Source organism: Burkholderia sp. Ac-20344 (assembly GCF_017104975.1).
Classification (GTDB): Bacteria; Pseudomonadota; Gammaproteobacteria; order Burkholderiales; family Burkholderiaceae; genus Burkholderia.
Window position 1 is genome coordinate 1 of record NZ_JAAGPP010000020.1, and the last position, 57040, is coordinate 57040.

Here is a 57040-nt window from a genome sequence, read left to right on the forward strand (position 1 = left end):
GACCGCGCCGCTGCCCGCCGACAGCCCGGGCGCGGTGGCCTGCCCGGGCGGCGTCGAGAAGAACTCGGACGCGAGCCGCGCAAGCGTCGCGGGATCGGGCAAGCCGGCCGGCAGCGGCGCGTGCGGCAGCGCGTGCGCGTCGCCGCCGGCCAGGCCGGGATTAACGGTAGGTGTCGGGATAGTCATGGAACTTGGCGATTTCGACGTCATCGAGGACAGCCAGCGCATCCGGCGAATGGACCGCGAGCGAGCAATACAGCGAGATCAGGTACGACGCGATCGCCTGGTTGTTGATCCCCATGAAGCGCACCGACAGGCCCGGGCCCTGCTCGCCCGCGACACCCGGCTGATAGAGGCCGACCACACCTTGCCGCTTGTCGCCGACGCGCAGCAGCAGGATCTTGGTCTTGCCGTCCGCGACCGGCACCTTGTCCGACGGGATCAGCGGAATGCCGCGCCACGTGAGGAACTGCGAGCCGAACAGGCTGACCGTCGGCGGCGGCACGCCGCGCCGCGTGCATTCGCGGCCGAACGCGGCGATCGCGAGCGGGTGCGTGAGGAAGAACGCGGGCTCCTTCCACACCTTGGTCAGCAGCTCGTCGAGATCGTCCGGCGTCGGCGCGCCCGTCAGCGGGAAGATCCGCTGCTCGTCGGTCACGTTCGCGAGCAGCCCGTAGTCGGGGTTGTTGATCAGTTGGCTTTCCTGCAGCTCCTTGATCGTCTCGATCGTCAGGCGCAGCTGTTCCTTGATCTGGTCATGAGGACTGCTGTAAAGATCGGAGATCCGCGTATGCACGTCGAGCACCGTGCTCACCGCATTCAGGAAGTATTCGCGCGGCTGTTCCTCGTACGGCACGAAGGTCTGCGGCAGCACGCTTTCGTCCTCGAGCTGCGTGCACGCGGCGCGCACGGCTTCCGGGTTCTTCACCTGGTTCAGGCGATAGATGCCGGCCTCGACCGGTACCCATTGCAGCAGGTGGGTCAGCCAGCGCGGCGTGATCGTGGAAAGCTGGGGGACGGTCTTGGTAGCGTTCGCTAGTTGGCGGGCGGCGTGATCGCTCAGCGCGGCCGTGCCGCTTGCAACGGTCGACATGTGTGGCTCCGGGTTCTTAAGATGAAAAACGGGATTGCTTATGACGCTCGGTGATTATCGGAAGCACGCACCTGCCGGCTCAACATGCTATAGCCGTCATGTCGCGTGCAACCGAAAAGGAAAAGGAAAGAAACGAAGCGGCCTCAGGTGACGTATGCGCCCGGCAGCAGCGTCGAGATCGACACGTCGAATGCGCGCGCGATCTTGTCGGCCGTGACGATCGACGCGATCGCCTCGCCGCGCTCGATCTCGCCGACATACGAACGGTTCAGCCCCGCATGCTCGGCAAGCTGCTCCTGCGACCACGTGCGCGCTTCGCGCAGCTTGCGCACGGTGGCGCCGAAGTGATGGATGAGGTCGCTCATCACGCCCCCTATGCGACGGACGCCGCCGCGCGCGGCGCGACGTTCGCTTCGCTGCGCAGCACGGCCTGCGTGATGTTCGCGCCGGCCGGCACGTCCTGCGTGAGCCACACGTTGCCGCCGATCACCGCGCCGCGCCCGATCGTCACGCGGCCGAGGATCGTTGCGCCTGCATAGATCACCACGTCGTCCTCGACGATCGGATGGCGTGCGAGCCCCTTCTCCAGATGGCCGGCCGCATCGCGCGGAAAGCGCTTCGCGCCGAGCGTGACGGCCTGGTAGACGCGCACGCGCTCGCCGATGATTGCCGTCTCGCCGATCACGACGCCGGTGCCATGGTCGATGAAGAAGCCCGCGCCGATGCGCGCGCCCGGATGAATGTCGATGCCCGTCTCCGCGTGCGCCTGCTCGGCGATGATCCGCGCGAGCAGCGGCAGGCCGAGCCCGTACAGCTCGTGCGCGAGCCGGTGGTGGATCATCGCGAGGATGCCCGGGTAGCACAGCAGCACCTCGTCGACGCTGCCGGCCGCCGGATCGCCGTGGAATGCGGCCAGCACGTCGCTGTCGAGCAGCCGGCGGATCTCGGGCAGGCGCACGGCGAATGCCTGCACGGCCGTCGACGCGACGTCATCGACGTTGTCGACCGGCCCGTCGGCATTGCGCTGCCGCGCCGCGTAGCGCAATTCCAGCTTCACCTGCGCGAGCAACGCGTTCAGCGCCGCATCGAGCGCATGGGCCACGTGAAAGTTCTCGCTCTCCTGGCGCAGGTCGGGCGGCCCGAGCCGCATCGGGAACAGCACGCCCTTCAGCGCGCCGATGATCTGCGCGAGCGCCTCGCGCGCCGGCAGGTCGCGCCCGCCCGGTTCGAGCGAGCGCCGCTGCTTCTCGCGCCACGCGCGGCGCACGCTTTGCAGCGATTGAACGATGTCGTCGATGTCGAATGCGGCCATGCTGCTTTCTCCCTGTAACGGCCGTGAATCAGTCCTGCGCCCACGGCAGGCCGCGAAAGCGCCAGCCGTTGCTGCCGCCGCGATGCTGCCGTTCGTCGAGGTCGCCCTCGAACCCTTCGAGCACGTTGAATACCTGCGTGAAGCCGCCCTTAGCCGCGGCTTCCGCCGCCTGCGCGGACCGGTTGCCGCTGCGGCACAGCAGCAGCACGACGGCGTCCTTGCCGGTCTTCGCTTCCAGCTCGCGCACGAAGCGCGGATTGCGCGTCAGGCTCGTGCCCGTCGCCCACGGCACATGCAGCGATTCCGGCACGTGGCCGACGAATTTCCGCTCCTCGGCGGTGCGCACGTCCACCAGCAATGCATCGCCGGACGAGAACAGCGCCCACGCCACTTCCGGCGCGACGCCGCCCGCGTAAGGCGTGCCGGCCGCTGCCGCGGCTGCGCGCGCGTCTTCGAGCGCCTGTTGCGCAGCGGTTCGTTCTTCCAATGCAACCGTCATGACACTTCCTTGTTTTCGTTGATTCGTATGATCAAAAAACACCGGGAAAGCGGCCGTTGCAGCTTGCGTGCTGTCTATAGCCGTCAGCACCACTATGCGAGCGCGGCCGGGCAAGCAGAACCAATAAAAATTCATTTCCTAATCAGCGGCACGGGGAATGCAATAGCAGACGCGCGCTATCCGCGCGGGGGCGCTGGCGAGCAGGACAGGTGGAATGGTGACCGTTCGATGTCGCGCATCGAAGGACTTTGAAAGGAATTGCGGGAGGCGATCAACGCGGCGTGGGGCGCGTCGTAACGGAATCCGAAATGGAGCGCATGCGCGGGCGCGCATGCCTGGACGACTCACGAAATCCGGCTGGCTGCGGAATGCATCGGCACGACGCCCGATGGGCATCGCCGATGCATTCGCCTGTCCGTCAACCGGTCACTTCACCGGGTCGACCGGCTCGACCGGCTCGCCGCGCGCTTCGATATCGCGCCCCGCGAGCAGGCACAGATCCTCGCGATGATGCGCGGCGACCACCTGCACACCGACCGGCACGCCATTCACGAGCGCCGTCGTCACGGCCAGCCCCGGCAGCCCCATCGCCGGCAGCGCGCGCAACGTGAGCTGCGCCTCCCACACGCGATCGAATCCGTCCTGCCCCTGCCGGTCGAGATCGTCCGGAAACGGCAGCTCCGACGACACCGGCAACAGCACGACCGCATACTCGTCGAGAAACAGCCGCCACTGCCGCGTCAGCGTCGTGCGCCGGACGAGCGCGCGGCTGATCACGTCGGCCGGCAGATCGCGCACCTTGCCGCGCACGGTCTCGACCACGGCAGCCGCGCCCGGATCGCCGTCGCCGGCCACCGCGTTCGCCAGCGCATCGAAACCGTCGCCGAGCCAGAGCTGCTCCTGCAACAGGGCAGCCTCGCGCATCGGCGGCGTGTCGTCGATTTCGTCGACGGTCCAGCCGGCATCGACAAGCCGTCGCGCGGCATCGCGCAACGCGGCCTCGACCTCGGGCACGACCTGCAGGCCGCCCGGCCGCACGCACAGCGCCGCGCGCTTCGGCACTTCGCGCCCGTCGAACGGCACCGCCACGTGCCACGGATCGCGCGGGTCCGGCACGGCGAACGCACGCAGCGCGAGCGCGAGATCGTCGATCGTGCGTGCAATCGGCCCCGCCGTCGACATCAGTTGCGCGCCGATCGCACGTTCGGGCGACGAGGCATTGAACGCCGGCACGCGTCCGAGCGACGGCCGGATGCCGTGCACGCCGCAGGCATAGGCCGGGTAGCGCACCGAGCCGCCGATGTCGGTGCCGACGGCAAGCGGACCGATTCCGGCGGCCACGGCCGCTGCCGCGCCGCCGCTCGATCCGCCCGGCGTCAGCGACGGATTGCGCGGATTGCGCGTGTGGCCATGCACGAGATTCGACGTGAACCAGCGCAACGCGAACGTCGGCGAGTTGGTGCGGCCGAGCAGGATCGCGCCGGCCTTTCGGAGGTTGCCGACCACCGGGCTGTCGGCGCGCGCGATCAGGTTCTCCTGCAGGCGCGTGCCGTTGGTCGTCGCGAAGTCCGCCTGGTCGATGTTGATCTTCACGGTGACCGGCACGCCCGCGAGCGGCCCCGGATCGTCGCCGCACGCGATCGCGCGATCGATTTCATCCGCCTGCCGCCGTACGTCGTCGGGCCGGTGTTCGATCACCGCGTTGATCGCCGGATTCACCGTGTCGAGACGATCGAGCACCGCGTCGGCCACTTCGCGTGCGGACACGTCACGATGCCGCACGCGTTTCGCGAGTTCGGTTGCCGGCAGTTGCCAAAGCTGCGTCATGACTTCTCCTTGTGGAAGGGCATCACAATCACTGACGGCACCGCACTGCTTCGACGATCCGAAAGCGCGGCGCCGCGTTCACTCACTGCGTATCCTGCTTCGCGCGTTCGGCGGCCGCGATGATCGCGTCGGCCACGGCCTTCGGCTGGCTCAGCATCGCGACATGGCTGCCGTTCACGCGCGTGACCGTCGCGCCGATCCGCTTCGCCATCGCTTCCTGCAGCTTCGGGGCGATCATCTTGTCCTGCGTCGCGATGACGAACGTCGACGGCTTCGCATGCCATGCGGCCTGCGCGACCTTCTCCGAGATGCAACCGCCATACCACGGCCCCTGGGTCGCCGCGACGATGCGCTGCTGCGCGGGCGGCAGGTCCGGCGCGAAATCCTGCGCGATCGCCTTGTCCGACAGCGTGGCGAAACCGCCCGCGTCCTTGCGCAGCTCACCGGCCCACGCGGGCGCCGGCAGCCCCTGCGTGACGTCGGCGATCGACTGGCCGTTGTCGGGCGCGAACGCGGCGACGTACACGAGCGACTTCACCTTGTCGTTGTTGCCCGCATCGCTGATCACGACGCCGGCCCACGAATGGCCGACCAGCACGACCGGCCCCTTCTGCTCGTCGATCGTGCGCTTCGTCGCGGCCGCGTCGTCGGCGAGCGAGCTCAACGGATTCTGCACCGACACCACGTGCAGTCCGCGCGCCTCGAGCAGCGGAATCACGCGGTTCCAGCTCGACCCGTCGGCGAACGCGCCGTGCACGAGCACGACGTTGGTGCCCTTCAGGTCGTCCTTCGGCGCAGCCTGCGCCGCGACTGCACCGAACAGTCCGCCGATCACCACGGCGGACACCAGAACGCGTTTCATCAAACCGGCCATCGTCATGCTCCTTGCTCTGTTGTGTTGTTCAAATGAAGTGCTGCATTGGCGGTCGCGCCTCCATGCGCCAGGCGCGGCCCCGGATCACGAATGCGCGTACAGGTCACCGGCGCCGTTCTGCGCGGTGCGCCCTTGTGCCTCGCCACGATGGCTGGCGGGCGTCGACGCATCGGCCACGTTGTCGCCTTGCGACTTCGACGGGCCGTTCTGGTCGGAACGCGCGACCACCTGCAGCGCGGCAGTGATGTCATCCGGGTAGTGCGGCTCGCTGCGGGCCGGATCGTAGCCGGCCTGTTCGAGGCGGACGAGTTCGGCGCGTACGTCGGCGCGCGTCAGGGCGTGGCCGGTATCGGCGAACGACAATGCGGGAGCAGCGGCGAGCACGGCAACGGCGAGGATTCGAGCGGCTTTCATGAAGGTTCTCCTTGAAGGAAGGTGGTCGGTCGATCATTCGGCATCCGATCCAGATCGTCTGGCATCGAACGTTTCCTGCATGTCGACAGTAGAACCCGCGCACGTATCTGCCATGTTTCCAGAACCGGTGCTTTCTGCATGCCAGTTTTTCAGGAGCGGCCGCAGATACAGTGCGATACACACCCGGCTACCGCATCGTTCACGGCCCTGTCCGCCGAAGTGTTCCCCCGAAGCGCACCCGCCATGAAAAAAGGCGTGCCACGCGCGGCACGCCTTTCCGTCGAACCCGTCAAACCCGTCAAACCGCACCCGTCACGGCGCGAGCCGCGTGAACACGTAGTCGTGGTTCTTCACACGCGCCTGGTGGCACGCAAAGCACGTCTGATGCTGGCCGATATCGGCCGGCACGCCGTTGATGAAACGCCCGAAACCCCAGCCGCCCGTCGACGCATAGCGGCGCGAGTCCTTCACCATCACCTGCACGGTCGTCGCCTGGCCCGGCACCGTCGCCGACGGGAACTCGTCGGACTGCTTGCGCTTGTACGCGAGCTTCACGAGGATCGTGCCGTCCGGGAACGGCAGCGTCGCCTTTTCGAGCGCGCGCATCGCGACGGGGTTGCCGAGCACCACGCGCAGTTCGTCGAGCGGTGCGGCTTCCTCGGCCGGCGCCACCATTTCCCACTTCCGGTAGCCGGGCGGGATCGTCACGCCGTAGATCGGCGACGCGGCGGCGGCCGGCTTCGGCTGCTCCGCGAACGCGGCCGGCCCGCTCGCCGACCACGCGCCGGCCAGCAGCACGCCCGCGACCAGCGCACGGCGCGCGCCGCGATGTATCACATCCACGCGAGCCCGCATCACAGGTGCTCCACTTGCAGGATCGCGTCCGCGAACGCCTGCGGCGCTTCCTGCGGCAGGTTGTGGCCGATGCCGCCGGTGATCGTCCGGTGCTGGTACTTGCCCGTGAACTTCTTCGCGTATGCGGCCGGTTCCGGATGCGGCGCACCGTTCGCGTCGCCTTCCATCGTGATCGTCGGCACCGTGATCGCGGGCCCGGCGGCGAGACGCCGCTCGATGTCGTCGTATTGCGCCTCGCCCTTCGCGAGCCCGAGGCGCCAGCGATAGTTGTGGATCACGATGGCCACGTGATCGGGATTCTGGAACGACGCGGCCGAGCGTGCATAGGTTTCGTCGGAGAACTGCCACTTCGGCGACGCGAGCTGCCAGATCAGCTTGTTGAACGCATCGCGGTTCGCCGTGTAGCCCAGCACGCCACGCTCGGTCGTGAAGTAGAACTGATACCACCACTGGAACTCGGCCTGCGGCGGCAGCGGCTTGGCGTTCGCCGCCTGGCTGCCGATCAGGTAGCCGCTCACCGACACCAGCGCATTCACGCGCTGCGGCCACAGCGCCGCGATGATGTCGGCCGTGCGCGCCCCCCAGTCGTAGCCGCCGAACACCGCGCGGTCGATCTTCAGTGCATCCATCAGCGCGATGATGTCGACGGCCGTCACGGCCTGCTGGCCGTTGCGCACCGTGTCGGCCGAGCGGAACGTCGTCGACCCGTAGCCGCGCAGGTACGGCACGATCACGCGATAGCCGGCCGCGACGAGCAGCGGCGCGACTTCCGCGTAGCTGTAGATGTCGTACGGCCAGCCGTGCAGCAGGAACACGACGGGGCCTTTCTTCGGCCCGAGGTCCGCATACCCGACGTTGAGCACGCCCGCGTCGATCTGATGGATCGCACCCAGCGACGCGGCGCCGGCCGCGCGCTTCGCAGAAGGTGCATCGGGCGCCGACTGCGCATGCGCCAGGGCGCTGAAGCCGAGGTCGGCGAGGCTCAGGCTCGCCAGCGTCGTACCCAGGATCAGGCGGCGGCGGGTGTTCACGGTATCGGGCATGACTCGTTCTCCATTGTCGATCGCTAAGGAAGGAGCCCGCGGCACGTGCGGGCAGACGGATATCACCGTTCGCAGCGGCGGCGCTTGGCACCGCGCCGCCGTGTGAATCGCTTCACCGGATTTATACCCGAGCCCTGCGGAGGCTTTGTATCCCAACGTATCTGAGTGCGAACACGACACACGGCGATTCAAAAATCGGGCTGGAGACGCGCATTGGCGGGGCCCCGACCCGCATCACCGCCCGCTCCACGCTGACGCACGAAGCCGTTCAGTCCTTCCGGTCCGGCAGGATATGCGCACGAATCGACCGGCCCCGCCACGATATGTGGTCGATCCGCGCGCGCAGCGTGTAGAGCGCCACCGACGACAGCGTGCTGAACCTGAGCAGCGCGATCGGGTTGCCAATTCCCGCCGGCACGCGCTCGATCGAATCGAACAGCGGGAATCCGTACTGACTCAGGAACGCGCCGACCTCGTCGTCGCGAGCGTGTTCCTCGACATTGACCAGCAACAGTTCGGCCATGACGGCTCCTTTCTTCGTTCGTCCGTCCGTCAACGGATCAGCCGGCGCGTATGGTGCGCGATCATCAGTTCTTCGTTGGTCGGGATCACCCACGCCGGTACGCGGCTCGACGCCGTCGCGATCAACGGCCCGCCGGCCTGGTTCGCTTCGACATCGATCTCGACGCCGAGCCACGCCGCACGGCGCATCACCCCTTCGCGAATCGCCGCCGCGTGCTCGCCGATCCCCGCGGTGAAGACGACGGCGTCGAGGCCCTCCATGGCGGCGGCGAGCGAACCGAGTTCGCGCGATATGCGGTAGATGTACAGCTCGATCGCGAAGCGCGCGTGCGGGTCGTCGCTCGCGAGCAAAGTCCGCATGTCGCTCGACATGCCGGAAACCCCGAGCAACCCGGAGCGCCGATAGAGCAGATCCTCGACGGCGCGCACGTCCATCCCGAGTTCTTCCATCAGGAAGAGCACGACGCCCGGATCCAGGGTGCCGCAACGCGTGCCCATCGGCAGCCCGTCGACCGCCGTGAACCCCATCGTGCTCGCGACGCTCTTGCCTGCAACGAGCGCACACATGCTCGCGCCGTTGCCGAGGTGGGCGACGACCGTGCGCCCGCGCGCCGCCTGCGGCGCGACGTCGGGCAGCACGCTCGCGATGTACTCGTACGAGAGCCCGTGGAAACCGTAGCGGCGCACGCCCCGGGCGGTGATCGACGCGGGCAGCGCGAACGCCTGGGCCACCGCGGGCTGCGTGCAGTGGAACGCCGTGTCGAAGCAGGCCACCTGCTCGATACCGGGCTGCACCGCTTCGAGGATGCGAATCGGCGTGAGGTTGTGCGGTTGATGCAACGGCGCGAGCGGGGTGAGCTTTTCCAGTTCGGCCACGATCTCGTGCGTGACGCGCACCGGGCCGCTGAAGCGTTGCCCACCGTGCACGACGCGATGGCCCACCGCCGCGAGACGGTGCCCTTCCCGGTGATCCTCCAGGAACGCGGCGATCTGCTCGAGCCCTTCGCGATGGCCGAACGTATCGCCGCCGGCCCATTGCCGCTCGTGACGTTCCGCGTGATGGTCGACGGCGCTGAAGTGCGCGGTGGCCGTATACAGGCCGTCGACCTCACCGTGCACGATCAGCCCGAGCGTGTCCCCCTGCACGTCGAATGCGGAAAACTTGATGCTCGACGAGCCGGCATTCAACACCAGAATCACGTCTGCCATGGCGTCACCTCGCGCGTGGCCGCTTCGCGCTGCGCGTTCGCGACGAGCATCGCGACCGCGCATGACGCCAGCCGGGCGATCAACGAATCGGCACGACTCGTCAGGATGACCGGCACGCGCGCGCCGAGCACGATCCCCGCCGCGTCCGCGCCGGCCAGGAACGACAGGCTCTTGGCGAGCATGTTGCCCGCTTCGAGGTCCGGCACCATCAGCACGTTCGCATGCCCGGCCACCGGCGAATCGATCTGCTTGATGCGCGCGGCCTCGGGATCGATCGCGTTGTCGAGCGCAAGGGGGCCGTCGACGAGCGCGCCGGTAATCTGCCGCCGGTCCACCATCTTGCACAGTGCGGCGGCGTCGAGCGTCGACGGCACTTTCGGGTTGACCGTCTCCATGGCCGACAGGATCGCCACGTAGACCTGCGGAAACGCCAGCGCATGCGCAAGATCGATCGCGTTCTGCAGGATGTCGACCTTTTCCTCGAGCGTCGGCGCGATATTGATCGCCGCGTCGGTCACGATCAGCGGATCGGCATGCGCGGGCACGTCCATGACGAAGCAATGGCTGATGCGCCGGCCCGTGCGCAATCCGGTATCGTGCCGCACCACTTCGGCCATGAGTTCGTCGGTGTGCAGGCTGCCCTTCATCAGCGCGGACGCCCGGCCGTCGCGTACCAGTCGCACCGCCGCGGCGGCCGACGCTTCGCTGTACGGCGCATCGACGATCTCGTGATCGCTGATCGACAGCCCGCATTCCGCGGCGGTCGTTTCGATACGTGCACGCGGGCCGACCAGGATCGGCTCGATCAGCCCCTGGCGCGCCGCCTCCAGCGCCCCCTCGAGCGAGCTTCGATCGCACGGATGCGCAACGGCCGTCGGCATCGGCGCCAGCGTCCGGCAGTGTTCGATGAGGCGGTGATATTTCTCGTGTCTGGTTTCCATCGCGGTTCCTTGCTGTCCGTCACTGCACACGATCGAGGGCCGCCACTGGCCCCTTCGCCGGCCGCTGCGCGGGTGGCGCGCCCAGCACCGCGCGGATGCGTTGCAGGGCCGCCCACTGTTGCTCGCTCACCGATGCGCTTTGCACGCGCGGATCGCCCAGCAGCTTGTCCAGCAACGTCAGCAGCCGCTGGCGGTCCTCCGGCCGGGCAAGCAGTGCCGGCAGCGTGGCGACGGCCTGTTGCGGCGCGTAAGTCGCGATGATTTCCTGCTCGCCATAGATGCGCCGCCACTGGTCGTGCGGGAGGTCCGGCAGGTACTCGGTGTAGGTTTCGGCGAGTTCACGCTCGGTCGCGAGCCGCGCCAGCGGAAACGGTTCGCCGCTGCGCTCGAGCAGAAACGCCGCGCGCGCCACCGCTTCGGTGTAGCCGCCCCGGTCGACCGACGCGAGCGCCTCCTTCACGAACGGCAGGTCGCGCGGATCCTTCGCCACGGGCGACGCGGCATGACGCTCGCAATACTGCTCGGCGAAATGAAGCATGAACGGCTGGGTGTACAGCGTGAAGAACAGCGACTCGATGCTTGCATCGCGCATCGCGCGGAAATAGTCGAGCGATGCGCTGACGATGTCCGAGCCGCGGCGTTCGAGTTCGCGCCACGGCTCGATATCGTCGGCCGGCTGGCGGTGGGCCCTGGCCGTATCGGCGGCCGGCTTCAGCCAGCGCAGCCAGGGATTCAGGTCCGAAACCGCCCAGCGCTGAACGCGCAGCGGATGAAAATCGCGCAACAGCCGTGCCGTGTTCTCGTTCGATGCCTGCTGCACGAACGGCTGCATGAACAGTTCATAGGCGCGCTGCGTGAATTCGGACAGCTCGGCGACGGCCTCGAACGCATGTTCGTCCTTGCGCCCGAAGCGGTTGAAGTATTGCGCGATCTCTTCGAGACGGTGCTCGGCGAACGTGACGTCGTAAGCAACCTTCCCGTCGGCGCCTTTCACCTCCTCGATCGACATCGCATAAAGCCCGGGCGGCAGCGTTTCGACAGCATCCAGCACGCTGACGATCTGTGCGTGCTCCTTCTTCGCGACCTTGCCCGACACGAAGATGCCGAGATGCCCGACATCCGCTTCCATCAACCCGATGATGACCTGCCCGCGCGACTTGATCTCCTCCGTGCTGCCGTAGATGTCCGCGACCCAGTTGAACGCCTGCTGCGGCGGCGTGATGTTGTCGCCCATCGACGCGAACAGGATGATCGGCGAGCGGATCTCGCGCAGGTCGAACGCCTTGCCCGCCCCGTCCCGCACCTCGCCGGACCAGAGCTTGTTGCCGATGAACAGGTTGCGCGTGATCCACTCGATCTCTTCGCGGTTCATCAGGTAGTAGCCGCCCCACCAGCGCTCGAACTCGAGGAAGCGCGGCGGCTCGGTGTCGATGTTGTCGTACACGTGGTAATACTTGTCCCACAACGTATTCGCCGGGTTCAGGTTCTCGAAGTTCTGCACGAGATACGCGCCGTCGAACTTGCCGTTGCCCAGGTCCGACGCGAACGATGCGAGCCAGGTGCCGCCGAGCAAGCCGCCGGCATAGCGCATCGGATTGTCGCCGGGCCCGTCGCTCCACGCCCCGCTCCAGTACGACATCGGCGCGCCGTTGATGACGATCGGGCCCGTATCGTCCGCCGACGAGCTCGCGAGCATCATCGCTGCCCAGCCGCCCTGGCAGTTGCCGACGATGGCCGGCTTGAGGCTGTCCGGATGCAGTTCCCGCACTTTCCGGACGAATGCCTGTTCCGCCGCGCACACGTCGAGCAACGTCTGGCCGGGCTCGGGCTCCTGGAAGAACACGACGAAATACACGGGATGCCCCGCGCGCAACGCCACGCCGACCTGCGAATCGTCCTTGAAGCCGCCGATACCGGGGCCGTGCCCCGCGCGCGGATCGATGATCAGGTAAGGCCGCTTGGCGGCATCGACGATCACGCCGTCCGGCGGCTGGATGTGAACGAGCGCGTAATTGACGGGCCGGGCGAACTGCCTGCCGTCGAGCACGACGTCGTAGTCGAAATGAAGCACCGGCTTGAGCCCCTGGGCCGTGCGCTCGACGTATTGCGTGCCGCGCTCGCGCAGCGTGTCCCAGAACAGCAGCGAGCGCTGTGCGGCGTCGACCGCGTAATGCCATGCGCTCAGCGGCGAGAATGGCGTGGCGAAGGGGTCGCGGCCGTCGAGTGCTTCGCCCAACCGTTTCCCGTACTGCTCCAGCGCGTGCTGCGTGCGCTTTTGCAGGACGTGGACAATCTCCGCGGCGATCTCATGACTGCGCGCCAGTTGCGTGGCAGCATCCATAACACTGTTCTCCAGAAGGGCAAGGTGAATCCCGACGCATTCCGGGAGCGGCCGCCTCGCGTCGGCCGAGTCAGCCGAGCACGTGCATCCCCGCGTCGATGTAGTGAATGCCGCCGGTCATCGCGCGTGCGGCGTCGCTGGCGAGAAAGGTGCACAGTGCGCCGACGTCGTCGATGTCGAGCGGCCGGCGCAACGGCGCACGCCGGGCGGTGTCGTCGAGCAGGTGATCGAAGTTCGGCAGCCCGGATGCCGCCCGCGTGGGCAGCGCGCCGGGCGAAACCGCATGCACGCGGATGCCTGCCGGCCCCAGTTCGACGGCGAGGTAGCGAACGGTGGCCTCCAGCGCCGCCTTGACCGGCCCCATCACGCCGTACTCCGCGATGACCTGGTCGGCGCCGATGTAGGTCATCGCCATCAGGCTGCCGCCGGATGTCATCAACGGCTCGGCAAGTTTCGCCATCCTGATGAATGAGTGGCAGGAGGTATCCATCGCACGTGCGAACCCTTCCGGCGAACTGTCGACGACCCGCCCGTGCAGATCGGCCCTGGGGGCATAGGCAACGGCATGCAGCAGGAAATCGAGGCCGCCCCACTTCTCGCCGATCGTGTCGAACAGCGCGCGCATCGGGTCGGCCCCGCTCACGTCGACGGGCATCGCAATCGCCGGCTTCAGCTGTTCCAGCAGCGGCTCGACGTAGGGCAACGCGCGATCGGATTGCCAGGTCACGGCCAGCTCGGCACCTGCTGCATGAAATGCGCGCGCACATCCCCAGGCGATGCTCTGCTCGTTCGCCAATCCGACGACGACGCCTCTTCGACCTTCAAGCGGCCGCACGCCATTGCAAGGCATGCGCGACTCGCGCACGTCGTCATTCGTCATCGCGAAACCTCGGGTCGTATTTTTTCACCGGGCGAAACTGTTAAAGGCCGATTGGCCTTTCTGCCGCGAGCCAATACACAGGACGATCGGTCCGCACGCATGTGCGGTCGCGAATCATTGTATTGAGGGTTTCAAACCATCAGATCATTCATGCGACATATTTTTGATTTCCATCAAAATCGCTTTGAAATCATACGATTACGACGGAATGTTTCGATCGGGAGCCGCGTATTCCATCGATATGTCATTCAATCGTGGGCGGAAGCGCGTGTTGCTTCTGCAGACGGAAAGGAAGTCACCGCCGTTTTCGCTATCAAACAGAAGCAAACGCGAGCCGCATGACTGCGCCGGCCCGCGTTCGCCCGTCCTCCCTCGCTTACGCGCGCCGCAACGGCCGGAACCCGGCACGCACCTCGCGAGCAAACAGTTCCGGCTCTTCCCATGCCGCGAAATGCCCGCCCTTGTCGACTTCGTTGAAGTAGATCAGGTTGTGATAGCTGCGCTCGGCCCAGCTGCGCGGCGTCTGGTAGATCTCGCCGGGGAACACCGTGATTGCCGCCGGCAGCGAGATGTCCACCGCGTTGAAGTTGTTCGAGTGATCCTCCCAGTAGATCTGCGCGGAGGACGTCGCGGTGTTGGTCAGCCAGTACAACGAGATGTCGTCGAGAATCTCGTCGCGCGGAATCGAGCGTTCCGGCACGCCGCCGCTGTACGTCCACTGCGAGATCTTGTCGTACATCCACGCAGCCTGCCCGGACGGCGAATCGGCGAGCGCATAGCCGACCGTCTGCGGGCGCGTGACCATCATTGCCGAGTAGCCGCAGTTGTCGCGATAGAACGTCGCGAGCTTCTCGTACGCGGCCTTCTCCTTCGGCGACAGCGAAGCCGGCGCCGGTGCGTCGATCTGCAGCAGCGTCGCGATGTCCGGCGGCACCGTCGCCGGCATGTTCACGTGGATCCCGGCCAGGCCCTGCACGCGCTGCATCGCCATCCGGTGCGAGATCACCGAGCCGCAGTCGCCGCCCTGCGACACGAAGCGCGTATAGCCGAGGCGCGCCATCAGCTCGCCCCATGCGCGCGCGATGTGATCCGAGCCCCAGCCGGTCTTCGTCGGACGTCCCGAGAAACCGAAGCCCGGCAGCGACGGCACGACGACGTGAAACGCATCGTCCGCGCTCGCGCCGTGCGCGGTCGGGTCGGTCAGCGGGCCAATCGCCTTCAGCAACTCGAAGATCGAGCCCGGCCAGCCGTGCGTCATGATCATCGGCATCGCGTTCGCGTGCCGCGAACGCACGTGAATGAAATGAATGTCGAGCCCGTCGATTTCCGTGATGAACATCGGGAAGCCGTTCAGGCGCGCCTCGCCCTTGCGCCAGTCGTAGTCGGTCCCCCAGTAACGCAGCAGCGCCTGCATGCGCGCGAGCCGCACGCCTTGCGATTCGTCGGCGACGGTCTCGCGGCCCGGCCAGCGCGTCGCGGCAATGCGGCGGCGCAGGTCGGCCACGGCGTCATCGGGAATGTGCGCGGTGAACGGGCGTATGCCGCTGTTGCCGGTCGCCGCATGCAGCGCGGTGGGCAGCATCGCCGAGACCCCGGCGGCCACGGATGTGGCCAGCAGGTGGCGACGCATCGGGGAAAACGGTGTGGAAGACATCGTTCGGCATCTCCTTTCGTGAAGTGGAAAGTGAACATGCCGCGCGCGGGAAACGCGCCTTCGCTTTCAATCCGGCGCACCCTCGTCACGCGGCGTCGCCCATTTGAAAGGTCTGATGTATCCGGGATTTGTCTGATTTGTACGCGTTTGTAGCGGTTGCGCGGCGAGCGGCCCGGCCGGTGCGGCCGCTCGCCGGTGCGACGCTCAGAGCGCCTTGACGATCGCGCCGTCGACGCGAATGTTCTGCCCGGTGATGTAGCCCGCGCCGTCGGACAGCAGGAACGCGACCGTCTTCGCGATCTCGCCGGTCTTGCCGAAGCGGCCCGCCGGGATGCGCGCGACGATCTCCGGCGTTTCCGGCCAGCTGTCGATGAAGCCCGGCAGCACCGCGTTCATCCGGATGTTCTCGGCCGCATAGCGTTCCGCGTAAAGCCGCGTCCACGCGCTCAGCGCCGCGCGCAGTGCCGACGAAACGGGCATCGGCTGCTCGGGCGCGTCCGCGGCGAAGCTCGAGATGTTGACCACCGCGCCGCCGCCCTGCTTCTGGAAGATCGGCGTCACGCGGCGCATCACGCGCACCACGTTCAGCAGGATCAGGTCGAGCCCCGCGTGCCAGTTGTCGTCGGTGATCGCCAGCAGCTCGCCCTTCGGCGGATGCCCGGTGTTGTTCACGACCGCATCGATGCGGCCGTAGCGCGCCACCGTTTCCTGCACGAGCCGGTCGATATCGGCTTCTTCCGTCACCGAGCCCTGGATGCCGAACCCGCCCAGTTCCTCGCCGAGCGCCACTGCGCTGCCCGACGGCGACATCAGCGCGACGCGATAGCCCGTCGCCGCCAGTTCGCGCGCGATCGCCGCGCCCATGCCCTTGCCCGCCGCCGTGATCAGCGCTACTTTTTCTACAGTCACGATTTGCTCCTCGTTCGATTCCTGCCGCCGCGCAGCCGCCGTTCGGCGCGCCATGGTGGTAATGTAGGCGCATCAATCACGACTGTCGAACCAGTATTTCTGCCTCCAGACGATAGTTTTTCTACAGCCTGACGATGCCGCCTCGCCCCTCCCGCCTGCCGCCGCTGAATGCGCTTCGCACGTTCGAAGTGTCCGCGCGGCACCTCAATTTCCGCGCCGCGGCCGACGAGATCGGCGTCACGCAGGGCGCCGTCGCGCAGCAGGTGCGCCATCTCGAGGACGTGCTCGGCCTGAAGCTGTTCGAACGCCTGCCGCGCGGCCTCGCGCTGACGCACGACGGCGCCGCGTATTTCTCCGACGTGCAGCGCGCGCTGCACGCGATCGCCGACGCGACCGACAAACTCGTGAAGCGGCGCGCCGCGCTAACCATCAGCACGACGCCGTCGTTCGCGTCGAAATGGCTGATTCCGCGGCTCGCGCAGTTCACCGATGCGCATCCCGACTACGACGTGCGCGTGATCGCCGACCCGCAGATCGCGACGTTCCGCCACGACGGCGTGGATCTCGCGATCCGCTACGGCAAGCCGCCGTTCGGCAAGCATCTCGCCACGCATGCGCTGTTCCCGCTCGACGTATGCGCCGTATGCAGCCCCGCGCTGCTGGCCGCGCCCGCGTCGCCGCGTGCACTCGCGGGCCACGTGCTGCTGCACGATGCGCACGACCTGTGGCCCGAGTTCCTCGCCGCGATGCCCGAGCCCGTCGACATCGATCCGCACAAGGGGCTGCGCTTCAACCAGACGTCGCTCGCGATCGATGCGGCGGTCGCCGGCCAGGGCATCGCGCTCGCCACCGATCCGCTCGTCGAGCGCGACATCGCAGCGGGCCGGCTGTGCAAGCCGTTCGATTTCGCGTTTCCGCTGTCGGTGGGGTTCTATCTCGTGTATCCGGCCGAGCGGCGCGATGACGACGCGATCGTCGTGATGCGCGAGTGGATGGCCACGCAGGCCGTGTCGGACGGGCGCCCTTGAGCGGGCTTCGGCAGCGTCAGGGCGCGACCCAGCGGCCTTCGTAGTCGCCTTCGTGCAGGTCGAATACCGCGCGGCGATGGCCGGCGCGCGCGAGTTCGAGCCAGTCGATGCGCGTCACGGTCACGTGAAGCAGGCAGAAATTTTCGTAGCCGTCGTCGGTGGGCGTTGCGCGTTGGCTCGCCGAAACATGCGCGGCTTCAGGCGACTCGACCGGCGTGCCCGGCGGCAACGGTGCGCGATACAGCAGCAGCGTATGCGGACGGCTCGATTGCCAGATCGCGCGCCGTTGCGCTTCGTCGTCGCAGATCGATGCAACACCTTCCACGCGAATCTGCACGAGCGCATCGAGATCGTTGGCGACGAGCGCGATGCGCGGATCGCGGCGCAGCTCCGCAACCTTCTCCGAACGCGCATCGGTATGAAACGACAGCACGCGCCCGGCGCGGCTCACCTGACGCAACACGATCGTGCGCACCTTCGGCGCGCCGTCGATGCCGAGCGTCGCGGCCTGCAACATCGTGAACGGCGAGCGCTGCGCGCTCACGCCGGATTCGAGGCAGGACCACAGACGCTCGTACGTTTGCGCGAGCGATTCGGACGTTGAGTCAGGCATGAAGGCGCGGCGCTCGTGCGGGTTGCGATCGCGCAAGCTTAACCGTTTGCAGCAGCGACGGCACGCGCGTGGCGCACCGGCCTATGCCGCGCGGCTCAGTTGTAGCCGAGCACGACCGATGCAGCGTCGCCGATGTCGCCCGCCAGCTCCGCGCCGAAGCGGCCGAGCACGTCGGCCACATACTGCGGCCCCGCGCCGATCTGCGACGACCGGTGCGCGACCGGCCGGCTATCGCCCACGCCCGGCGCTGCGCCCATCGATACGGTGTCGTTGACGGTGATATTCACGTTGATGTCTCCTCACGCGGCGAGCGCCGCACCATACGCGCGCACGAGTCGCGCAACGCCTTCCCGGATCGCGTCGACGTCCGGCGCGGCAAACGACAGGCGCAGCGAGGCCGCGTCGACGTTGTCCGCGAAGAATGCCTTGCCCGGCACGAACACGATCTTGTTCGCGATCGCCCGTTGCAGCAGCACGTCCGACGACACGGCGCCGATCCGCGCCCACACGAACATCCCGCCTTCGGGACGATGGAATTCGATCGCATCGCCAAGGCCGTCGCGCAACGCGTCGCACATCGCATCGCACTTGCGCTGGTAGGCGGCCGCGATGCGCGGCAGATGGCGTTCGAGCGCGCCGTCGGCGAGGTATTCGGCAGCGGTCGCCTGCGTCCACGGCGCGCTGCACAGATCGACCGTCTGCTTCGCGATCACGCAGCGCCGCGCGATCTCGGCCGGCGCGATCGTCCAGCCTACGCGCAGCCCAGGCGCGACGATCTTCGACAGGCTCGCGAAATGCACGATCCAGTCGCGTGCGCCGTCCACTTGATCGGCGAGCGCCAGCATCGACGGCACGGCTTCGCCCGCGAAACGCAGGTCGCCGTACGGATCGTCCTCGACGATCAGGAAACGGTATTGCACCGCGAGACGCAGCAGCTTCAGCCGGCGCTCGCGCGTGAGCGTCGCGCCCGTCGGGTTCGCGAAGGTCGGGACGGTGTAGAGCAGCTTCGGCTGCACGATCGCGCCGGACGCGAGCTGGTCGCCGAGACGATCGACGTCGAGGCCTTCGCCGTCGACCGGAATCGTCACGATGCGCGCCTGCTGCAGACGCATCGCCTGCAGCGTCGCCGGATAGGCCGGCTGCTCGGTCAGCACGACGTCGCCCGGCGACACCATCACGCGCAGCAGCAAGTCGAGGCCCTGCTGCGAACCGGTCGTCACGAGCAGTTCGGCCGCGGGGCAGGCCACGCCGCGACGCGCCATCAGCGCGATCAGTTGCTGTTTCAGTTCGGCGAGGCCGTCGGTCGGGCCGTATTGCAGGCAGCGCACGGGCTGCGCGTACGCGCGCTCGGCGGCTGCGTTCAGGCCGTCGACATCGAACAGGTCGCTGGCCGGATAGCCGCCCGCGAAGGAAATCATGCCCGGTTCGGACAGGTACTTGAACAGTTCGCGGATCGGCGAGCCGGCGGGATTCTGGAATGAGGGAGTGAACGCGTACATGTCGTCGTGAGCTGGATGGCGCGGATGGCCGGGATAGCCGCCCGATGCCGGCCACCGCGGCGCTTCTGGCGCCGGGGCGGTGAAATCGAGCCACGATTGTCGATAGTCATTAAGGCCGCGGCAAACGATATCTATGCACTAGGTCTTGCGGTTTGGTCATCAAATGGGGCTCGGGAAGGAGCAGCGAAGCGCCCTGTACGCCGGCGTTTCGACACCGGGTTCCAAACGTGTGTTACCGCGAGAAAGCCAATCCGCGCGATTGTTTCGCCATGCGCTCACCGTGCCCGCCCCGGCTCGCCGGGATCTCGCCGAATCAGTGCGCCGGCCCCGCAGGATCGGCCGGCGGCGGCTTGGGCTTCCACGTCGAAAGCGCGCGCGTGAGGTCGTCCGACACATAGTGCGGACCATCGAACAGATAGACCGGATAGCCGCGATACACCTGCAGTTGCTTGCCCAACTCGTCGGCGCTGGCTGAACGGAACCCGCCCCGCTCGGCGGGCCGGAACGCCTCGGCGATGACCCGCACGCGCCATTTTCCCAATTTTGAAACCAGCTCGTCGAGGTAGGTGCGCGCAACGTAGGGCTCGCGGGCATAGACGCCGCAGCCGTCCTGGAAGAACACGCCGACGTCCGCAGGCAGCCATGCTGCGAGCCAGTCGGCCAGCGCCTTTCCGCCGATATTGGTCTGGTCGTACACGCTCACCCAGAGCGGACGCGGCAGCCGCTGCAGGACCGCGGCGAGCTTCGGCGCATCCTGCCAGGTCGGATCGATCTCGACCGGGAAGTAGTACCCGGTGACATGCAGCGGAACCGGTGCGCGCGCCACTTCCAGGGATTGATCGGCGAGCGTCGACAGATGGGTGCGCGCACGTTTTTCGTCCTGGTAGCCGGCGAGGCCCAGGATCACGTTTCTGGCCCATGGCTCACGACCGATACGTTCCCAGTCGGGAAGGTGCGCAGCAGGCTGGATGTGGGTGTTGGCGATGTACGCGGTATCGTCGACGACGGTCCACTGGATCAGCAGATCGTGTACGCCGAGCATCTGCCAGTTGCCGACCGGATTCGTCGTCGAGTTGTCCACCTGCCAGACGATGCCGTCCGCGTGCACGTCGTGCGCGGACCAGCTGCAGGCAGCCACGACGAGCGATGCGCCGATCGCCGCGAGCGTCGCCGCCCGGGGCGAGCGCGGCGCGGCGGCGAGCGGGCCCGGGCCCGCTCGCACTGCGAGCCGAATCCGGCCCATGCGCTGTTGAATCCTGCGCAAGGCCGGGATCGCGTACGTGGTCATCGCTGGCTCTCCGGAAGCATGCCTGCGCGTCATCGTAGCCGATCGAACGCAAACGTGCGACCCGCGTTGCCAATGCGGGTCGCACGGGGCTGTCGCTACGCCTGCGTCACTTGGCCGTCGCGCCATCCACCCACTTGTAGCCGAGATTCGTGATGCCGGTGATCATGCTCTGGAAGTCCTGATACGCCGGCAATCCGAGATCGGGCTCGAGCCAGTACGGATGGAAGAAGAACGACGCGAAACCGTCCCGCACCGCCAGGCCATACTGGGCATTGGTCACGATTTGCTGCCACGTGTACGTGATGCACGAGAACGGGTCGACATTGCAGATGTTGTACTGCACGCTGCCCAGGTTCTCCGGGATGATCCGCTGCCCGTAGTAATCGGTGTTGATGATGTACGGGAAAAACTGCCCGGCCGAGAAGTCCTGGTTGGCGGCACCCGTTCCGATCTGCGGTTTGGCCGCGGTGTAGTACACGGCCCGCTGGAACGTGATCGGGAACGTGAGGGCTGTCGCCGACGATGCGGCCGGCGACATCTGGTACTGCGGCGCGGCCCAGCCGACGACCTTGTAGCCGTTGAGCGTGAACTCGAGCAGGCCATCGGCCATTCTGCCTTCCGCCCACGGGATGGAGTCCTCATCGACCGGACGGTTCTGCACCGCGTACCAGAACTCGTAGTCGCTGCCGCTGACCGCATTCAGCAGGTTCGGCGTCGAATCGTACTGGTGCGTATAGCCGTGCATCACGATCGAGCCGCCGCGCAAGAGCGCGTAATTCAGCGCTCTCTTGAGGCCCGTTGCCTGCGCCAGATGGATCGTCTCCGGCACGCCGCCGTTGTAATAGCCGTTCGGGTCCGTATACAACGGGATGGTGGCCATCGTGAACGGGATCTTCTTCGAGTACATGTAGTTCGTCAGCAGCTGCATTGCACTCGTGGTCGTATACGCGTCGAGATCCTCCAGGCGGACGAGCGCACGATGATTCACCGGTGCATTGGTCTGCAGGATGTCGTGCAGGATGTCGCATATCACCAGGTAGCGGTCCGTCGGCCCGATGTAGGAAAACGGCATGTCGGCGAAGTACCAGAAGTTGCCCGAGCGCATCACGTAGGGCGCGGTTGCGCCGCTCTTGCTGTTCTTGATGGTGACGAGCGCTTGCGCCTTGGTGGCATCGACGACCTGGGTCAGTCCGATATCCGGATCCGCACTGATGACGCCGGTCGACGCGTTGTAGGCGTAATACTTGACCATCGGCAGGTTCTTGTACGTGACCGTGTCGTAGAAGCCGGGATTCGGATTGCTCGACGAAGGCGTCGCGTTCATGCCGGCAAGGCCCACGAAGCTGAACCCGAAGGTCTGGTTGAACGTGAAGGCCGTGTTCCAGGCCAGTTGCCACAGGTTGTACTTGAACCAGACCACCGTCTTCTTGGTGGCCATCACGTCGCTCATGAACGCCGTCGGAATCGGGTTGTTGTAGTAGTCGCCGATATAGAACGTCACGTCATGGTTCCCGACCATGCCGGCCGTGTAGTTCTGGATCGGAACCAGATCGACCGTCGTATTGAAGTGACCCAGCAGGTTCCTCAGCATGATGCTGTACATCAGGCCCAGCTTCGAAAACGGGTCGTTGGCCGGGTTGTCGTACAGCACGAGCGTATGAGCAGTGGTGGTCTGCGCTTGAGCGGTGCCCGGCAATGTCATCTGCGCGAGTCCCGCAAGCAGCGCGATGACGAGCAAGATCTTTTTCATGGCCGTTTCTCCCTATTCACGTTCCACATTGCCATTGAGTTTCTTGACGGAATTCTTGCTGAACTTCGGGCGGCCCGTTTCCTTGTACGCCTTTTCCCAATCCTCGTCGGACATGCCTGCTTTCACGTTGACGTGAGCCGAGCCGTTCGGCAGCGGAGGCGGTTTGATCTGCGGGGCAGACGCATTGTTCGTCTGCTGCGCATTCACATCCTGAGCGCCGACGGCGAAGACCAGCGTGGCGACTATTGCAACGAGTGATCCCGCGGCGCTCAACCCGTTCCGAAAATATTGATTGCGATGCGAAGGCATGATTTTCATCCTTTGATATGCGAAATGAATTCGTCTCGTTAACGAAACGAGCACAACGAATCACCATCCGGAATCGGGGGCACTATGTCGTGGAGATTGGATTCGCGATTGAAACCAGACAAATAAATCCGGGAGGAGATGGTTTGATATTCAAGCTAGAACCGTACCATCCGTCTCAGACGGGCATAGCGCCAAGGGGGCGAAATTGGCGTGTCAACGCAGCTCGAAATTGTGTCGACAAAACGTTTCAGGCATGCAACGCGGCGGTGTCACGAATTTAATCGGACAAACGCACAAAACCCGTTCGTACGCTCCCCCTGGAAAACCTGATTGCGCCCCGCGCTTCGCAGATCACCAAACCGCGATCGCCGCGTGTGACACACATGCGCAACGATGCGCTGACGCGCCTGATTTTCGGGTTCAACGCCAATCCATCCGGCACGTGACCGCTGGAATCGCATGACGATTTCCCGAGGACGGCAGCCGGGGCCCGGCAGAGGGTCGGAAAACGATGTGTCATCCGGCCGATCGACCCCGTGTTTCAGCACTGAAACATTTGGCTCGGATTCGGCGCGCCGATCCTGCGCGGCGCGGCGCGACGCCTGTTAGCTCAAGGGTTGCGCAGCGATGGCGCACGACTTGCTAGATCAGCAGTGTGATGCGAAGTCGGTGCGCGGGGGCACTGCGCATGCATCGCGTGGAGAGCGGCTGCAGGCGCTGAAGAACGCAGGGATGGAGTCGGGCAAGCGGGAAACGGGCTGTCAAAAAAGTCATCCACTGAACACGTTGCATCGTTCGCGATGCGACGTGGCCACATCGAAAAAGCTCGCATGCTGGCAGCGCTATTTTCGAGCGGCAGGTGTTCGCGTGGCACACACCACGGAGTGGACGTGACGGGGGGCGACGAGGACGGGGAAAGTTTCGTCTTGTGTCGGTACGAGGTGACTCATCAATTAAAAGATAACAGCGCGGACAAAATGATGGATAACATGATTTGGAGTGCGTATTTATATGCACTTAACCTTGTCGCCATTGTGACCGCAATCGTCATCCTGGTGAGCACACTCGATGACCTCACACTGGATGCGTGCTATTGGTCCTTTGAAATCCGGCGCATCCTGCGCCGCGAAAAATCGCAAACGGTCGATATCGGCATGCTGCGCGCGCTGGAGGAGCGGCATCTGGCGCTGATGGTGCCGGCGTGGAAGGAATACGACGTGATCGCCAAGATGATCGAAAACACCTTGGCGACCCTCGAGTACGAGCGATACGTGATATTCGTCGGCACCTATCACAACGATGCCGAAACCACGGCCGAGGTCGAACGGATGGTCCGCCGGTATCCGGGCAGGGTCACGCGCGCGACGGTGATGAACGACGGGCCGACCTGCAAGGCGGACTGCCTGAACTGGATCGTCGAAGCCATCCTGCGCTACGAAGCGGTTCATCACATTCAGTTCGCGGGCGTCGTCATGCACGACTGCGAGGATGTCATTCATCCGGTCGAGCTCAAGTATCTCAACCACGCGGTTGCGGATAGCGACCTGGTCCAGCTTCCCGTGCTGTCCTTGCCGCGGAAATGGAACGAGTTCGTCGCCGGATGCTACCTGGACGACTTCAGCGAAACGCACCAGAAGGACGTGCCGGTGCGCGCCCGGCTGACCGGCGTCGTCCCGGGCGCGGGCGTGGCGTCGTGCTACAGCCGGCGCTCGATCGAAGCGGCGATGAAGGAGCGCAACGGCGCTCCGTTCAACACCAGTTCGCTGACCGAGGATTACGACTTCAGCTTCCGGTTGAGGGACCTGGGGATGAAGGAAACCTTTGCGTGCATTCCACTGACGGGGAGCACGCGCGATGCAGCGGAAAAGCGCGAACAGGGCGGCGTCGCCAATCGAAACCTGCTGGCCACGCGCGAGTATTTTCCGAAAACATTTCGTACCGCGTACCGTCAGCGCACGCGCTGGATCCTCGGCATTGCCTTTCAGGGCTGGGAGCAACTCGGCTGGAAAGGCAATCTTCTCACCCGGTACATGTTCTTCCACGATCGCAAGGGCATCGTGACATCGCTGTTTTCGGTCATTGCCTATGGCGTGCTGCTCAACTTCCTGTTGCTTGGCGCGCTCCAGCGAGCCGGCCATGTCATCCCGGATGGCACCCCGCTCGTCATGGCGGGCCAATGGGTCGCGCCGCTGCTGTGGATCAACACCGCGATGCTGTTTGCGCGCGCCGGGCAGCGTTTCCATTTCGTCAGCAAGCTGAATGGCCCGACCCAGGGGCTGCTCTCGATTCCGCGGATGTTCGTCAACAACCTGATCAATTTCTACGCGGTCTGCCGCGCGTGGCGTATCTATATCGGCCACCTGGTGACCGGCAAACCCATCGCCTGGGACAAGACCAGCCATACCTACCTGTCGAACGAAGCGCTCGGGAAAGTACGTCTGAAAGTCGGCGAGATCCTGGTCGGCTGGGGCGTGGTCACGCTGGAGCAATTGCAAGCGACCCTGGAGAAACAACTGACCTGCGGCACGCGACTGGGCGAACTGCTGGTCGAAGGCTGCGCGATCTCCGCCGAATCGCTGGCGGATGCGATCGCCGAGCAAGCCGAGCTGCCCCGGGTGAGCCTCGGCAACGTCGCGGTGGGCCACTTCGCGGATTCGCTGGCATTCGAGCTGCAGTACGCATATCGCGCCGTGCCGTTTTCGACCGCGGACGACGGCACGCTGAACATTGCGGTCGGACGGCCGCTCACGCCGGACGAACAGGACGTCGTGCGGCGCGGAGCCCGATCGAATGTTGCCTACTTCATCGCCTGCGATGCGGAGATTGCCGCCGAACTCTCCCGGCACTCGCGCTTCGTCGAAATCGCGCGCGCACGTGACGGCGACCCGGCGGCACAGCAGGGCGCTCCCGTGCAAAAACCATCGGGAGAACAGGCATGAAACGGACCAAACGCCCGATCGCAGCCGGCCTCAAGCGCTGCGTGCGGTTGAGCGCACTGGCGATCGCCGTGTCGCTGGCCTGGCAGGCGCCGGCATCCGCCGCCCAGCAACTGACGCCCAAAGCCTACAAGCTCGCCGACAGCGCGTACAAGGCGATCAATGCCGGCGACCTGCCCCTCGCGGAAGTGTATGCGTCGCGCGCCATCAAGATTCAGCCCGGAAGCGAACAGCTCGGGCTGCTGCTCGTCGACGTATACAGGCGGGAGGGAAAGGTCGACGAAGCGGACGCCATGATGGAATCGCTGATCGTTCGTTTTCCGAAGAGTGCGGCGGTACGCGCGCAGCATGGCTACCTGGCCCAGCGTCAGATGCGTTACGACGTGGCGTGCAGCGATTTCTCGGCCGCCGTCGCGACCGGGAAATGGAGCAAGGAACAGCAGCGCAACCTGCGTCTCGCGTGGGCGGACAGCGCGCTCGCGGCGAAACTCCCGCATGAAGCCGGCGTTGCGCTGGCGCCGCTGGCCGACGAAAAATCGGCCGTGGTCCAGGTGCGTATCGCGCAGATGAGCCTGCAGGCAGGTGACCGCGACACCGCGCTCCGCATGGCGGACCTCGCGGCCGGCGACGCAACGACCGAAGGCGAGCGCAACATGGCCGCGTCGATCGCGGCGCAGGCGCGGCAAGAAGATCAGTCCGCTCAGGCGCCGGTGGACAATACCGCGCAACAGAAATTGCAGGAGGCCTATGACCTCCTGCGCGACCACAAGGATCGCGAGGCGCTCGACGCATTTCAGGAGGGATTTTCCGGCGGTGCGGGCAATGCGATGAACTACGCGGACGCGGGCTACGCCGCCAAGCGGATCGGGCTGAACCAGGAGTCCATCGATCTGTTCGAGCACAGCCTCGACGCCGATGAAAACGAACACACCTTCGATGCGCAGCACAAGTTCGGCTATCGGCGCGAAGTCGAGCAGCTTCAGCGCAGCTGGGGTTTCGTGCTGAGCGCGCCGTACCAGTCGGCCGCGTTCGGTCCGCAAGGCACCATCAGCGTGTTGCAGCCGGGTATCGAAGTGTATTGGCAGCCGCCGAAGATCGGCTATCAGAACGGCCGCATCTTCCAGTTCTTCGTGCGCGGATACGGCACGGCCTACGACGGATCGGGCAACACGACCGGCATGCCGACCGTGCAGGGTTCGGTGGGCGCGCGCTACAAGCCGCTACCCGACCAGAACGTCGTGCTGACCGCCGAGCGGCTGTTCCATGTCGGCAGCCTGTCGATGACGGACTGGCTGATGCGCGTGGGCTATTCGTCGGAAGGCGGGACCGACCTGAGGGTCACTGAACCGAGCTGGCGCAGCTGGCAGGCGTATGTCGAAGGCGCTTACTTCATCAGCGCGGGGCGATACATCATTTATTCGGAGTTGCGTTACGGGCACACCTGGCGTTTGCCGATGATCAGCGATCGGCTGACCATCTACCCGCACGTCGCGGTGGCCGGCGATCACGACAATCGGCAGCCGGACAAGACGGCGATCGGTGCAGGGCCCGGCATCCAGTTTCGGTACTGGTTTCGCGAAGGCCGATACAGCGCACCGGCAAGCTATCTGGATGTCACGGTGCAATACCGGTTCGGCTTGACGTCAGCGGCACGCGCACGTGGTCTCGTGGTACGCGCGACATTGTGGTTCTAACCAGCGACGCTGACGCTTGCTCTTGAACGGCGCTGTTTGCTTAGTTGGGCGCCTTGAGCGGAAGGATCGTTTGACGCAACAACTGGAAGTACGAGCTCGTCGAATACGGGAGCATTTGCTCGGCGTAGTTCCACCAGAAGAATCCACCGATGAAACGCGGATCGGTATTGCTGTTGACCATCGGGTAGTACGTCTTGATCAGGTTCTGCTGCACCGACGCCGGCGCGGAGATGTCCGAGGTACCGATTTCGCCGAAGCCCACCTTCGCGTTCGGGAAGATGCTTTCCAGCGCCGCGAAGTCGTTCTTCCACGACGGGCTCAGCCCCGTGCAATCCTGATACGGGTAGTAGCTGAACAGCGCGTAGTCGGCCTGCTGGCGAACCGTCGACGACAGGAAGGCGGTCGGCCACGTCTTCCAGTAATCCTGCGGCTTCTCCCAGCAGTTGTTGCCCTTGCTGTCGTCGTTGTAGTACAGCGTGATGGCCGTCTTGCCGCCGTTCGATTTGACGATCTGGTTGGCTGCCGCAACCATCTGGCCGATCTGCTGCTCTTCCGAGTTGACCACGCTGTTCGTACCGCTCGGGTGATTACGCAGCCATTCGCCGTTGATTTCGTTGGCGATCTCCCAGACGTCGACGGTGTTCTTCAGCTGCGACACCAGTTCCTGCGTTCTTGCCTGATACGTGGCGAGCGTCGTCGGGAAATAGTAAGAATCGTAAATTTCGCCCATCACGTACGCGACTGCGTGCAGGCGCAGCAGCGGCGCGTAGTAGTCGGCGGCCGACATATCCGGATCGAACACCACCCGCACGGTAGGCTTGTACGGCAGGTTCTGCAGCGACGCGATGATCGCGTCCAGCTTGGTCAGGTCGTCGAGGGTCACGCCGTAGACCGGATTCTTCAGAGGTTCGACCTGAGCCTGGGCGGATTGGGACAAAGGCATGAGCCCGGCATAAGCAACGCATGCGGCGATGGCCGTGCGCGAAAGATTTTTCGTCAGTTTAATCAAAACTTTTTCCGTTCAAAAGTAAGAAGAAGCGCGATTTTAGACGAAAATAAAAGCTAATTATCGGACGATATCGAAAGTATCGAGCCCCAAAACATTGTTAGGATTGGTATCAATAGTGTGGGCTTCGGAGCGTCGTGGCGAGGCAATTGTTACGCGATACTGATTAAATCGATTGGATCGCAGCACCGGGGCGGGACGTCGGCGCAGGGAGGTGGCGGGTTTGTCTCAGGGTAAAGCCGAGGTCCGGTTGGCTGCAGGCAAACGATTGCCGACGTCCGAAGCCGGCCGTTGGCAACCTCGACGGACAAGCGCCGCTCCGTAACACGGGCGGGCAGCCACACCGGTTCACCGGCAACCGGAAGCGGAACCCGCCACATCCGGGTTTCCGCTACGCGGCGCCTTGCGAAGTCGCCACCGCCCCTTCCGTTGCCTGCTCAGGCAGACGCGTTGCGATTGGCTTCGATCACCGTCAACGCCGTCATGTTCACGATCCGCCGCACCGTCGAGCTCGACGTGAGAATGTTCACCGGCGCGTTGACGCCCAGCAGGAACGGCCCCACCGCCACGTTGCTGCCCGCCTCGGTCTTGAGCAGGTTGTACGCGATATTCCCTGCATCCACGTTCGGGCAAACGAGCAGGTTGGCAGCCCCCTTCAGCGGCGACATCGGCAGGAGCCTCGACCGCAGGCCTTCGTCGAGCGCACAGTCGCCGTGCATCTCGCCGTCCGCTTCGATATCCGGTGCCTGCTCCCGGACGATCTCCAGCGCCCGGCGCATCTTCACGCCCGACGCCGCACTCCCCGACCCGAAGTTCGACCGCGACAGCAACGCCGCCTTCGGCGTCAGGTTCAGCCATTCCATCTGACGAGCCGCAGCGATCGTGAATTCCGCGATCTGCTCCGCATCGGGATTGTCGTTGACGTGCGTATCCACCAGCGCGACCGTCCGCTGGTCGAGCAACAGGATGTTCATCGCCGCATAGGTCGACGCCCGCGGCTTCTTCCCGATCACTTCGTCGACGAACCGCAGGTGGTTGTGATACTCGCCGACCGTCCCGCAGATCATCCCGTCCGCGTCGCCGAGCCGCACCATCATTGCGCCGATCAGCGTCAGACGGCGGCGCATCTCGACCCGCGCCATCTCCTTCGAGATGCCATCCCGGCACCGCAGCTCCCAATACGTCGTCCAGTACTGCGGAAACCGCTCGTCATACTCGGGGTTCGTCACCTCCACATCCTGGCCGAGCCGGATCCGCAGGCCGAAACGCTCGATGCGCGCCAGCAGCACCTCCGGGCGCCCGACCAGGATCGGACGCGCCAGCTTCTCGTCGACGATCACCTGCACCGCGCGGAGCACGCGCTCGTCCTCGCCTTCGGTAAAGACGATCCGCGCCTTGCCGCCGTCGCGCACCAGCCGGCGCGCCGTCGCGAACAACGGCTTCATGAACGCGCCGGAATGGTAGACGAATTGCTGCAGTTGCTCGACGTACGCGTCGAGATCGGTCAGCGGGCGCTTCGCCACCCTGCCCTCCATCGCCGCCTTGGCCACGGCCGGCGCGATACGGACGATCAGGCGCGGGTCGAACGGCTTCGGAATCAGGTATTGCGCGCCGAACGCCACGTCGTACGCACCGTAGGCCGCCGCAACGACTTCGTTCTGCTCTTCCTCGGCCAGCCCGGCGATCGCGTGAACCGCCGCGATCTCCATTTCACGGGTGATCGTCGTCGCGCCCACGTCCAGCGCACCGCGGAAGATGTACGGGAAGCAGAGGACGTTGTTGACTTGGTTCGGATAGTCCGAGCGGCCCGTCGCGATGACGACGTCGTCGCGCGTCGCGTGCGCCAGTTCCGGGAAAATTTCCGGCGTGGGATTGGCCAGCGCGAGAATCAGCGGGCGCGGCGCCATCGCCTTCAGCATGTCGGCGGTCAGGATGCCGCCGACCGACAGGCCCAGGAACACGTCCGCGCCGCCGATGACTTCGGCCAGCTTGCGCGCATCGGTTTCCTGCGCAAAGCGCGACTTGGCCGGGTCCATCAGCACGGTGCGGCCGCGGTAGACCACGCCTTCGATGTCCGTCACCCAGACGTTTTCGACCGGCAGCCCGAGGTCGACCAGCAGGTCCAGGCAGGCCAGCGCGGCGGCCCCGGCCCCCGACGTCACGACCTTCACTTCCGAAATCGACTTCCCGACGACCTTCAGCCCGTTGATGAACGCGGCGGAGACGGTGATGGCGGTACCGTGCTGATCGTCGTGGAAGACGGGAATTTTCATGCGTTCGCGCAGCTTCTGCTCGACCGTGAAGCACTCGGGCGCCTTGATGTCCTCGAGGTTGATGCCGCCGAAGGTCGGCTCGAGACCGGCGATGATGTCGACCAGCTTGTCCGGATCGGTTTCGTTGATCTCGATGTCGAAGACGTCGATCCCCGCGAACTTCTTGAACAGGACGGCCTTGCCTTCCATGACCGGCTTGGACGCGAGCGGGCCGATGTTGCCCAGGCCCAGCACCGCCGTGCCGTTCGTGATCACGCCCACCAGGTTGCCGCGGCTCGTGAAACGGTGCGCCTGCAGCGGATCGGCGGCGATGGCTTCGCACACGCCCGCGACGCCCGGCGTGTAGGCCAGCGCGAGATCGCGCTGGGTCACGAGCGGCTTGCTGGCGACGACCGAGATCTTTCCCGGGGTCGGAAATTCGTGATAGTCGAAGGCTGCCTGCTGCTGTGTCTCAGTCTGTTTCATGTTTTCGATCCGGGCACGGGCGCCAGGCCAGTCCCGGCGCGATCCATGAAGAGGATTCTAGGGATCCGCCATAAGGTGATGATTCTGTTTTAATATCGGCTCATCACTTTTTCATGATGGGCACGTGACCAGTCAATGACTTTTGATGCAAACGACGTGGTCAGGCGGCTGGGCGCGCGTCTGAAGATGCGGCATCTGGTGCTGTTGCTGCAGATCCAGCAGCACGGATCGCTGACGCGCGTCGCGGAACACATGGCCAGCAGCCAGCCGGCCGTGACGAACGCGCTGTCCGAGCTGGAGAGCATGTTCGGCACGCCGCTCTTCGAGCGCTCGTCGCGCGGCATGCGGCCCACCGCGCTCGGCGCGGTCGTGCTCGAGCGGGCAAAGGCGATGATCAAGGATCTCGACCACCTCGCCCGCGAGATGGAAGCCGTCGCCGCCGGGCATGCGGCTCACCTGCACATCGGCGTGATTCCGTTCATTTCCGGCCAGATGCTGTCGGCGGCGCTCAAGCGGCTGCAAGCGCGCATGGAGCGGCGCCTGACGGTGACGATTCACGAAGGCACCAGCGATCAGCTCCTGTTGCAGCTCAGGGACCACAGCGTCGACATCGTGATCGGGCGCGCATCGTCGGCGATCGACCTGGGCCAGGTCTCCTTCGAAGTGCTGTACCAGCAGCAGCCACGCATGATCGCGAGCCGGCGCCTTGCCGCGAAACTGGCCCGCACCGCGCTGGACTGGCACAAGCTGCACGCGCTCGACTGGATTCTCGGTGCACCGCATACGCCGATGCGGGAACAGGTCACCGACCTGTTCCTGTCGGCCGGCATCGCGCCGCCCGTTCCGATCGTCGAGAGTTATTCATCCAAGCTGATCGGCGAAATGATCGCGTCGAGCGACGAGGCCGTATCGATCGTGCCGGCCGATATCGCGGAAGAACTGGTGCGGATCGCCGGGGTGGCGATCGTGCCTTACTCGCTGGTGTGGACGCTCCCACCCATCGCGCTGTTTACCCGCGCCGCCGATTCGCGCTCGCCGGCGCGGGATCTGCTCGTCGAGGCTTTGCGCGAGGTGTGCAGGGAGACTTACGGGGAAGTGCAGCGGTAGGGTTTCGTGCGCCGGTCTTGTGTTGAACGGTTCGCCGGGTCCGCTGAAGACGGTCATGCGTTTCGACGGATCCCGGGTACGCCCACGCGGGCTACTTGCTGGCCGCGAGGCGCCGCATGATTTCCGCACGCTCGGTAGTCAGCACATGGTCCGAGCCCTCGCCGCGGTCATAGCGTTTGGTCGTCCGGTAGGAAAACCGCTTCCTGTACTGGCTGGTGGCGGGATCGAACACCCACGCATCGACGTCGAACAAGTGCTTGCCGAAATGATCCTCGTTGTCGGCCCACACGAAGTCCGCCCGAACGAACACCGGATAGGGCGACACGTCCGGCACCTTCCACATCGCCCGGTCAGCCGACTCCGTCTGGGTGACTTCCGGCATCAGGTTCTCGATCTTGCCGTTCGCGCCATAACGCAAGATCGCCACGCGCTCCAGCATCCCGCTGCCGCCACCCGAGAACATTCCCGAGAAGAACACCCACGAGCCGCCCGACGCAATCGGCAACCGTTCGGATCGTGGATTCAGTCCGAACTGGTAAAACTCCTTCGGCGAATGGGGAAGCGGCGCAGGCGGCACCTGGAAGCACGGCGCACGGTCGGGAAGCACGCAGAGTTTCGCGCCGGATAGCGGGAGACCGTCGCTATCCGTCCGGCCCTCCGCCTGGGTGAAACGCGGGAATGCGAGTTCGCTGGAAACGGCTTGAGCCGCTGCGACGCCAACGACTGACATGCTCAGGATCACGCCGAGCGTTTTACAGAACCCGCGCATGCACCTGCCCCCTTCTCTCATGTTTTGATCGCCGCGAATTGTCGATGATCCGGCCGGTTCTGTCGAATGAGCGATTGCGGCCGGGCGATGCTTATCGGCCAGCCCCAATCCGACAGTGGCCAGAACCAGACGCCCGGGCGACGCGCCGATATGCAGCCCGTGGGCACGGCTCGCGATTTGATGTCGGTTCTTGAGTGCGCAAGTGACGCACTTCATTGGTGTCCGTCTTCGATGCGCTTGCGCAGGTCGCGGATCCGCCTGCCGGCAATGACTCGCGCCTTGCAACCGGTCGCGTGACCAGGCTCGCGGTGGAACCCTGCCTGCGTTCAGGTCGAAAGCGGGTAGACCGGCTTTTCGTACAGCGACCAGACTTCGCCGTCCGATTTCAATCCCACGCGGACAAAACCAAGCGATTCGTAGTACGCACACAGCCTCTCGTTCCGGACGGCACAATCGAGCCGAACCAGACGCCGGTTCAGGGTGCTCACCTTGCAAGCGCACCAGTCAAGCATGAAACACCTAGCCGCCGGAAAGGACGCCTACGGCGTCCGCGCTATCCTTCCCCGCCCTGAAGGACGAGGTTTGACGCGCATTCAGATCAATGGATCTCCGACGGATTCGTCTACACGGGCAGCAACGACCCGGTGGTGCCGGAATGCGTGAATTAGCGCGGGCGCACCGGCGTACGCCGGGCCGCCGCACCGCGACAGAAAAAACGACGCCCCAACGTTACGCAATGCGCAGAAACATCCCCGCCTTCTCCGGCAGCAGCGACGGTGTAAAACCGTAGCGCTCGTAGAACTTCGGTGTCCCGTGATCCGCCATCAGGCTGACATAGGCGGTCGGCGGCGCATGCTCGTGAACGTAGCCCATGAGCGCCCGCATGATCAGGTCACCCACGCCTTTCTTCTGGTGAGCGGGCAACACCGCGATATCGACGATCTCGAAGAAACAGCCGCCGTCACCGATGACCCGGCCAATTCCGATCGGGACACCATCGCAGTAAGCCACGACGCTAAAGAGTCCATTCTTCAACCCGATCGTCGCGGCCTGTTCCGACTTTCTGCTCAGCCCCGCAGCAACACGAATGCCGATGTAGTCGGATACCGACGGGACTTCCTGTCGAACGACATATTCCATGTGAGCCCTTCAGGTTGACCGTACAGGCCAATCGACCGACCTCGCTGTGCATGGGTACCCCAACCCTGAACCCGAACGCGCGCATCGGACAAGACCATGACCATCCATCCAGCGAGACAGTAGACCACGGTCGCACATACCCACCGTCCACTGCCTCGCCCAATCCGCGAAGCGTCTTAAAGAATCCGCTCCAGCGCATCCGCAAACCGCGCAACCGCCCCATCGACATCATGCAGCTTGTCGAGGCCGAACAACCCGAGACGGAAGGTCTTGAAATCCTCCCCCTCGTCGCACATCAGCGGCACGCCGGCCGCGATCTGCAACCCAACGTCGGCAAACTTCTTCCCGGTTCGAATCCCTTCGTCGTCCGTATAACTGACCACGACACCCGGCGCCTCGAACCCTTCCGCCGCCACGCTGCGGAAACCCTTCTCGGCCAGCAACGCACGAATCCGCTTGCCCAGCTCGAGCTGCTCCTCTTTCACCTTGTCAAAGCCGTACGCCTCGGTTTCCTTCATCACGTCGCGCAGCGTCGTGAGGCTGTCCGTGGGCATCGTCGCGTGGTAAGCGAACCCGCCGCCTTCATAGGCTTCCATGATCTGCAGCCACTTGCGCAGATCGCACGCGAAGCTGGTGCTGGTCGTGCCATCGATGCGTTCGCGAGCAAGCGCGCCGAGCATCACCATCGCGCAGCACGGCGACGCGCTCCAGCCCTTCTGCGGCGCGCTGATCAGGATATCGACGCCGCTCGCCTGCATGTCGACCCACACCGTGCCGGACGCGATGCAATCCAGCACGAACATGCCGCCGACCGCATGCACGGCGTCGGACACCGTGCGCAGATACCCGTCGGGCAGCATCATCCCGGACGCGGTTTCGACGTGCGGCGCAAAGACCAGATCCGGCTTGTGCGCGTTGATCGCGGCGACCACTTCGTCGATCGGGGCCGGCGCATACGCGGCCTGCCGTCCCGCTTCGACCGGGCGCGCCTTCAGCACCGTCGTTTCGGACGGAATGCTGCCCATGTCGAAAATCTGCGACCAGCGGAAGCTGAACCAGCCGTTGCGGATGACGAGGCACTTCTTGTTCGTTGCGAACTGCCGCGCGACGGCTTCCATGCCGAACGTCCCGCTGCCGGGGACGATCACGGCCGACTTCGCGTTGTAGACTTTTTTCAGCGTGCCGGAGATGTCGCGCATGACGCCCTGAAAGCGCTGCGACATATGGTTGACCGAGCGATCGGTGTACACCACCGAATATTCGAGGAGCCCCTCGCGGTCAACATCGGGAAGTAAACCTGGCATGCTCGCCTCCGGTGAAAGATGAACGATGGAATCCGGGCGAGCAGCATCCGTCATGCGATCCCGCCCTGCCCCCATGCAATTGCGTTATTTTCTCGACGAAAACAGATTCTAACGAACGCCCGTCGCTTGGGGCATATTTTGTCGGCTGCGCGGCGCATGCCTGACGTGCCGTGGCCCCGGCTGAAACGCCCGCCCATGGCCGTCGGCGCCGACGATGCAGCCCACGAAGCCCTGTTCCGTGTGGATAAATGGCACTACCGGGGCGTGCCGCCTGACATGCCGGCTCACCCTTCACGACTTGCGCGACGCGATCTACGGCGCGGATGACACGCGCAATCACACGCGCAATCACACGCGCAATCACACGCGCAATCACACGCGCAATCACACGCGCAACAAAAAAAGCCCGACAAGGTCGGGCCAACGGGTTTGAGACACAAGGAGAATCCCGCCCACCACACGGGGCGGGTCACGCCGCGCTACACGACGTTCTTTTCGACGATCGGCCGGTTTTCCAGCACGCGCGCCCAGCCGAGCGTCGACAGGTCGAGCGTGTCGTAACGCCCGCCCAGAATGAGTTCACTGACCCCGCGCCCCGTCGCCGGCCCCTGCTGCAGCCCGTGGCCGCTGTAGCCGTTCGCGAACACGACGTTGTCGAGTTCCGGGTGATACCCGATGATCGCGTTGTGGTCGAACACGTTGTACTCGTAGTACCCGGACCAGCAGTTCTCCACGCGCAGCGCCTCGAACGCCGGCACGCGATTCGCGAGCGTCGGCCAGATCACCTCGTCGAACAGGTCGTGGTCGACTTCGTCGAGCGGCAGGTCGTCCGGGTCGCGGTCCGGGCTCGGAGACGTCCCGCAGATATACGTGCGCCCTTCCGGCCGGAAATACACGCCGGTCGGATCGATCAGCAGCGGACAATCCGCGAGCTTCGCCGGCGACGACACGTTGAAGATGCTGCGGCGCCGCGCATACACCGGGATGTCGATGCCCATCATCGACGACAGCGTGCGCGTCCACGCGCCGGCCGCGTTGACGAGCGTGTCGCATGCATAGCGTTCGCCATCGGCCGTGACCACCTGCGTCACCTTGCGGCCGTCGCGCACCACCTCCTTCACATCGGACGGCACATAGCGGGCACCGAGCGCCTGCGCCTTCTTGCGCAGCGCCTGCACGAGCCCGTAGCCGTCGAACCAGCCTTCGCCGCTCACGCCATACGCGCCCGACGCGAGATCGTCGACGTTCAGCCACGGAAACTTCGCGCGCAGCGCATCGCGATCCATCAGCCGGATATCGGCGCCGAGGCGCGTTTGCAGCGCATGGTTCTCGCGCAGCGTCGCGTCGCCGGCCGGCGTCGCGAGGAACAGGTAGCCGCCTTCGTGCAGGTCGATCGACGGCTGGTGGCCGTCCACTTCGAGCCGTTCGCCGATCGTGCGCAGGAAGTCGATGCCGAACAGCGACATCTCGATCGACAGCGGCGTCGAGAACTGCTGGCGGATCGACGCGGCCGACAACGCCGACGACGATCGCGCATAGGTGGGGTCGCGCTCGATGACGGTCACGGATACCGTGGGATCGGTGGCGCGCAGGAAATAGGCGATCGAGCTGCCGATCACACCACCGCCGACGATGACGACTTGAGAACTCACGACTGACTCCAGTTGCACATGTTGGGCGCGGCCAGCCGGCCATGCCCGTGGGTTGTTCGTGCCGCGTCACATGCGGCGTCGCGCGGGCAGACCCGGGCGGCTACAACATCGGCGCGCGCCGCGATCGACATCGACGGCCGATGCCATTTCAGCACGTCCTGCATCGCCGCGAAAGTCCGCGCGCCCGTTGCATTCAATCCGCCGATTTCGTCGTGACGGGCTGCCACGCGGCGTTCTTCACCTCATACAGCGTCGAGCTCGGGTTCTTCAGGTCGCCCGTGTTCGTGAACGCGATCGTGCCCGTGATGCCGTCGTAGCGCGTGCCCTTCAGCGCGCCGTTGAAATCGGCCGGGTTCGTCGAATTCGCCTTCTGCATCGCGTTGATCGCGATCCACGTCGCGTCGTACGCGAACGGTGCGTACGCGAGCATGTCGATGCCGTACTTCTGCTTGAATTTCGTTTCGAACTGCTTGCCCTTCGCGAGACGCGACAGCGGCTGCCCGTACTCCCACACGGACGCGCCTTCCGCCGCATTGCCGGCCAGCCTGATGAAGTTCGCGTTCATCACGCCGCCGCCCGCGAGGAACTGCGCGCGGATGCCGAGCTGGCGCATGCGCTTCACGAGCATCGCAGCCTGCGCGTCGAGGCCGCCGAAGAACACCAGATCGGCATTCGTGCTCTTGATCTTCGTGAGCTGCGCGCTGAAATCGACTGCCTTGTCGTTCGTGAATTCACGCGCGACGATCGTGCCGCCGCTCGCCTTCACGGCCTTCTCGAATTCGTCGGCTTCGCCCTGGCCGAACGCGGTGCGATCGTCGATGATCGCGATGCGCTTCGCCTTGGTCACGCCCGCCGCATAGGCGCCTGCGTTGCCGGCGTTCTGCGTGTCGGTGGCGATCACGCGGTACACGGTGCCGAGCCCGGCGCGCGTGATGTCGGGGTTGGTCGCCGACGGCGTGATCATCGGAATGCCGGCCTTCGCGTAGATCTTCGATGCAGGCAGCGTCGTGCCCGAATTGAAATGGCCGATCACGACGGCCACCTGCGCATCGGCGAGCTGCTGCGCGGCCTGCACGCCGGTGCGCGGATCGCTCTGGTCGTCCTGCGACGCGACGACGAACTTCACGGGCTTGCCGCCCACCGTCGTATGCGCGGCATTCGCTTCGTCGACGGCCATGCGCACGCCGTTCTCGATGTCCTTGCCGTAGGCGGCGCCGCCGCCCGTCAGCGGGCCGGCCACGCCGACCTTGACGACCGTCTCCTGCGCGTGAGCCGCGCCCGTCTGGAGCGCGAGGATCGCGGCGGTCAATGCGATGCCGGAAAGCGAACGAATGCGGAACGTCATGACAATCCTTGTTCTGGGGGCCGGGATGCAACGCGCGACTGCCGCGCGTCGGCAACCTCCCGCGTGCCGGTCATCTCGTCCGCCGCCGGGGCGTCGTGCAACGCTCCCAGCCTGCCGGTCGATCGCCGAGGCTCCGTCTCCGAAGAACCTTTCATCGCGAAAGAGGTGAATGGATTGTGGGTAGCCAATACCCGTGCAGCAAACGAAATATCGGAACTATGTAGTGAGGATTTGTCATCAAGTTCCGTGTTCGCGGCCGGCCCGCGGCGCGTGCAACGGTGAGCCCTGGATGAATAGCTTCGACGGGATGCCGCACCGGCATCCGTCCGTCAAGGCCGGCCGTGGTCATGCCGGCGGCGCATCATCGTTGCGATGACGGCCCGGCCGGCCATCGCGACGCCCGCGGCGCCGCGTCATCGGTCAGTGCCGATCGGTGCCCGTCTGCTTGCGCACCGCATCGGCGGCCTCGCCGGCCTGCTCCTGAATCTTGCCGGCCTGCTGTTCGGCGACGCCTTCCGCTTCCGTCTTGCGGTCGCCCGTCACCTTGCCGAGCGCTTCCTTGACCGAACCCTTGACCTGCTTGAGCTTGCCTTCGATGCGATTCCTGTCCATGGTCGTCTCCTGCGATGGTTGGAGAGAGCCGGCGACGTGACGGCGCGCGCCGCGCCGCCGAATGGACAGGATCGCAAGCGGGCGCCGCGCGCGGCAGATGCGGATGCACCAGCGCGCATGGTGCATTCGTACCGACCGCGTCAGTCCTTCCCCTTCGCGCCGCCCTTCGCGCCGCCCTTCTCGCCGCCCTTCTCGCCGCGCGCGCCGTTCGCCTCGGCCGCGCCGACGATCCCGCGCTCGCGCGCCCACACGATCGCCTCGCCGCGGCTGTGCACATCGAGCTTCGCGTAGATCGTCGCGACGTGATTGCGCACGGTGTTCGGCGCGAGCCCGAGGCGGCCGGCGATCTCCTTGTCCGCGAGGCCGTGGCACAGCAGGTCGAACACGTCGCGCTCGCGCGCGGTCAGGTCCGACAGTTGAGCGCCCGCATCCGGCGCATTCGCGCGCCGCACGTTCGCCAGCTTCTCGATCAGCGTGCGGCTGAACCACGACGCATCCTGCATCGCCGTTTCGATCGCGTAGACGAGTTCCATCTCCGTGCGCTTGCGATCGCTGATGTCGAGCAGCGCGACGAGCAGGCAATCGCGCCCGTGTATCGCGACGGGGTCGGCCGACACGACGCAATCGCGCACGTCGCCGTCACGCGTGCGGATCTGCACGTCGGCGTTGCGCACGTTGCCGTCGCGCGCGAGCCGGCCTTCGATGCGCTGCCACGCGCCGCGTTCGGCCCACAGCCCGATTTCGTCCGCAGATTTGCCGAGCAGGTCGTCCTGTGCATGGCCCGTCATCGCGACGAACGCGCCGTTCACGTCGAGCAGTTCGAAGCGGTCGGCCGTGACGATCGCGGTGGCGACCGGCGCCATCCGGAACGCCGTCGCGAAGCGTTCCTCGCTCTGCCGCAGCGCGCGCTCGGCCTGCTTGCGCGGCTCGAGATCCATGAACGTGAACAGCATGCACGCCTCGTCGTTCATGTCGATCGGCTGCCCGGCGACGATCACGGCCTTCGCGCTGCCGTCCGCGAGCTTCAGCACCGCCTCCATCTGCGGGATCGTCGCGCCTTCGCCGAGCCGCTCGATCGCGAGTTCGCGCCGCTCGGCCTGTTCGAGTACGTCGATCTCGTACACCGAGCGGCCGAGCACGTCGTCGCGCGCGTGGCCGGTCATGTCCAGAAAGCCCTGGTTGACCTTCACGTAGCGCAAATCGTCGAGCCGGCAGATCACGGCCGGCGCCGGGTTCGCGTTGAAGGTGCGCTCGAAGCGCTCCTCGGCGCTCGCCCATTCGGTCGCGTCGTGCAGCACGAGCGCGAGGCAGTCGGGTTCGCCGGCCGCGTTCGTCAGCACGAGGCTGCGGATGCGGTGGACCCAGCGCACGGTGTCGGCGGCGGCCGATTCGACTTCGACCGTCACGTCGCTGAACGCCTCGCCCGCGATCACGCGATCCATCGGATAGTGGCCGTCGCGCACCGGATGGTTGTTCCGGTAGCGCAGCCGGAAGCGCTCGCGGTAATCGGTGACGGTCGCACCGAGCGCCTTCAGTTCGGTCACGCCGTGCATCGCGAGCGCGGCTTCGTTCGCCCAGACGATCCGCTGGTCGGGCTCGATCAGGATCACGCCCTCGGTGAGCCCCGCGATGATCTGGTGCAACTGGCGCCGGTCGGTATGCGACTTCAGCGCCTGTTCGTTTACCTGTTCGTTCATCGAATGGTTATCCATGTCGTCAGCATGACCGCCGGCCCGGTTGCCGCTTCGCCGGCTCGCGCCGACCGGCGCGTGTGGCGATGATCGCGTACCGCACCGGTGCGCGACAGGCGCGAATGCACTATTCGTCATAGTACATTCGCATCGCGCGCCGCCACCGTGCGGTGTCCCGCCCATCCCGGAAGCATCTACTGCACCCGCTTTCCGCGCATCGCAGCCAACAGGCTGCATCGCCCCCCTTCACGACGCCCCGTGCAAACGCACTAGCCGATCAGGTGAATTTGCGCGATGTCCGCGCACGGTCGCCCCGGTACGCTGGACCTGCATCGGCGCTCATGCGCTGCCTTCCGAACCGCAGAGGAGAAGCACGATGAAGCTGCATCAGACACCCGATCCGACGCGGCCCGAACCGCCTCCGGACAGCCCGCCCGAACCGCCGCCCGGCACCGATCCGCCGGTTCCGCTGCCGCCCGACGTGCCGCGCCCGGACATGCCGCCGCGCGAGCCGGGCTACGACACGCCGATCGCCCGGTAACACGCGGCACGATCCGTGCTCCGCGATTTGTCCATTCACCACGTCAATCGAAGGAGAACATCCATGAACAAGACCTCGCACCTTTCGACGCTGCTCGCCGTCAGCGCGGCTTTCCTGCTGAGTGCCGCACCGCTCACGAACGCGGTTGCGCAGGACACATCGACCGACAACGGCATGAAGACCGAATCGAACCAGCCCGTCACCGATACGTGGATCACGACCAAGGTGAAGGGAGAACTCGCGACCACCGACGGCGTGAAAAGCACCGACATCAGCGTGAAGACGGTCGACGGTGTCGTCACGCTCACGGGCGTGCTGCCGACGAAGATCGCCGTAAAGAAGGCGATCGCCGTGACGCGCGCGATCAAGGGCGTGAAGCACGTCGACGCATCCGGCCTGAAGGCGAAGGCCTGACCTCCCGGCGCGGCACGCCGCCGCGCCTTTTATCCCTGCACGACAAGGAGCACACGATGAACGAGGACAAGATTAAAGGCCAGTGGAAGCAGCTCGCCGGCAAGCTGAAGGCCAAGTGGGGCAAGCTGACCGACGATGACCTGAAGGTGGCCGACGGCAATCGCGAGTACCTGACCGGGAAGATCCAGGAGCGTTACGGGATTGCCCGGGATGCGGCCGAGAAGCAGTTGAAGGAATTCGATCGCGAGCTGTGACGCGATCGCACATCGACACAACCCGCCGCGGCGCCGACGGCGTCGCGGCCACCAGGACAACGACATGGGCAAATACCTGATCGCCTGGCTGCTCGGCGTGCCGGTCGGGCTGCTGGTGCTGTTCTACCTGATCACGCACGTCTTCTGACGGCACGGCGCGCGGCATGCGCCTGCCGCCAGCCGCCTTCCGCTCCCTTCCCATCACACCGACGACCATGACGCCGTGCTCCGGCGTTCTCCCGGCCGCGCGTGTTCCGCTGCATCACGGGCCGCCCAACGCAAATCGGGCAGGACGCCTTTGCGCCCTGCCCGATCGATTCGCCTCTTCCGTAAGCGGCGCGCGCCGCTTTCGCTGTGTTACTTCGCCGCGTTCGCCGTCATCTTGAAGATGCCCTGCGCGTTACCCGCATCGAAACGCAGGTCGGTCACCCAGCGGCGCGCCGCCTGGTCGAACGTGCGCTTGCGCGTGATGAACTCGTAGAACGAACCCGGCACGTTGCGCTTCACCGTGCCGCCGTCGCGCGTGCGGAATTCGCGTTCGACGGTATCCGCGCGATACGCGGTCTGGAATACGCGGCCCGAGCGCGAACGCTCGACTTCCGGCTTCATCGGCCGGCCCTTCGCCTTCTCGTCGTCGGACAGCTTGAATACGTCGGCGACGCGGTCGGTCGCATGGTTGAACGCGTTGCCTTCGGTCGAGATCCACGCCATTTCCGCCGATTCCAGCAGCAACGTTTCGTAGTCCAGCTCGTTCGGCAGGTCGTGCTGGCGCGCGAACGCCCCGACGATCTCCGGCAGCAGCGCGTGCGCGGCGTCGAGCGGCAGCCAGCCTTCGCGCTCGACTTCCCACAGCAGCGCGACGGCCGCCGGCGACAGCGGGTCGCGCGACGTGCTCACGACGTTCGTCACGGCCTGCTGGAATTCCTTCGAGAACCGTTCCGGATGCAGCTCGCTGACGAAGAATTGCGCGATTTCGTCCGGTGCGTCTTCATGCGCATAGGCGCGCCCCGTCATGCCGAGCTTGTCGAGCGGATAGCGGCCGTTCAGGCGGAAGCCGAGCGGACGCAGGATGCGCGTGAACGCGGCCTCGCCCGGCGGCAGCGCGCCCGTGTGCGGCCAGCGCACCGTGCGCAGCGCGCCGTGGTCGAAATAGACCGAGCCGCCGCTTTCGATCGCGTCGGCCGTATAGGCGCGGCCGTTCGCCGACCGTTCGAGCAGCCCTTCGAACAGCGCCATGTTCATCGCCTGCGCGATCTCCGCGCGCGTCACGACACCGTCTTCCCATTCTTCGAGGATGGCCGGCATGTTCAGGGTCGAGAACAGGGCGTCGGTCTTCGCCTGTCCCAGCAGCTTCGTCAGCAAGCTCTCGATATTCGGATTGCGCATCAGGATTCTCGTCTCGGGGGACCGCCGGCAAACGTGCCGGCAACTCGTCGGCCGGCCGCCCAGCGGGCGCCTGACCTTGCGTGGGGAGCATTATTCAAAGGGTTGCAGCCGGGCGTAAAGCGAGATTAAATTGATATGTGATGAGTTTTTGGAATTATCAGCGGCTCCCCGGCCTCGCCTTCCGCCTTGCGTCGTGCGGCCCGGATCATCAGACGAATCGAACATCATGCGCAAATTCAAGATCCCCAACATGGGCGCGCTCGTGGCTTTCGAAGCCGCCGCGCGCCATGAGAGCTTCACGCACGCGGCCAAGGAGCTGTTCCTGACCGAAAGCGCGGTATCGCGGCAGATCGCGACGCTTGAAGCCAGCCTCGGCGTGCGGCTGTTCGCCCGCGTGAAGCAGCGCGTCGTGCTGACGCGCGCCGGCAAGCTGTACGGCACGCAGGTGCGCCGCGCGCTGGAGGCGCTCGACCGCGACACGCTGTCGATCATCGCGCACGGCAGCGGCGGCGGCTACCTGGAGCTGGCGGTGCTGCCGACCTTCGCGTCGCACTGGCTGATCCCGCGCATCAAGAGCTTCTACGACCGCACGCCCGACGTGCGCGTGAACATGGGCAGCCGCACCGACCTGTTCTCGTTCGAGGACACGCACTTCGAGGCCGCGATCCACTACGGCAAGCCGACCTGGCCCGGCACGTCGTCCGACTACCTGTTCGGCGAGGAAGTCGTGCCGATCTGCTCGCCCGCGCTGCTCCACGGGCCCGTCGAGCGCGTCGAGGATCTGCTCGCGTACCCGCTGCTGCACTCGACGACGCGCCCCGGCGCGTGGGCGCAGTGGTTCGAGACGCACGGCGTCGAGGACATCCGCACGATGCAGGGCGTGCGCTACGAACTGCACACGATGCTGATCAGCGCGGCCGCGGCCGGGCTCGGCGTCGCGCTCGTGCCGAAATTCTTCGTCGAGGAACAACTGCAGCAGCTCGGGCTGGTGGTGCCGTGCGATGCGGCGACGGTCGGCGATTCCGCGTACTACCTCGTGTATCCGACGGAGTTCAGCCACAGCAAGCCGCTGGAGCTGTTTCGCGGCTGGCTGCTCGAGCAGGCCAGCGCGTATGCGGCGCCGGATCCCGATGCCGATGACGGCGAGATGGAGGACGACGAGGACGTCGAATAACCGCGCGATTGCGCCGGCGTCATCGCGCAGTGGCCTCGCATGCGTGTCGCTCCGGCACACTGGCCGTCACGACCCTCACCAGCCGCGCGCGATCGGGCGTTTCCAGCCCCGGGCATACCGTCTCCAGATCGCGGATCACGATCGTTGCGTACCCGTCGAAGCGGCATACGCCGTCGGGCTGCGCGGCGGGGAGCCGCAGCCCGCGCAGCGCATCGCGCTGGTTCGTGAAGTCGATCACGCCCGCGCGTTGCGAGCGGTCCGGCAAGCGCCGCGCCGATGCGCCGTCCTCTTCGAACCACACGTCCGGCCCGATCGTTGCGTCACCGTAGTCGAGCGCGTAACGGCCCGACAGCGTAATCGCGCGGCCGACATGCACCGAATGGCAGTCCGGCTCGGCATCCGCCGGGATCGTCCGTGCGGCCGCCGCGACCGGGCCGCACGCCAACAACGATAAGAACAGCGCGCGGGCGCGGCCGTTCAGGGTCGACACATCAAGCGCTTGGCGGATCATGGGCAGTCAGGTGCGGATCGTCGTGACGAAGACCCGCATTGTCGCCCGGCGCGTGCATCGCGTGCGTTACATGTGCCACTTCACCGTGGCGGTGAGCGTGCGCGGATCGCCGGGCATGTTGTACAGGTCCGCATTGCCGTGCGCGGCAATGAAGTAGCGGCGATCGAACAGGTTGTCGAGCGTGAGCGTCACGTCGACCTTCTTGCTGCGATACCCGGCGCCCAGGTTGAACACGGTGAACGACGGCAGCGTGACGAGATCGCTCGCCGACGTATAGCGCGCCGACTGGAACTGCATGCCGGCTGCCGCATAGAAGCCGTACGGCAGCTCGCGCTTGAGCCACAGGTTCGCGCTGTGGCGCGGCATCAGCCCCGGCGTGTTGCTCGATACCGCGATGCCGGCCGCCGTCGATTGCGGCGAGCCGTCGACCGTCCCGTTCAGGTACGCGTAGCCTGCATACACCGACCACTTCGGCGCGATCTCGCCGGTGAAGCCCAGTTCCATCCCGTGCACGTGCTGCGTGCCGATCGGCAGCGCGTAGCCGGGATTCGCCGGGTCGCCGATCTGCTGGTTGGTCTGGCGCATGTCGAACAGCGCGACGCTGGCCGTCGCCTTGCCGCCGAGGTCGAAGCGCGAACCGACTTCATACGCGGTGGTCTTCTGCGGCGCGAGCGCGGCGCCGTTCGCGAACGCACCGGAGCTGATCAGCGTATCGGCGAGCGGCGAGAACGACTGGCTGAACGACCCGTACAGCGTCAGCCAGTCGAGCGGTTCGTAGATCAGGCCGACGCGCGGGCTCCATGCGTGATCGGTACGGTCGAGGTTGACGTTCGACGACGTGTAGTCGTGACGGATCTGGTTCAGGTAGTCGAAACGCAGCCCCGCGAGCACCTTCCAGTGCTCGGTCAGCGAGATCAGGTCCTGCGCGTAGACGCCCGCGAGCCCGACGACGGTCGACGCATTCGTCTTCGCCCGCGCGCCGGTCGGCACGCCGGGCAGGACCACCTGCTGCGGATTGAAGAGATCGTAGGTCGCGACCTTCGACACGCTGTAGATCGTGTCGAACTTCTGCTGCTGCGACAGTTCGAGCCCGTACAGCAGCTCGTGGCGCATGCCGAACAGCGACGTCTTCTGCGTGAGCTCGAACATCCCGTCGATGCCGTGGTCGGTACGCTGGCGCGTCGACTGGTCGAGCGTCACGACCGGGCGCGCGGCGGTCTTGATCGGCTCGTACGTCACGTAGTTCTTGCGTTCGAGCGAGAAGTCGTACGCGCGGATCGCGCCATGGAACGACAGCGAATCGCTGAAGCGGTGATCGAGCGACACCGTCGCGCTCTTCGCGGACACGTCGTTGTACGAGCTGTTCGCCGCGTCGGCCGAGCCGTAGTACGTGTTGATCGGCACGTCGACCGGCCGGCCGCGGTAGGCGGGCAGGCCCTGGTCGGACGTGCGGCGGTCGTGCAGGTAGTCGAATTCGACGTTCAGCACCGTGTCGCGGTCGAGCTTGAACTGCGCGGACGGCGCGATCGCCTGGCGGTTGAGCTGGAACTGGTCGCGAAAACTGTTCGAGTTCTCGGCCGCGCCGGTCATGCGAAAGCGCGCCGCGTCGTTCGCGTTCCAGCCGAGGTCGAATTCGCCGCGCCGCTCGCCGCGCGTGCCGAGCGTCACGCCCACGTCGTTCACCGGGTTCGCCTGCGGCCGCTTCAGCACGCGGTTCACGATGCCGCCCGCCGAGCCGCGCCCGTACAGCACGGCCGCCGGCCCCTTCAGCACTTCGACGCGATCGACGTTCGACAGGTCGCGGTAGTAGAGCGCATCGTCGCGAATGCCGTCGACGTACTGATCCGTGATGCTGTTGAAGCCACGGATCGTGATCTGGTCGCGCTGGCCGTCGCCGACCGAGAACCCGACGCCCGGCACGTTGCGCAACGCATCCTGCAGCGACGTCGCGTTCTGATCCTCGATCACCGCGTGCGGCACGACGTTCACGGTCTGCGGCACGTCCATCAGCGACATGTCGGTCTTGGTCGCCGCGCGCGAATGGCCGCCGTCGTACGACGCATGCTCGGCTGCCGCATTGACGGAGATCGCGGGCAAGGTCGCCGCGGCGTCGCTCGCCTGCGCGAACGAAGTGCGGGCGCCGGCCAGCGACGTGGCGATCAGAAGCGCATGGCACGCGCTCTTGTTGAGTTTCATCGTTGAAGTAGAGGCTGAGGGAAAACGGCGAACGGAAACGCGTCCGGCCAGCGCGCGAATCGCACGGTGAATCGACTGGCGAAATTCTTTTCGTGAAGAAGATGACGCGACGGGGGATCTCCCCGTCGCATCTACCGGCCGGCGCGGGTGGATGCCGGCCGGCACGACCGGCACGAAAGGAACCGTGACGTCCTGTCACGGTTCGTAACGGAGCGAAATATTAAACGAGAATGATTCGCGTTTTTAGTTAATTTTTGACGTGTCGCCTGCCTGCAACGTCCGTGCGTATTGCGCTCCGGATTCCTGACGAATGCCTTTCCGTTTTGCGCCTTGAAGCACCCTGATCGTAACGAAAACGAAAGAAACGGATCGGCCGCGTCCGGCGACGACGGTCAGGGAAAAGGCGGGATTCGGGGGACGACGACGAAGAGACTGGCGAGGATCACGAAGCATCCGCCGAAACAGGCGGGACTGGCGCAAAAGTCCGGTGCGCGCCGGACCGGGCAACCCCGACCCGGCGCTCCGGGCAGCCGACCTCGCATCGGCAACGCGGCGGACCTTCTTCCGTTCTTCACTACATATGCTCTCAGGCTCACTTCATTTTTTTTCTTCGCCGCGCTGGGCCATTATCCGCGCAATCTAGTCACAGGGAAACGTTTGCGACGGTTCATGGCGGGTTATACCAAGCATTCGGCAACAGTCTTTCTGAATGCTTACGATGCAGGCGGCACGGATCGGCAAATCTTGCATTCGCGCCGGCGTTCCTTTTTAATGGAACTGGTTCCAATTATTGATTCGGCCATGCTCGCGCGTGACGCTTCGTCGTCCGCGCGTCATCATGCCGATTCAGGATCGACGATCATTCAGCTCAGGATTCGCATCACCCGTCCTTCCCGGACACCCCGTCAAACGAGACCGTCATGCCCGATTCCGCCTCCCTGCAGCAGCTGTTTCCCGCCTTTCAGGACATCCCCGCCGAATACCGGCTCGCTTCGCCGATTCACCAGCGCGTGTCGCTCGTCGACGGCGCATTGCGGCCGTGGGACGGCGCGACCAAGACCGTGCTGTCGCCCGTGTGCGTGCGACAGGCGGACGGCAGCGTCGAGCAGGTCGAGATCGGCAGCTACCCGGTGATGGGCGAAACGGAAAGCGACGCGGCGCTCGACGCCGCGGTACGCGCGTACGACGCCGGCCGCGGCGAGTGGCCGACGATGAAAGTCGAGCAGCGCATCGCGTGCATGCAGGACTTCATCAAGCAGATGGTCGCGCAGCGCGAGCGGGTGGTGAACCTGATCATGTGGGAGATCGGCAAGAGCCTCGCCGATTCGCAGAAGGAGTTCGATCGCACCGTCACGTACATGACGCAGACGATCGACGCGCTGAAGGAGCTCGACAACGCGAACTCGCGCTTCGTGATCGCGGAAGGCACGATCGGCCAGATCCGCCGCACGCCGCTCGGCGTCGTGCTGTGCATGGGCCCGTACAACTATCCGCTGAACGAGACCTTCGCGACGCTGATCCCCGCGCTGCTGATGGGCAACACCGTGGTGTTCAAGCCGCCGCAGTACGGCACGCTGCTGTTCGAGCCGCTGCTCGAGGCGTTCCGCGACGCGTTCCCGAAAGGCGTGATCAACACGATCTACGCGCCGGGCGCGGTGGTCGTGCCGCACATGCTCGCATCGGGCAAGATCAACGTGCTCGCGCTGATCGGGTCGAGCAAGGTGGCCGACCACCTGAAGAAGCAGCACCCGAAATCGCACCGGCTGCGCGCGATCCTCGGCCTCGACGCGAAGAACGCGGCGATCGTGCTGCCCGACGCCGATCTCGACCTCACCGTGAAGGAGTGCCTGCTCGGCGCGCTGTCGTTCAACGGCCAGCGCTGCACCGCGCTGAAGATGCTGCTCGTGCACCGCTCGATCGTCGACGAATTCCTGAAGCGCTTCACCGCCGCGCTCGAACAGCTGAAGATCGGCATGCCGTGGGAGAAGGGCGTCAGCATCACGCCGCTGCCCGGCATGCATCGCACGGCCTACATGACGGAGGCGATCGACGATGCGAAGGCCAAGGGCGCGCAGGTCGTCAACCATTCGGGCGGCGAGTTCAGCAAGACGCTGTTCTATCCGGCCGTCGTGTACCCGGTGTCGGAGGGGATGAAGCTGTACCGCGAGGAACAGTTCGGGCCGATCATTCCGGTGGCGCCGTTCGACGACGTCGACACCGCGCTCGACTACGTGACGACGTCGGATCACGGCCAGCAGGTCAGCATCTTCGGTTCCGATCCGGCGCAGATCGGCGCGCTCGTCGATCCGCTCGTGAACCAGGTGTGCCGCGTGAACATCAACTGCCAGTGCCAGCGCGGGCCCGACGTGTTCCCGTTCGCGGGCCGCAAGGATTCGGCGGAAGGCACGCTGTCGGTGAGCGACGCGCTGCGCGCGTTCTCGATCCGCTCGATGGTCGCGGCGAAGCAGACCGAAGGGAGCAAGCAGCTGCTCGATTCGATCGTGTCGGATCACTACTCGAAGTTCATCAACACGGGCTTCATTTTCTGAAGCCGCTTTCGCGGTGATCGATGCCGGAGCCTCCGTCGCACGTCGGTGCGGCGGAGCGTTTCCGGCAAGCGCGGCTAGACGTTCGTCACCAGCAGCCTGACCCCCGCCACGCCGAACACGACGGCGAGACACGCTTCCAATGCGCGCCGGCCGCGCACGTACAGCCGGCGCGCGCCGTCCATCGAGAACACGAGCGCATAGCCGCCGAACACCAGGCACCCGATCACGAGGCAGCCCGGCACGACGGCGCCGTGCGACGCGCCCGCGCCGTTCGACGACAGCGCGACGATCGACACCCACACGAGGATCGCTTTCGGATTGGTCAGGTGCAGCATCGCGCCGCGTACATAGAAGCGCGACAGCCGTTGTTCGCCCGTTGCGTTCAGCGATGTCGCTGCCCTGCCCGACAACGCCGTGCGCCCCGACTTGAACGCGAGCCACAGCAGGTACAGCCCGCCGAAGATCTTGATCGCGACCAGCAGCTTCGACCACGCCAGCAGCGCGGCCGACACGCCGAACGCCGCCACCGTCGCCCAGAACATCGCGCCGGAAATGACGCCGAGCGCGAACGCGAGCGCCGCCTTGCGGCCCTGGTTCGCGGCCACCGACATGATCGCGAGATTGCTCGGTCCGGGGCTGGCCGAACCAAGGAAATAAGCCGTGTAGGCCAGCAGCAGGTTGGCCGAGAAGAAGGTGTGGACGCTCATGTCGAACCTCGCAGGGATGATGTGGGGATTGTTGGCAAACACGCGCCGTCTGCCCATGGACAATTGGCCGGCAATTCGCTGGGCCAGTTGGGCGGTCGTGCGACCGGGGCGCCGCGCGCGAAACCGTCTCGGTTTTGAAACACCGGTCACATTCGCCACCGGTTTTAGCCGACCCTGGCAGCCGTCCCGTACCGCCGCGTCCGGCCCGCCGAACGCTTGGCAGGCGCAGGCGGCACGCGCATGCCGGTACGTTTCGTCAGACCGGCGCGGAAACACGCGACGCGTTTTATCCCGGCGTTACGTTACATCCATGAAGCATTTCGCCTCGCCGCACCGCCCCGCGTACCCGGCATGCATCGCGCCGCGCGTGCCGATGGCCGCCCCGACCACGTCCGCCACCCAGCACCGGCGGGACTCGCCGCCCCGCATCGCACCGTCGCTCGACATTGCTCAACAATCGTCTCGCGGCGCTGGTACGGAACCTGCATTCCATTCGGGAGACAGCCGCGCCGTTCACCGCGCGGACACAAACCCACCGTCGGGCGCGTCCAGCGGACACACCCGAACGGTTCGAGCAAGTTACGAGGCCCTTCATGGATGCGCTGCCCAATTCGTCCGACACGTCGTTCCAGCTCTTTCTCGCGAAGCTGCTCGAACAGCCGTTGCCCGACTGGACCGAAAAACAGCAGATGGAACTCGAGATGGCGCGCTCGCTGTCCACCGAAATGGTCCACCTCGCCGAGGACATGCGCGGCCGCACGCCCGATCTCGCGCGCTGCCTCGTGCTGCTCCGCTACGCGAAGGTGCTCGACTTCATGCTGACGTCGCTCGCCGCGCACCGCGACATTCATCCGCAGACGCTGCGCACGCTGTTCCGGCTCGCGAACCTGAAAGTCGACGATGCGTATCCGGCCTGAGCCGGCCCACCGCATCGGCTGCCGCCGGCGGCAAGCACGGCCACGGCGGCCATGCCCGATGCGCGTCGCGCGATTGCCCGACAATCTCGCCGCATGAGCATCAGGAGCCGGAAGTCCCGGCGGGCCGGCGCACCCGGCGTGTTCGTGAAGTGCGACGGGCGCAAGGCTCAACCGCATCTCGCCCCGAACGATCGCCGCTACGATCACGACGTCGAGCGGACGATGCGGCGCTGGCCGCCGGCCGACCTGTCCGGTCTGCTGGCCGACGCTGACGACAGCGCGAACGCCGCCGTGGCCGGTTTCGCCGATGCGAGACGCACGCCGTGAACGCTGTCGACTTCGACCAGATCTGGCCGGCCATCTGCGAAACCCCCGCCTGGTCCGTGACGAAAGGCCAGGGCAGCTTTCTCACGTTCGAGTTCGGCCAACCCGCGCTGCATGTCAGGGAGCCGCTTGCCGGCTCGCCCGGCCTGTCCGCGGCGGCACGCGACAGGCTCGCATCGCGGCACGTGACGGTCGCCGGCAACGGGCATCTGTGGATCTGCTACTGCCATTGGTCGATCGCGCTCGACGGTCACGAGCTCGCGCACAGCGAATCCCGGTCCGGCGACATCGCGGCCGCCGCGCAACGTCTCGACGGGCAGATCCTGCAATCGGTCGCGCCGCGCGCACAGCCGGGTTCGTGGATGTTCGACTTCGACCTCGGCGGCAAGCTGACGACCTGGCCCTACGGCGACGACCCGGCCGACGAACAGTGGCATCTGTACGACCGGCGCTCGGGCAACGTGCTGACCGCCCGCGCGGACGGCACCTGGTCGTATGGCCCGGCGAACGCACGGCCCGGCAGCGGATCGTTCGGTTCGGAATAGCCGCAGCGGATGCGCCCCATTCGCTTCCGGCAACACGCCGGGCTGATTCCGCGCATCGGCGTGACGACCGGCCCCTCCCTGCAAACGGATGTACAATCGCGCGCCATGAACGCACTTCGCCGCTTCCTGCTCCGGCAAGGCGTCGCGCGACAGCTTCTGTGGGGATTCCTCCTCGTGACGCTGCTCTCCCGCGCGCTGATGTCGGGTGCCGTGATGCTCGATCCGGACGGTCCGGATGCGGGCTCGGTGGTGCTGTGTTCGGGCCGCGGCCCGCTGATCGTCGACGTGGCGGCACTGGCCGCCCGTTTCGATGCCGGCGCGCCGATCACACCGGCCAACGACGCGCGGGCGCTCGCCGATGCGCTCAAGCATGACGCGCATGCCGACAGCACGGCGTCCTCCGGAAACGGCGACAGCCTGTGCGCATTCGGTGCCGCGCTGTTCACGGCGCTGGCGTCGTTCGTGCTGCTGGTGCTGCTGTTTCCCGCCGCCGCGCCGCGGCGCGTCCGGATTCACTTCGACCGTATTCCGGTCGTGCGATCGATCTTCGACGATCGCCCCCCCTCCCGCGCGCCGCCCCTGTTCTCCTGACGGTTCCGCCCAGCGGCTCGTGTACGTCGACGTGCATGGGCCTGCACGCCGTTCGTCTCATACGACCTGATTCACGCGTTCACCCGCCTGCCCGCACCGCGCGGGCGACGCCGTCATGCGCACCGTCCGCGCATGGCGCCGCGCCGCCTGTTCCGTCGATGCGCGCAGGCGGGCGCGACGCACGTTGACGCCCGCCGGCACGCGCCGGCGTGGCCGCTCAACGCACACGAGGAGCTGACACCATGTCGACCACCGTCGAGCGAGCCATCTCGCCCGCCCAATCCGCTCACGCCGGTTACCGGACGCTCTGGCGCTGGCACTTCTATGCCGGCCTGTTCGTCATGCCGTTCCTGGTGATCCTCGCGATCACCGGAACGCTCTATTGCTTCCAGCCGCAGATCGAGCCGCTGCTGTATCCGCACCGGCTCGTCGTCGAACCGCGCGCCACGCCGCGCCTCGAACCCGACGCGCTGCTCGCGCGCGCGCGCACCGCGATGCCGGCCGGCGCGACGCCGGTTTCCATCCAGGTCGCGACCGCGCCGGACCGCAGCGCCGAATACGTGTTCCGGCTGCGCGACGGCACCCGCGAGAGCGTATACGTGAACCCGTACGACGGCAGCGTGCTCGGCACGCTGAGCGTCGAGAACCGCTTCATGCAGATCGACCGGATGCTGCATCGCAAGCTGCTGCTCGGCAAGACCGGCGAGTTGCTGATGGAACTCGCCGCGTGCTGGACCTTCGTGATGATCGGCACCGGCATCGCGCTGTGGTGGCCGCGAGGCGCTGCGCGCGTCGGGCAGGCACTGCGCCCCGACCTGTCGCTGCGCGGCCGGCCGCTGTGGAAAAACCTCCACGCGACGGCCGGCATCTGGCTCGCGGCCGGCACGGTGGCCTTCATCCTGACGGGGCTGCCGTGGTCCGGCTCGTGGGGCAAGAACTTCAAGGCGCTGGCCGCGACCGTGAATCTCGGCGCGCCGGAAGGCGCATGGGGCGGCGCGTCGGTGCGCTCGACGCGCCCGGGTGCCGCCGCGGCGCCCGCGCCTGCCCAGGCTGCCGCGCCGTCCGGCCATCACCACGAATCCGGCGAGTCGATGCCGGGGATGGTGATGGACGACCTGCCGTTGCCGCAAACGCCGTGGGCGGTCGGCAACGTGCCCGTCCCGCATTCGCCGTCGGCGCCGACGCCGGCACCGCTGCCGCTGGCACGCGCGATCGCGATCGTCGCGGGCCTCGGCGTGACGAGCGGCTACACGCTCGCGCTGCCGTCCGGCGCGGACGGCGTGTTCACCGCGTCGTACTTCCCGGACGACCCGAAGGCCGAGCGGACGATCTACATCGACCAGTACAACGGCGCCGTGCTGAAGGACATCCGCTATGACGACTACGGCGCGGTATCGCGCGCCGTGTCGTACGGCACGTCGCTGCACATGGGCCGCTACTTCGGGCTCGCGAACCAGATCGTCTGCGCGGTGCTGTCGCTCGGGCTCGCCGCGATGGCCGTCACGGGCACCGTGATGTGGTGGAAGCGCCGCCCTGCAGGCAAGCTCGGTGCGCCGTCGCGCGAGCGCGGCACGCCGCCGATGCGCGGCTGGATCGCGGGGCTCGTGCTGCTCGGCGTCGCCTTCCCGCTGATGGGCGCGACGATCGTCGCGGTCTGGTTGATCGACCGTCTGCTGTTCGGCCGTGCGGCACGCGCAGCCGCGTGATCGCGAAGCGATTCCATCGATTCGAAGGATAACGAAACATGAAGTTCAGATTGATGCTGCCCGCCGCCTTGCTCGCGGCCTTCTCCCCCGCCGGGCACGCACTGGAAAGCGACGTCACCAGCACCGGCGCCACGCTCGCACCGATTCGCGTCAACGCCCGGAAGGCGACGCCGCTCACGCAATCGCATGAACACCGTGGATCGTCAGGCAGCAAACCACCCAGCGCCGAACGACCGCTGTCACGCCCGCGTGCCTGCCGCGCGCCCCGCCATCCACTTCCGGTAGCGCCGCGTCTGGCACTGCGCGGCCAGTTGCTGCGTGACCAGCGCGCGCAGCGGCGACACCTGCGGGTGCGTGCGCAGGCCAACGCTTAGCCGCGCGAGCTGGAACTTGACGACGGCCATGTTGGCCAGCGCGCCCAGCGCCTTGTTCTTCCAGCGGATCGGCTCCAGCACCGGCGCGCTGTCCTTGCCGGCCCGCCAGTCGCGCGGCAGGTTCGGCTCGATCGACAGCGCGGTCGCGATGCCGACCATCGCCACGCCGCTGTCGATCACCTGCTCAGCGACCACGCGACGCCGGATGCCGCCCGTGACCATCAGCGGCATCCGCGCGACGGCCGTGATGTCGCGCGCGAATTCGAGGAAATACGCTTCGCGGGCCAGCGTGCGCCCGTCGCGCGCCTCGCCCTGCATCGCCGGCACTTCATAGCTGCCGCCCGACAGCTCGACGAGATCGACGCCGAGCGGATTCAGCAGTTCGACCACGCGCTTCGCATCGTCCGCGCTGAAGCCGCCGCGCTGGAAATCGGCCGAGTTCAGCTTGACCGCGACGGCAAATTCCGGCGCCACCGTCGCGCGCACGTCCCGCACGATATCGAGCAGCAGGCGTGCGCGATTCTCGATGCTGCCGCCCCACCGATCCTGCCGGCGGTTCGTCAGCGGCGACAGGAACTGGCTCAGCAGATAGCCGTGCGCCGCGTGAATCTCCACGCCGGTGAAGCCGCCTTGCTCCGCGAGCTGCGCCGCGCGCACGAAGCGCTGCTGCACGTCGGCGATATCGGCTGGCGTCATCTCCTTCGGCACCGGGAACTGCTTCGACAGCGCACCGAGCGCGAGCGGCACGGCCGACGGCGCGAGCGTCGTCTGGCCGAGCGCCGCCTGCATCTGGCGCCCCGGGTGATTGATCTGCATCCACACGTGCGCGCCGCCCGAGCGCGCCACCTGCGCCCAGCGGCGAAAGCGCTCGAGATGCGCGTCGCTCTCGAGCACGACGCCGTTCGGCCCCGTCATCGCGCGGCCGTCCACCATCACGTTGCCGGTCAGGATCAGGCCGACCTGGCCGTCGGCCCACGCCTGATACAGGCGCAGCAACGCGTCGGACGGTGCGTGGTTCGCATCGGCCATGTTCTCTTCCATCGCGGCCTTGGCCAGACGGTTCGGAATCACCGCCCCGTTGGGCAGTGTCAGCGGTGTAAACAGGTTCATGGAGGGCACCCTCGATTGACGATGCCCAACGATAACTTTAAAGTCAACTTTAAGGTCAAGCCCCTTTGGAGCACAGCATGAAAATCGGCGAACTGGCGCGGGCCAGCGGCATCGCGGCGTCGCGCATCCGCTTCTACGAAGCGAGCGGCCTGCTCGAACCGGCCCGTCGGCAGGCAAACGGGTATCGGGAATACGGGTCGGAAGCGTTGACGCGACTCGCGATCATCGACCGCGCGCAGCGCGCGGGCTTTGCGCTCGACGAAATCCGCGCGGTGCTGCCGCCCGATCTCGGCGCGTGGCCGCGCGACGAACTGCTGGCCGCGCTGCGGCACAAGGTCGACGAAATCGCGCTGCTCGAGCGGCGTCTCGCGCAGAACCGGCAACATCTGCAGGTGCTGATCGAAGAGATCGTGAACAAGCCGGAGGGCGAGGATTGCGCGGGCGCCGCGCAACGGATGCTCGACCGGCTGTGCGCGCAGGCCGGCGAACCGCTGGAGGCGGTGCCCGCGCCCGTCCCAAGGCCGACGCGCAAGCGCGCGTAATCTGATTGCACTTCGCGATTGCACTTCGCGATTGCACTTTGCGATTGCACTTTGCCACTCACCGAACCATCAATCCGCGCCGCGGCGAGACGACGCGTGCGCGCCGGCTTCCGCACCGTGACCTCATGACCCGATCCGCATGACCCTCCCCCGCATCAAAGGATTCCTCGCCGCCGCGCTGCTGACCTTCGGCATCGGCGGCGCCTACGCCATGACCTGCGCCGACACGCCTGCGTCGTTCGATTGCCCCGACACACCCGATCTTCCGGACGACATCGTCGCGCAGCTCCCCGCCGGCTACGAAGCGCTGGATGCCGCGTCCGGGCGACTGACCGACAGCCCCCG

At 66.0% G+C, this 57040-nt stretch carries 53 protein-coding genes and 1 pseudogene (1 of these 54 cut by a window edge); 16 read left to right on the plus strand and 38 right to left on the minus strand.

What is annotated here, in order from left to right; genetic code table 11:
* From G3N64_RS09120 to G3N64_RS09200, 17 genes and pseudogenes are all read right to left on the minus strand, one after another.
* On the minus strand, window positions 1–186 hold a 186-nt coding region (locus tag G3N64_RS09120), incomplete at its 3' end, for a hypothetical protein (protein WP_205783537.1).
* A complete protein-coding gene (locus tag G3N64_RS09125) occupies window positions 161–1093 on the minus strand; it encodes a family 2A encapsulin nanocompartment shell protein (RefSeq protein ID WP_006479760.1) in 933 nt (310 codons plus the stop codon). The genes G3N64_RS09120 and G3N64_RS09125, both read right to left, overlap by 26 nt.
* Before the next feature lie 143 nt (window positions 1094–1236).
* Complete coding sequence (locus tag G3N64_RS09130; RefSeq protein ID WP_006484517.1) at window positions 1237–1458, minus strand: helix-turn-helix transcriptional regulator; 222 nt, start codon at window positions 1456–1458, stop codon at window positions 1237–1239.
* Between the two features lie 8 nt (window positions 1459–1466).
* Window positions 1467–2405, minus strand: coding sequence for a serine O-acetyltransferase EpsC (gene epsC, locus G3N64_RS09135; protein WP_205783538.1), 939 nt, complete (start codon window positions 2403–2405; stop codon window positions 1467–1469).
* 28 nt (window positions 2406–2433) lie between these two features.
* Complete coding sequence (locus G3N64_RS09140) at window positions 2434–2904, minus strand: rhodanese-like domain-containing protein (protein WP_205783539.1); 471 nt, start codon at window positions 2902–2904, stop codon at window positions 2434–2436.
* A gap of 426 nt (window positions 2905–3330) precedes the next feature.
* A complete protein-coding gene (locus G3N64_RS09145; RefSeq protein ID WP_205783540.1) occupies window positions 3331–4731 on the minus strand; it encodes an amidase family protein in 1401 nt (466 codons plus the stop codon).
* An 82-nt stretch (window positions 4732–4813) separates the two neighbouring features.
* Entirely contained in the window at window positions 4814–5605 is a 792-nt protein-coding gene (locus G3N64_RS09150) for an alpha/beta hydrolase (RefSeq protein ID WP_205783541.1), read from the minus strand.
* Between the two features lie 84 nt (window positions 5606–5689).
* Window positions 5690–6031 (minus strand): annotated as a pseudogene (locus G3N64_RS09155) (DUF4148 domain-containing protein); the annotation flags it as partial.
* A gap of 300 nt (window positions 6032–6331) precedes the next feature.
* On the minus strand, window positions 6332–6874 hold the full coding sequence (locus G3N64_RS09160) for a cytochrome P460 family protein (RefSeq protein WP_205783543.1): 543 nt from the start codon (window positions 6872–6874) through the stop codon (window positions 6332–6334).
* Window positions 6874–7917, minus strand: coding sequence for an alpha/beta hydrolase (locus G3N64_RS09165; protein WP_205783544.1), 1044 nt, complete (start codon window positions 7915–7917; stop codon window positions 6874–6876). Before G3N64_RS09165 ends, G3N64_RS09160 begins: the two co-directional genes overlap by 1 nt.
* 268 nt (window positions 7918–8185) lie before the next feature.
* Window positions 8186–8440: an RNA-binding protein gene (locus G3N64_RS09170; RefSeq protein ID WP_205783545.1), complete on the minus strand. Its 255-nt coding sequence runs from the start codon at window positions 8438–8440 to the stop codon at window positions 8186–8188.
* A gap of 29 nt (window positions 8441–8469) precedes the next feature.
* Entirely contained in the window at window positions 8470–9648 is a 1179-nt protein-coding gene (locus G3N64_RS09175) for an acetate/propionate family kinase (protein WP_205783546.1), read from the minus strand.
* The gene (locus G3N64_RS09180) at window positions 9636–10589 is read right to left on the minus strand and encodes a phosphate acetyltransferase (RefSeq protein WP_205783547.1); all 954 of its coding nucleotides are present in this window, start codon (window positions 10587–10589) and stop codon (window positions 9636–9638) included. Before G3N64_RS09180 ends, G3N64_RS09175 begins: the two co-directional genes overlap by 13 nt.
* Window positions 10590–10608: 19 nt before the next feature.
* Window positions 10609–12930, minus strand: coding sequence for a DUF3141 domain-containing protein (locus tag G3N64_RS09185; RefSeq protein WP_205783548.1), 2322 nt, complete (start codon window positions 12928–12930; stop codon window positions 10609–10611).
* Window positions 12931–13000: 70 nt separating this feature from the next.
* A complete protein-coding gene (gene fabI / locus G3N64_RS09190; RefSeq protein ID WP_205783605.1) occupies window positions 13001–13780 on the minus strand; it encodes an enoyl-ACP reductase FabI in 780 nt (259 codons plus the stop codon).
* A 406-nt stretch (window positions 13781–14186) separates the two neighbouring features.
* Window positions 14187–15464, minus strand: a complete 1278-nt coding sequence (locus G3N64_RS09195) for an epoxide hydrolase family protein (RefSeq protein ID WP_205783549.1) — start codon at window positions 15462–15464, stop codon at window positions 14187–14189.
* Between the two features lie 204 nt (window positions 15465–15668).
* A complete protein-coding gene (locus tag G3N64_RS09200) occupies window positions 15669–16373 on the minus strand; it encodes an SDR family oxidoreductase (protein WP_039354670.1) in 705 nt (234 codons plus the stop codon).
* A gap of 134 nt (window positions 16374–16507) precedes the next feature.
* Here G3N64_RS09200 and gcvA point away from each other — a divergent pair, with 134 nt between their 5' ends.
* A complete protein-coding gene (gcvA, locus tag G3N64_RS09205) occupies window positions 16508–17401 on the plus strand; it encodes a transcriptional regulator GcvA (protein ID WP_205783550.1) in 894 nt (297 codons plus the stop codon).
* Window positions 17402–17417: 16 nt separating this feature from the next.
* On the opposite strand, the gene G3N64_RS09210 is transcribed toward gcvA, so the two are convergent.
* The 6 genes from G3N64_RS09210 to G3N64_RS09235 form a co-directional block, all read right to left on the minus strand.
* Entirely contained in the window at window positions 17418–18014 is a 597-nt protein-coding gene (locus G3N64_RS09210; RefSeq protein ID WP_205783551.1) for a pyridoxamine 5'-phosphate oxidase family protein, read from the minus strand.
* A 95-nt stretch (window positions 18015–18109) separates the two neighbouring features.
* The gene (locus G3N64_RS09215; RefSeq protein ID WP_205783552.1) at window positions 18110–18301 is read right to left on the minus strand and encodes a hypothetical protein; all 192 of its coding nucleotides are present in this window, start codon (window positions 18299–18301) and stop codon (window positions 18110–18112) included.
* Between the two features lie 12 nt (window positions 18302–18313).
* Window positions 18314–19513, minus strand: a complete 1200-nt coding sequence (locus tag G3N64_RS09220) for a PLP-dependent aminotransferase family protein (protein ID WP_205783553.1) — start codon at window positions 19511–19513, stop codon at window positions 18314–18316.
* 313 nt (window positions 19514–19826) lie between these two features.
* Window positions 19827–20801, minus strand: coding sequence for a hypothetical protein (locus G3N64_RS09225; protein ID WP_205783554.1), 975 nt, complete (start codon window positions 20799–20801; stop codon window positions 19827–19829).
* 106 nt (window positions 20802–20907) lie between these two features.
* Window positions 20908–22551, minus strand: coding sequence for a DUF2334 domain-containing protein (locus G3N64_RS09230; RefSeq protein ID WP_205783555.1), 1644 nt, complete (start codon window positions 22549–22551; stop codon window positions 20908–20910).
* Window positions 22552–22563: 12 nt separating this feature from the next.
* Window positions 22564–22869 (minus strand): hypothetical protein, encoded by a 306-nt coding sequence (locus G3N64_RS09235; RefSeq protein WP_241020858.1) that lies wholly within the window; start codon window positions 22867–22869, stop codon window positions 22564–22566.
* 968 nt (window positions 22870–23837) lie between these two features.
* Between G3N64_RS09235 and G3N64_RS09240 the strand changes: the two genes are divergently transcribed.
* Together G3N64_RS09240 and G3N64_RS09245 are read left to right on the plus strand one after the other, a co-directional pair.
* Complete coding sequence (locus G3N64_RS09240) at window positions 23838–25799, plus strand: glycosyl transferase family protein (protein WP_205783607.1); 1962 nt, start codon at window positions 23838–23840, stop codon at window positions 25797–25799.
* Window positions 25796–27490, plus strand: coding sequence for a bacteriophage N4 adsorption protein A (locus G3N64_RS09245; RefSeq protein WP_205783556.1), 1695 nt, complete (start codon window positions 25796–25798; stop codon window positions 27488–27490). Before G3N64_RS09240 ends, G3N64_RS09245 begins: the two co-directional genes overlap by 4 nt.
* Before the next feature lie 40 nt (window positions 27491–27530).
* On the opposite strand, the gene G3N64_RS09250 is transcribed toward G3N64_RS09245, so the two are convergent.
* Together G3N64_RS09250 and G3N64_RS09255 are read right to left on the minus strand one after the other, a co-directional pair.
* Window positions 27531–28433, minus strand: a complete 903-nt coding sequence (locus tag G3N64_RS09250; protein ID WP_241020859.1) for a hypothetical protein — start codon at window positions 28431–28433, stop codon at window positions 27531–27533.
* A 500-nt stretch (window positions 28434–28933) separates the two neighbouring features.
* On the minus strand, window positions 28934–31234 hold the full coding sequence (locus tag G3N64_RS09255) for an NADP-dependent malic enzyme (RefSeq protein WP_205783558.1): 2301 nt from the start codon (window positions 31232–31234) through the stop codon (window positions 28934–28936).
* Between the two features lie 135 nt (window positions 31235–31369).
* On the opposite strand from G3N64_RS09255, the gene G3N64_RS09260 reads away from it, so the two are divergent.
* The gene (locus G3N64_RS09260; RefSeq protein WP_205783559.1) at window positions 31370–32341 is read left to right on the plus strand and encodes a LysR substrate-binding domain-containing protein; all 972 of its coding nucleotides are present in this window, start codon (window positions 31370–31372) and stop codon (window positions 32339–32341) included.
* Between the two features lie 91 nt (window positions 32342–32432).
* On the opposite strand, the gene G3N64_RS09265 is transcribed toward G3N64_RS09260, so the two are convergent.
* The 8 genes from G3N64_RS09265 to G3N64_RS09300 all read right to left on the minus strand — a co-directional run bounded on the left by G3N64_RS09265 (window position 32433) and on the right by G3N64_RS09300 (window position 40860).
* Complete coding sequence (locus G3N64_RS09265; RefSeq protein WP_241020860.1) at window positions 32433–33326, minus strand: hypothetical protein; 894 nt, start codon at window positions 33324–33326, stop codon at window positions 32433–32435.
* 513 nt (window positions 33327–33839) lie between these two features.
* On the minus strand, window positions 33840–34250 hold the full coding sequence (locus G3N64_RS09270; RefSeq protein WP_205783560.1) for a GNAT family N-acetyltransferase: 411 nt from the start codon (window positions 34248–34250) through the stop codon (window positions 33840–33842).
* Window positions 34251–34426: 176 nt separating this feature from the next.
* Window positions 34427–35554, minus strand: a complete 1128-nt coding sequence (locus G3N64_RS09275; RefSeq protein WP_205783561.1) for an aminotransferase class V-fold PLP-dependent enzyme — start codon at window positions 35552–35554, stop codon at window positions 34427–34429.
* Window positions 35555–36033: 479 nt separating this feature from the next.
* Window positions 36034–37206 carry an FAD-binding oxidoreductase gene (locus G3N64_RS09280; protein ID WP_205783562.1) on the minus strand — a complete coding sequence of 391 codons (1173 nt, stop codon included), beginning with the start codon at window positions 37204–37206 and terminating at the stop codon, window positions 36034–36036.
* Window positions 37203–37433, minus strand: a complete 231-nt coding sequence (locus G3N64_RS09285; RefSeq protein WP_205783563.1) for a hypothetical protein — start codon at window positions 37431–37433, stop codon at window positions 37203–37205. The genes G3N64_RS09280 and G3N64_RS09285 overlap by 4 nt, the downstream gene beginning before the upstream one ends.
* The gene (locus tag G3N64_RS09290; protein ID WP_205783564.1) at window positions 37400–38551 is read right to left on the minus strand and encodes a branched-chain amino acid ABC transporter substrate-binding protein; all 1152 of its coding nucleotides are present in this window, start codon (window positions 38549–38551) and stop codon (window positions 37400–37402) included. Before G3N64_RS09290 ends, G3N64_RS09285 begins: the two co-directional genes overlap by 34 nt.
* Before the next feature lie 420 nt (window positions 38552–38971).
* On the minus strand, window positions 38972–39163 hold the full coding sequence (locus G3N64_RS09295; protein ID WP_205783565.1) for a CsbD family protein: 192 nt from the start codon (window positions 39161–39163) through the stop codon (window positions 38972–38974).
* Window positions 39164–39303: 140 nt separating this feature from the next.
* On the minus strand, window positions 39304–40860 hold the full coding sequence (locus tag G3N64_RS09300) for a PAS domain S-box protein (protein WP_205783566.1): 1557 nt from the start codon (window positions 40858–40860) through the stop codon (window positions 39304–39306).
* A gap of 370 nt (window positions 40861–41230) precedes the next feature.
* Between G3N64_RS09300 and G3N64_RS09305 the strand changes: the two genes are divergently transcribed.
* The 3 genes from G3N64_RS09305 to G3N64_RS09315 all read left to right on the plus strand — a co-directional run bounded on the left by G3N64_RS09305 (window position 41231) and on the right by G3N64_RS09315 (window position 42063).
* A complete protein-coding gene (locus G3N64_RS09305) occupies window positions 41231–41395 on the plus strand; it encodes a hypothetical protein (protein ID WP_165765596.1) in 165 nt (54 codons plus the stop codon).
* A gap of 63 nt (window positions 41396–41458) precedes the next feature.
* On the plus strand, window positions 41459–41809 hold the full coding sequence (locus G3N64_RS09310; protein WP_205783567.1) for a BON domain-containing protein: 351 nt from the start codon (window positions 41459–41461) through the stop codon (window positions 41807–41809).
* Window positions 41810–41865: 56 nt separating this feature from the next.
* Window positions 41866–42063: a CsbD family protein gene (locus tag G3N64_RS09315; protein WP_205783568.1), complete on the plus strand. Its 198-nt coding sequence runs from the start codon at window positions 41866–41868 to the stop codon at window positions 42061–42063.
* A 357-nt stretch (window positions 42064–42420) separates the two neighbouring features.
* Here the strand turns inward: G3N64_RS09315 and G3N64_RS09320 are convergent, their stop codons facing one another.
* Window positions 42421–43449 carry a DUF1338 domain-containing protein gene (locus G3N64_RS09320; protein WP_205783569.1) on the minus strand — a complete coding sequence of 343 codons (1029 nt, stop codon included), beginning with the start codon at window positions 43447–43449 and terminating at the stop codon, window positions 42421–42423.
* 226 nt (window positions 43450–43675) lie between these two features.
* On the opposite strand from G3N64_RS09320, the gene G3N64_RS09325 reads away from it, so the two are divergent.
* Window positions 43676–44623 carry a LysR family transcriptional regulator gene (locus G3N64_RS09325; RefSeq protein ID WP_205783570.1) on the plus strand — a complete coding sequence of 316 codons (948 nt, stop codon included), beginning with the start codon at window positions 43676–43678 and terminating at the stop codon, window positions 44621–44623.
* A 19-nt stretch (window positions 44624–44642) separates the two neighbouring features.
* On the opposite strand, the gene G3N64_RS09330 is transcribed toward G3N64_RS09325, so the two are convergent.
* The gene (locus G3N64_RS09330; RefSeq protein WP_241020861.1) at window positions 44643–45134 is read right to left on the minus strand and encodes a hypothetical protein; all 492 of its coding nucleotides are present in this window, start codon (window positions 45132–45134) and stop codon (window positions 44643–44645) included.
* Window positions 45135–45200: 66 nt separating this feature from the next.
* Window positions 45201–47330, minus strand: coding sequence for a TonB-dependent siderophore receptor (locus G3N64_RS09335; RefSeq protein WP_205783571.1), 2130 nt, complete (start codon window positions 47328–47330; stop codon window positions 45201–45203).
* A 920-nt stretch (window positions 47331–48250) separates the two neighbouring features.
* Here G3N64_RS09335 and G3N64_RS09340 point away from each other — a divergent pair.
* A complete protein-coding gene (locus G3N64_RS09340; protein ID WP_205783572.1) occupies window positions 48251–49879 on the plus strand; it encodes an NADP-dependent glyceraldehyde-3-phosphate dehydrogenase in 1629 nt (542 codons plus the stop codon).
* Window positions 49880–49953: 74 nt separating this feature from the next.
* On the opposite strand, the gene G3N64_RS09345 is transcribed toward G3N64_RS09340, so the two are convergent.
* Window positions 49954–50586 carry a LysE family translocator gene (locus G3N64_RS09345; protein ID WP_205783573.1) on the minus strand — a complete coding sequence of 211 codons (633 nt, stop codon included), beginning with the start codon at window positions 50584–50586 and terminating at the stop codon, window positions 49954–49956.
* 593 nt (window positions 50587–51179) lie between these two features.
* On the opposite strand from G3N64_RS09345, the gene G3N64_RS09350 reads away from it, so the two are divergent.
* The 5 genes from G3N64_RS09350 (at window position 51180) to G3N64_RS09370 (ending at window position 54669) form a co-directional block, all read left to right on the plus strand.
* Window positions 51180–51503 (plus strand): hypothetical protein, encoded by a 324-nt coding sequence (locus G3N64_RS09350; protein WP_021162626.1) that lies wholly within the window; start codon window positions 51180–51182, stop codon window positions 51501–51503.
* Between the two features lie 93 nt (window positions 51504–51596).
* The gene (locus G3N64_RS09355) at window positions 51597–51830 is read left to right on the plus strand and encodes a hypothetical protein (RefSeq protein WP_205783574.1); all 234 of its coding nucleotides are present in this window, start codon (window positions 51597–51599) and stop codon (window positions 51828–51830) included.
* The gene (locus G3N64_RS09360) at window positions 51827–52372 is read left to right on the plus strand and encodes a hypothetical protein (protein WP_205783575.1); all 546 of its coding nucleotides are present in this window, start codon (window positions 51827–51829) and stop codon (window positions 52370–52372) included. Before G3N64_RS09355 ends, G3N64_RS09360 begins: the two co-directional genes overlap by 4 nt.
* 105 nt (window positions 52373–52477) lie before the next feature.
* Entirely contained in the window at window positions 52478–52963 is a 486-nt protein-coding gene (locus tag G3N64_RS09365; protein ID WP_205783610.1) for a hypothetical protein, read from the plus strand.
* Between the two features lie 242 nt (window positions 52964–53205).
* Complete coding sequence (locus tag G3N64_RS09370; protein WP_205783576.1) at window positions 53206–54669, plus strand: PepSY domain-containing protein; 1464 nt, start codon at window positions 53206–53208, stop codon at window positions 54667–54669.
* Between the two features lie 239 nt (window positions 54670–54908).
* On the opposite strand, the gene G3N64_RS09375 is transcribed toward G3N64_RS09370, so the two are convergent.
* The gene (locus G3N64_RS09375; RefSeq protein ID WP_205783577.1) at window positions 54909–56153 is read right to left on the minus strand and encodes an NADH:flavin oxidoreductase/NADH oxidase family protein; all 1245 of its coding nucleotides are present in this window, start codon (window positions 56151–56153) and stop codon (window positions 54909–54911) included.
* Between the two features lie 77 nt (window positions 56154–56230).
* Here G3N64_RS09375 and G3N64_RS09380 point away from each other — a divergent pair, with 77 nt between their 5' ends.
* Together G3N64_RS09380 and G3N64_RS09385 are read left to right on the plus strand one after the other, a co-directional pair.
* Entirely contained in the window at window positions 56231–56695 is a 465-nt protein-coding gene (locus G3N64_RS09380) for a MerR family transcriptional regulator (RefSeq protein WP_205783578.1), read from the plus strand.
* Between the two features lie 139 nt (window positions 56696–56834).
* Window positions 56835–57040 carry the 5' end (the start) of a hypothetical protein gene (locus tag G3N64_RS09385; protein ID WP_205783579.1) on the plus strand. Its footprint extends 493 nt past the window's final position, so the window shows 206 of its 699 coding nt (coding positions 1–206); it begins with the start codon at window positions 56835–56837; its stop codon lies beyond the right edge, outside the window.

Bases quoted from the DNA above. Each gene is read 5' to 3' on its own strand.
- G3N64_RS09140 (WP_205783539.1), bottom strand. From the start codon at position 2,904: ATGACGGTTGCATTGGAAGAACGAACCGCTGCGCAACAGGCGCTCGAA.
- gcvA (WP_205783550.1), top strand. From the start codon at position 16,508: ATGCCGCCTCGCCCCTCCCGCCTGCCGCCGCTGAATGCGCTTCGCACG.
- G3N64_RS09350 (WP_021162626.1), top strand. From the start codon at position 51,180: ATGGATGCGCTGCCCAATTCGTCCGACACGTCGTTCCAGCTCTTTCTC.
- G3N64_RS09355 (WP_205783574.1), top strand. From the start codon at position 51,597: ATGAGCATCAGGAGCCGGAAGTCCCGGCGGGCCGGCGCACCCGGCGTG.
- epsC (WP_205783538.1), bottom strand. From the start codon at position 2,405: ATGGCCGCATTCGACATCGACGACATCGTTCAATCGCTGCAAAGCGTG.
- G3N64_RS09245 (WP_205783556.1), top strand. From the start codon at position 25,796: ATGAAACGGACCAAACGCCCGATCGCAGCCGGCCTCAAGCGCTGCGTG.
- G3N64_RS09125 (WP_006479760.1), bottom strand. From the start codon at position 1,093: ATGTCGACCGTTGCAAGCGGCACGGCCGCGCTGAGCGATCACGCCGCC.
- G3N64_RS09130 (WP_006484517.1), bottom strand. From the start codon at position 1,458: ATGAGCGACCTCATCCATCACTTCGGCGCCACCGTGCGCAAGCTGCGC.
- G3N64_RS09300 (WP_205783566.1), bottom strand. From the start codon at position 40,860: ATGAACGAACAGGTAAACGAACAGGCGCTGAAGTCGCATACCGACCGG.
- G3N64_RS09305 (WP_165765596.1), top strand. From the start codon at position 41,231: ATGAAGCTGCATCAGACACCCGATCCGACGCGGCCCGAACCGCCTCCG.
- G3N64_RS09345 (WP_205783573.1), bottom strand. From the start codon at position 50,586: ATGAGCGTCCACACCTTCTTCTCGGCCAACCTGCTGCTGGCCTACACG.
- G3N64_RS09185 (WP_205783548.1), bottom strand. From the start codon at position 12,930: ATGGATGCTGCCACGCAACTGGCGCGCAGTCATGAGATCGCCGCGGAG.
- G3N64_RS09375 (WP_205783577.1), bottom strand. From the start codon at position 56,153: ATGAACCTGTTTACACCGCTGACACTGCCCAACGGGGCGGTGATTCCG.
- G3N64_RS09230 (WP_205783555.1), bottom strand. From the start codon at position 22,551: ATGAAAAAGATCTTGCTCGTCATCGCGCTGCTTGCGGGACTCGCGCAG.
- G3N64_RS09260 (WP_205783559.1), top strand. From the start codon at position 31,370: ATGACTTTTGATGCAAACGACGTGGTCAGGCGGCTGGGCGCGCGTCTG.
- G3N64_RS09195 (WP_205783549.1), bottom strand. From the start codon at position 15,464: ATGTCTTCCACACCGTTTTCCCCGATGCGTCGCCACCTGCTGGCCACA.
- G3N64_RS09315 (WP_205783568.1), top strand. From the start codon at position 41,866: ATGAACGAGGACAAGATTAAAGGCCAGTGGAAGCAGCTCGCCGGCAAG.
- G3N64_RS09235 (WP_241020858.1), bottom strand. From the start codon at position 22,869: ATGAAAATCATGCCTTCGCATCGCAATCAATATTTTCGGAACGGGTTG.
- G3N64_RS09150 (WP_205783541.1), bottom strand. From the start codon at position 5,605: ATGGCCGGTTTGATGAAACGCGTTCTGGTGTCCGCCGTGGTGATCGGC.
- G3N64_RS09340 (WP_205783572.1), top strand. From the start codon at position 48,251: ATGCCCGATTCCGCCTCCCTGCAGCAGCTGTTTCCCGCCTTTCAGGAC.
- G3N64_RS09365 (WP_205783610.1), top strand. From the start codon at position 52,478: ATGAACGCACTTCGCCGCTTCCTGCTCCGGCAAGGCGTCGCGCGACAG.
- G3N64_RS09325 (WP_205783570.1), top strand. From the start codon at position 43,676: ATGCGCAAATTCAAGATCCCCAACATGGGCGCGCTCGTGGCTTTCGAA.
- G3N64_RS09210 (WP_205783551.1), bottom strand. From the start codon at position 18,014: ATGCCTGACTCAACGTCCGAATCGCTCGCGCAAACGTACGAGCGTCTG.
- G3N64_RS09295 (WP_205783565.1), bottom strand. From the start codon at position 39,163: ATGGACAGGAATCGCATCGAAGGCAAGCTCAAGCAGGTCAAGGGTTCG.
- G3N64_RS09335 (WP_205783571.1), bottom strand. From the start codon at position 47,330: ATGAAACTCAACAAGAGCGCGTGCCATGCGCTTCTGATCGCCACGTCG.
- G3N64_RS09255 (WP_205783558.1), bottom strand. From the start codon at position 31,234: ATGAAACAGACTGAGACACAGCAGCAGGCAGCCTTCGACTATCACGAA.
- G3N64_RS09290 (WP_205783564.1), bottom strand. From the start codon at position 38,551: ATGACGTTCCGCATTCGTTCGCTTTCCGGCATCGCATTGACCGCCGCG.
- G3N64_RS09165 (WP_205783544.1), bottom strand. From the start codon at position 7,917: ATGCCCGATACCGTGAACACCCGCCGCCGCCTGATCCTGGGTACGACG.
- G3N64_RS09220 (WP_205783553.1), bottom strand. From the start codon at position 19,513: ATGTACGCGTTCACTCCCTCATTCCAGAATCCCGCCGGCTCGCCGATC.
- G3N64_RS09180 (WP_205783547.1), bottom strand. From the start codon at position 10,589: ATGGAAACCAGACACGAGAAATATCACCGCCTCATCGAACACTGCCGG.
- G3N64_RS09320 (WP_205783569.1), bottom strand. From the start codon at position 43,449: ATGCGCAATCCGAATATCGAGAGCTTGCTGACGAAGCTGCTGGGACAG.
- G3N64_RS09250 (WP_241020859.1), bottom strand. From the start codon at position 28,433: ATGCCTTTGTCCCAATCCGCCCAGGCTCAGGTCGAACCTCTGAAGAAT.
- fabI (WP_205783605.1), bottom strand. From the start codon at position 13,780: ATGCCTTGCAATGGCGTGCGGCCGCTTGAAGGTCGAAGAGGCGTCGTC.
- G3N64_RS09175 (WP_205783546.1), bottom strand. From the start codon at position 9,648: ATGGCAGACGTGATTCTGGTGTTGAATGCCGGCTCGTCGAGCATCAAG.
- G3N64_RS09160 (WP_205783543.1), bottom strand. From the start codon at position 6,874: ATGCGGGCTCGCGTGGATGTGATACATCGCGGCGCGCGCCGTGCGCTG.
- G3N64_RS09145 (WP_205783540.1), bottom strand. From the start codon at position 4,731: ATGACGCAGCTTTGGCAACTGCCGGCAACCGAACTCGCGAAACGCGTG.
- G3N64_RS09170 (WP_205783545.1), bottom strand. From the start codon at position 8,440: ATGGCCGAACTGTTGCTGGTCAATGTCGAGGAACACGCTCGCGACGAC.
- G3N64_RS09330 (WP_241020861.1), bottom strand. From the start codon at position 45,134: ATGATCCGCCAAGCGCTTGATGTGTCGACCCTGAACGGCCGCGCCCGC.
- G3N64_RS09270 (WP_205783560.1), bottom strand. From the start codon at position 34,250: ATGGAATATGTCGTTCGACAGGAAGTCCCGTCGGTATCCGACTACATC.
- G3N64_RS09265 (WP_241020860.1), bottom strand. From the start codon at position 33,326: ATGAAGTGCGTCACTTGCGCACTCAAGAACCGACATCAAATCGCGAGC.
- G3N64_RS09225 (WP_205783554.1), bottom strand. From the start codon at position 20,801: ATGACCACGTACGCGATCCCGGCCTTGCGCAGGATTCAACAGCGCATG.
- G3N64_RS09310 (WP_205783567.1), top strand. From the start codon at position 41,459: ATGAACAAGACCTCGCACCTTTCGACGCTGCTCGCCGTCAGCGCGGCT.
- G3N64_RS09380 (WP_205783578.1), top strand. From the start codon at position 56,231: ATGAAAATCGGCGAACTGGCGCGGGCCAGCGGCATCGCGGCGTCGCGC.
- G3N64_RS09275 (WP_205783561.1), bottom strand. From the start codon at position 35,554: ATGCCAGGTTTACTTCCCGATGTTGACCGCGAGGGGCTCCTCGAATAT.
- G3N64_RS09370 (WP_205783576.1), top strand. From the start codon at position 53,206: ATGTCGACCACCGTCGAGCGAGCCATCTCGCCCGCCCAATCCGCTCAC.
- G3N64_RS09240 (WP_205783607.1), top strand. From the start codon at position 23,838: ATGATGGATAACATGATTTGGAGTGCGTATTTATATGCACTTAACCTT.